Annotated in this window: 37 protein-coding genes and 3 pseudogenes (2 of these 40 only partly in view); 22 read left to right on the top strand and 18 right to left on the bottom strand. The window is 55.2% G+C overall.

Going from position 1 to position 57,671, the window contains the following annotated elements; genetic code table 11:
• The 3 genes from VW41_23230 to VW41_23220 form a co-directional block, all read right to left on the bottom strand.
• A protein-coding gene (locus tag VW41_23230) for a 2-dehydro-3-deoxygluconokinase (protein AJZ91721.1) crosses the window boundary here: on the bottom strand, positions 1-161 show its 5' portion. The gene continues 775 nt to the left of window position 1, outside the view; the window shows 161 of its 936 coding nt (coding positions 1-161); it begins with the start codon at positions 159-161; its stop codon lies beyond the left edge, outside the window.
• A 2-nt stretch (positions 162-163) separates the two neighbouring features.
• On the bottom strand, positions 164-913 hold the full coding sequence (locus VW41_23225; GenBank protein ID AJZ91720.1) for a xylose isomerase domain-containing protein: 750 nt from the start codon (positions 911-913) through the stop codon (positions 164-166).
• 113 nt (positions 914-1,026) lie between these two features.
• Positions 1,027-2,046: a LacI family transcriptional regulator gene (locus tag VW41_23220; GenBank protein AJZ91719.1), complete on the bottom strand. Its 1,020-nt coding sequence runs from the start codon at positions 2,044-2,046 to the stop codon at positions 1,027-1,029.
• Positions 2,047-2,396: 350 nt separating this feature from the next.
• Here VW41_23220 and VW41_23215 point away from each other — a divergent pair.
• Positions 2,397-2,567: pseudogene (locus VW41_23215) on the top strand (XRE family transcriptional regulator).
• Between the two features lies 1 nt (position 2,568).
• Here the strand turns inward: VW41_23215 and VW41_23210 are convergent.
• From VW41_23210 to VW41_23180, 7 genes are all read right to left on the bottom strand, one after another.
• The gene (locus VW41_23210; GenBank protein ID AJZ91718.1) at positions 2,569-3,462 is read right to left on the bottom strand and encodes a LysR family transcriptional regulator; all 894 of its coding nucleotides are present in this window, start codon (positions 3,460-3,462) and stop codon (positions 2,569-2,571) included.
• Positions 3,463-3,520: 58 nt separating this feature from the next.
• Positions 3,521-4,708, bottom strand: coding sequence for a transporter (locus VW41_23205; GenBank protein AJZ91717.1), 1,188 nt, complete (start codon positions 4,706-4,708; stop codon positions 3,521-3,523).
• Positions 4,709-4,910: 202 nt separating this feature from the next.
• Entirely contained in the window at positions 4,911-5,918 is a 1,008-nt protein-coding gene (gene dppF, locus VW41_23200) for a peptide ABC transporter ATP-binding protein (protein ID AJZ91716.1), read from the bottom strand.
• The gene (dppD, locus tag VW41_23195; protein ID AJZ91715.1) at positions 5,915-6,898 is read right to left on the bottom strand and encodes a peptide ABC transporter ATP-binding protein; all 984 of its coding nucleotides are present in this window, start codon (positions 6,896-6,898) and stop codon (positions 5,915-5,917) included. Before dppD ends, dppF begins: the two co-directional genes overlap by 4 nt.
• Positions 6,899-6,908: 10 nt before the next feature.
• Positions 6,909-7,811, bottom strand: a complete 903-nt coding sequence (locus tag VW41_23190) for a peptide transporter (GenBank protein AJZ91714.1) — start codon at positions 7,809-7,811, stop codon at positions 6,909-6,911.
• A 9-nt stretch (positions 7,812-7,820) separates the two neighbouring features.
• Complete coding sequence (locus VW41_23185) at positions 7,821-8,840, bottom strand: peptide transporter (GenBank protein AJZ91713.1); 1,020 nt, start codon at positions 8,838-8,840, stop codon at positions 7,821-7,823.
• A 174-nt stretch (positions 8,841-9,014) separates the two neighbouring features.
• Positions 9,015-10,622 carry a peptide ABC transporter substrate-binding protein gene (locus tag VW41_23180; protein AJZ91712.1) on the bottom strand — a complete coding sequence of 536 codons (1,608 nt, stop codon included), beginning with the start codon at positions 10,620-10,622 and terminating at the stop codon, positions 9,015-9,017.
• Between the two features lie 845 nt (positions 10,623-11,467).
• Here VW41_23180 and VW41_23175 point away from each other — a divergent pair.
• The 7 genes and pseudogenes from VW41_23175 to VW41_23145 all read left to right on the top strand — a co-directional run bounded on the left by VW41_23175 (position 11,468) and on the right by VW41_23145 (position 25,295).
• Positions 11,468-13,150: a ShlB/FhaC/HecB family hemolysin secretion/activation protein gene (locus tag VW41_23175; GenBank protein ID AJZ91711.1), complete on the top strand. Its 1,683-nt coding sequence runs from the start codon at positions 11,468-11,470 to the stop codon at positions 13,148-13,150.
• Between the two features lie 10 nt (positions 13,151-13,160).
• Positions 13,161-21,467: pseudogene (locus tag VW41_23170) on the top strand (hypothetical protein).
• 453 nt (positions 21,468-21,920) lie between these two features.
• Positions 21,921-22,250: a hypothetical protein gene (locus VW41_23165; GenBank protein ID AJZ91710.1), complete on the top strand. Its 330-nt coding sequence runs from the start codon at positions 21,921-21,923 to the stop codon at positions 22,248-22,250.
• Positions 22,251-22,335: 85 nt separating this feature from the next.
• The gene (locus VW41_23160) at positions 22,336-22,710 is read left to right on the top strand and encodes a hypothetical protein (protein ID AJZ91709.1); all 375 of its coding nucleotides are present in this window, start codon (positions 22,336-22,338) and stop codon (positions 22,708-22,710) included.
• An 822-nt stretch (positions 22,711-23,532) separates the two neighbouring features.
• Positions 23,533-23,958 (top strand): annotated as a pseudogene (locus tag VW41_23155) (adhesin).
• Positions 23,876-24,217, top strand: a complete 342-nt coding sequence (locus tag VW41_23150; GenBank protein AJZ92071.1) for a hypothetical protein — start codon at positions 23,876-23,878, stop codon at positions 24,215-24,217. The pseudogene VW41_23155 and the gene VW41_23150 overlap by 83 nt, the downstream one beginning before the upstream one ends.
• Positions 24,218-24,953: 736 nt before the next feature.
• Positions 24,954-25,295, top strand: coding sequence for an adenylate cyclase (locus VW41_23145; protein AJZ92070.1), 342 nt, complete (start codon positions 24,954-24,956; stop codon positions 25,293-25,295).
• 530 nt (positions 25,296-25,825) lie between these two features.
• Here the strand turns inward: VW41_23145 and VW41_23140 are convergent.
• The 3 genes from VW41_23140 to VW41_23130 form a co-directional block, all read right to left on the bottom strand.
• A complete protein-coding gene (locus VW41_23140; protein AJZ91708.1) occupies positions 25,826-27,508 on the bottom strand; it encodes a phosphoethanolamine transferase in 1,683 nt (560 codons plus the stop codon).
• Positions 27,509-27,696: 188 nt separating this feature from the next.
• Positions 27,697-29,373: a phosphoethanolamine transferase gene (locus VW41_23135; GenBank protein ID AJZ91707.1), complete on the bottom strand. Its 1,677-nt coding sequence runs from the start codon at positions 29,371-29,373 to the stop codon at positions 27,697-27,699.
• A 274-nt stretch (positions 29,374-29,647) separates the two neighbouring features.
• The gene (locus VW41_23130) at positions 29,648-30,856 is read right to left on the bottom strand and encodes a membrane protein (protein AJZ91706.1); all 1,209 of its coding nucleotides are present in this window, start codon (positions 30,854-30,856) and stop codon (positions 29,648-29,650) included.
• Positions 30,857-31,216: 360 nt separating this feature from the next.
• Between VW41_23130 and VW41_23125 the strand changes: the two genes are divergently transcribed.
• Both VW41_23125 and VW41_23120 read left to right on the top strand, forming a co-directional pair.
• Positions 31,217-31,780 carry a DNA-3-methyladenine glycosidase gene (locus tag VW41_23125; GenBank protein ID AJZ91705.1) on the top strand — a complete coding sequence of 188 codons (564 nt, stop codon included), beginning with the start codon at positions 31,217-31,219 and terminating at the stop codon, positions 31,778-31,780.
• Complete coding sequence (locus VW41_23120) at positions 31,777-32,238, top strand: acetyltransferase (GenBank protein ID AJZ91704.1); 462 nt, start codon at positions 31,777-31,779, stop codon at positions 32,236-32,238. The genes VW41_23125 and VW41_23120 overlap by 4 nt, the downstream gene beginning before the upstream one ends.
• On the opposite strand, the gene VW41_23115 is transcribed toward VW41_23120, so the two are convergent.
• On the bottom strand, positions 32,186-34,516 hold the full coding sequence (locus tag VW41_23115; protein AJZ91703.1) for a trimethylamine N-oxide reductase I catalytic subunit: 2,331 nt from the start codon (positions 34,514-34,516) through the stop codon (positions 32,186-32,188). The two genes, VW41_23120 and VW41_23115, sit on opposite strands and share 53 nt — an antisense overlap.
• 154 nt (positions 34,517-34,670) lie before the next feature.
• Here VW41_23115 and VW41_23110 point away from each other — a divergent pair, with 154 nt between their 5' ends.
• Positions 34,671-35,333, top strand: coding sequence for a membrane protein (locus tag VW41_23110; protein AJZ91702.1), 663 nt, complete (start codon positions 34,671-34,673; stop codon positions 35,331-35,333).
• Between the two features lie 87 nt (positions 35,334-35,420).
• Here VW41_23110 and VW41_23105 read toward each other — a convergent pair whose 3' ends face one another.
• The 3 genes from VW41_23105 to VW41_23095 are packed head-to-tail and all read right to left on the bottom strand — an operon-like array spanning position 35,421 to position 38,849.
• Positions 35,421-37,103: a membrane protein gene (locus tag VW41_23105; protein ID AJZ91701.1), complete on the bottom strand. Its 1,683-nt coding sequence runs from the start codon at positions 37,101-37,103 to the stop codon at positions 35,421-35,423.
• Positions 37,096-37,290: a membrane protein gene (locus tag VW41_23100; protein ID AJZ91700.1), complete on the bottom strand. Its 195-nt coding sequence runs from the start codon at positions 37,288-37,290 to the stop codon at positions 37,096-37,098. Before VW41_23100 ends, VW41_23105 begins: the two co-directional genes overlap by 8 nt.
• The gene (locus VW41_23095) at positions 37,287-38,849 is read right to left on the bottom strand and encodes a cellulose biosynthesis protein BcsE (GenBank protein ID AJZ91699.1); all 1,563 of its coding nucleotides are present in this window, start codon (positions 38,847-38,849) and stop codon (positions 37,287-37,289) included. Before VW41_23095 ends, VW41_23100 begins: the two co-directional genes overlap by 4 nt.
• Before the next feature lie 173 nt (positions 38,850-39,022).
• Between VW41_23095 and VW41_23090 the strand changes: the two genes are divergently transcribed.
• The 9 genes from VW41_23090 (at position 39,023) to VW41_23050 (ending at position 55,030) form a co-directional block, all read left to right on the top strand.
• A complete protein-coding gene (locus tag VW41_23090; protein ID AJZ92069.1) occupies positions 39,023-39,208 on the top strand; it encodes a hypothetical protein in 186 nt (61 codons plus the stop codon).
• A gap of 12 nt (positions 39,209-39,220) precedes the next feature.
• A complete protein-coding gene (locus tag VW41_23085) occupies positions 39,221-39,955 on the top strand; it encodes a cell division protein (GenBank protein AJZ91698.1) in 735 nt (244 codons plus the stop codon).
• Positions 39,956-39,986: 31 nt separating this feature from the next.
• Positions 39,987-42,548, top strand: a complete 2,562-nt coding sequence (gene bcsA, locus VW41_23080; protein ID AJZ91697.1) for a cellulose synthase — start codon at positions 39,987-39,989, stop codon at positions 42,546-42,548.
• A gap of 139 nt (positions 42,549-42,687) precedes the next feature.
• The gene (locus tag VW41_23075) at positions 42,688-45,081 is read left to right on the top strand and encodes a cellulose synthase (GenBank protein AJZ91696.1); all 2,394 of its coding nucleotides are present in this window, start codon (positions 42,688-42,690) and stop codon (positions 45,079-45,081) included.
• A 29-nt stretch (positions 45,082-45,110) separates the two neighbouring features.
• Complete coding sequence (locus VW41_23070) at positions 45,111-46,193, top strand: endo-1,4-D-glucanase (GenBank protein AJZ92068.1); 1,083 nt, start codon at positions 45,111-45,113, stop codon at positions 46,191-46,193.
• Positions 46,175-49,672, top strand: a complete 3,498-nt coding sequence (locus VW41_23065; protein ID AJZ91695.1) for a cellulose synthase — start codon at positions 46,175-46,177, stop codon at positions 49,670-49,672. Before VW41_23070 ends, VW41_23065 begins: the two co-directional genes overlap by 19 nt.
• Before the next feature lie 202 nt (positions 49,673-49,874).
• The gene (locus VW41_23060; protein AJZ92067.1) at positions 49,875-51,860 is read left to right on the top strand and encodes a biofilm formation regulator HmsP; all 1,986 of its coding nucleotides are present in this window, start codon (positions 49,875-49,877) and stop codon (positions 51,858-51,860) included.
• Between the two features lie 181 nt (positions 51,861-52,041).
• Positions 52,042-53,328 (top strand): C4-dicarboxylate transporter, encoded by a 1,287-nt coding sequence (locus VW41_23055; GenBank protein AJZ91694.1) that lies wholly within the window; start codon positions 52,042-52,044, stop codon positions 53,326-53,328.
• Between the two features lie 217 nt (positions 53,329-53,545).
• Complete coding sequence (locus VW41_23050) at positions 53,546-55,030, top strand: hypothetical protein (protein ID AJZ91693.1); 1,485 nt, start codon at positions 53,546-53,548, stop codon at positions 55,028-55,030.
• A 116-nt stretch (positions 55,031-55,146) separates the two neighbouring features.
• On the opposite strand, the gene VW41_23045 is transcribed toward VW41_23050, so the two are convergent.
• The gene (locus VW41_23045; protein AJZ92066.1) at positions 55,147-56,079 is read right to left on the bottom strand and encodes a ketodeoxygluconokinase; all 933 of its coding nucleotides are present in this window, start codon (positions 56,077-56,079) and stop codon (positions 55,147-55,149) included.
• A 243-nt stretch (positions 56,080-56,322) separates the two neighbouring features.
• On the opposite strand from VW41_23045, the gene VW41_23040 reads away from it, so the two are divergent.
• Positions 56,323-57,096: a c-di-GMP phosphodiesterase gene (locus VW41_23040; GenBank protein AJZ91692.1), complete on the top strand. Its 774-nt coding sequence runs from the start codon at positions 56,323-56,325 to the stop codon at positions 57,094-57,096.
• A 65-nt stretch (positions 57,097-57,161) separates the two neighbouring features.
• Positions 57,162-57,671, top strand: partial view of a hypothetical protein gene (locus VW41_23035; protein ID AJZ91691.1) — the 5' portion only. 1,557 nt of this gene lie beyond the right edge of the window; the window shows 510 of its 2,067 coding nt (coding positions 1-510); its start codon is at positions 57,162-57,164; the stop codon falls past the right edge of the window.

Raw genomic sequence — 57,671 nt, 5'->3', positions numbered from 1 at the left:
CAGCCTACGTTAAGGCCCAGACGGGCCAGCCCCGTTGCCACATTTAACTCAGCGCCAGCCGCGCGTTTCACAAAATGTTCGGCGGCGGCAAGATCGCCAGTTTCGGTGGCGACAAACATCGCCATCGCTTCGCCAATCGTGATGACATCCAGCTGATGCATGGTTATTCCTCGCGTAAAAGATTGACGTAATGCCGGGTAACCGCGACCAGGTCTCGCCCTTCCAGCGGAAACTCAATGCCGCGTGGGGCATCTACCGGCAACATATTTAGCAGCCCTTTCCAGTCTGAACTGGCCTCATCCAGCGCCACTGCACGGTAGTGGTTATGCCGGGCGACCGCTGTTTTGACGTGGATATAGCTCACGGAAGGGGCCAGCGCGCGGGCGGCCTGCTGCGGAGAATCGTCCACCCACAGCCAGTTGGCCATATCGAAAGTGAGCGTTACCGGCAGGTTGTGAACGCCGCAGGCGGCCTGAAAGCGCTGCATCGGCGCGAGTTTGCCGCTGTCGGTTTGGTCGTTTTCCACTACCAGCGCGACGGGGCTTTCGCTGAGCCACTGCCTTAACGTGTCGAATGCCTGGATATTGTTAAAATGCCCCAGAGAGAGCTTCAGCCAGCGGGCGTTTAGCTGGTGGGCTTCCTGCAGAAGCGACGGGATAAGCGGGTTTAGCTTGCCTTCGCCCGTGAACAGCGGCTCCGGCGCGGAATAGCAGGCTTCCAGTCCGTGCTGGGTAATTTCTCCGGCCACGGTCGACAGAAAATCCAGCTGTGTGGCGGTAAAGAGTTCGCGGCGGATTTCGACGCCGTCGGCCCCCGCTTCAGCAATGATGGGCAGCACGGCCTGCTGGCCACCGAGGGCAGCAAGGCGATCGTGGCCGTAGGCGGCGGTGACGACGATAATTTTTCGCGGCATGGCGGTCTCCAGGCGATAACAGCGAACGACGGATGTTATTTACGCTAGATGGAACCGGTTCCAAAGAAAAGGTCATGCTTGCCAATTTTTGAGCGCCATCACGAACAAAAGATTTAGCGGGAGGTGGAGCCGCGAACGATAAGCTCGCCGGAAAAGAGCTGTTCACGCAGGGTTTCATCGGTGCCTTCGATACGCCTCACGACCTGCTCCAGCGCGGCGTAGCCTATCTGCCAGGTGGGTTGCTTCAGGGTGGTGATGCCAACGCCGGCAAGCTCTGCCCACTCCAGCTCATCAAAGCCCAGCAGCCCAATATCGCTACCCCAGCTCAGGCCAAGGCGGCGCATTGCGCGGGCGACCTGCAGCGTCAGCGCGCCGTTGGCGGAGATCACCGCTTTGCGCATCCCGCGATGGCGGGTGTGGAACTGGCGCAGAGTGTTATCTATTAGCTCGGCTTCGTGCAGCGGTGTTTCGGCATTTTCGGCAATTATGCCGGGATAGCGCACTAATGTGCTGCGAAATGCAGATAACCTTTCATGGCGGGTATTCACCGTGCCAAGCGGTTCGCTCAGGAACAGGAGGGCTTCGAAGCCATGCTCAATCAGGTGTTCAGTCGCGTTTGTGGCGGCCTGAATATTGTCCAGCCCGACCATGTCGCAGGCAAAGCCCGGGATTTTGCGATCGATAAGCACCATCGGTAGTGCGGATTGCTGCAGGCGGTTGAGCCCCTCTTCACGCATCCCGACCGCGTTGACCACGATCCCTTCCACCTGGTAGCTGCGCAGCAGGTCGAGATAGTGCAGCTCCTGATCGACCTCGTTATTGGTGTTACACACCAGCGGCGTAAAGCCTTTCTCGCGGCAGGCAGCTTCAATACCGCTCAGCACGTCAACGGAATAGGGGTTGGTGATATCGGCAATGATCAGGCCGATGAGGCGGGTGCGGCCTCTTTTCAGGCCTCGCGCCATCTGGTTTGGGCGGTAGTCGAGTTCGGCAATGGCGCGCTCAATACGCCCACGGAGATCGTCAGACAGCGCATTCTGCTCGCCGTTAAGGTAGCGGGAAACGCTGGTCTTCCCGGTCTTCGCCGCTTTTGCGACATCGCTTATCGTAGGGCGCGCTGCCTTGCCGTTCATAGCCGTCTCCAGAGGGGTAACCCTGCGGAGAGTAACATATTTTTATGCGGGGGAAAGGCGAGGAAAGAGGATTATGGGTGGGCAGAAAGTGGTCTAACCGGGGAAAGAAAGAATTTTTGCGAAGGCTATTCCTGATTCACTCTCCGTGACTTTCACTCTTACTGGCCGAGCCCTATTTTCCAGGGGCATAACAGGTTGCGACCTTTTTGTTGCGTGAGGAGGAACGCTGCCATAGAGTTTTCATCAATGGAGCCCATCAGGATGATTAAAAGCTTCAGACACAAAGGATTAGAGGGATTATTTACCAAAAATCAGACCGTGGGTCTCCGGGGGGAGCATGTTACCCGGCTACGGGCAAAGCGGCATTGACGCCTGAAATGGCGGTTAAGCTTTCTATCGTTGTCGGGAGTTCACCTGAAGTTTGGATGAAGCTCCAGAACGCTTTTAGTCTTGCTCAGGCCAGGAAGTCTGTGGACACGTCACGCCTCCATCGTTTGGTCCTGGCCCGGGAAGGCGTATAGCTCAGGCAAACCGCGCCACGGCCCATTCGATAAACACCCGCAGCCTGGCGCTAAGGTGGCGGTTGGACGGGTAAACCAGGTACATCTGTTCCGGCGACGGCTGGTAGGCTTCCAGCACGCTGACCAGTTTCCCGCTGTCGAGATAAGGCTGCGCCGCGAAGCGAACGACCTGAGTTAAGGCGACCCCGGAAAGCGCGATGCCAAGATGGGCGTTACTTTCGTTGACGCTGATCTGGTAGCGGTGCTGCACCTCGACGTTTTTTCCCCGGTCAATAAAGCGCAGCGGGTAGATGCGGTCGTTGCGTGCGTGGCGGTAATGCGCCAGCGGGTATCCCTGCTCAAGTTCTTCAGGGCGAGCGGGGGTCCCGTAGCGCTTAAAGTAGTCCGGCGTCGCGCAGGTAACCCAGTCCATGGTAAACAGGCGGCGGGCAATCAAAGTGGAGTCAACCAGCGGGCCGCTGCGTATAACGCAGTCTGCGTTGTCGTTGATTACATCGACCAGCCGATCGCTGACGCCAAGATCAATGGAGATATCCGGGTAGCGTTCAAGAAATTCCGGCAGGGCGGGGATCAGCACCTGGCGCGCTAATGATCCCCCGGCATCCACACGCAGCACGCCCTGAGGTTCGCTTTGTGATTCCGTCATGCTGCCTTCCATCTGCTCCAGGTCGGCCAGCCATTTTACGGTGCGGCGGTAATAGCATTCACCTTCTTTGGTGACCGATACGCGGCGGGTGGTGCGCTGAAAAAGCTTGGTTTGCAGATGATTTTCAAGATTTTGAATCAGTTTGGTGACGGTAGCCTTCGGCATGCGCAGGGAGTCGGCGGCGCGGGTAAACCCGCCTGTTTCAACCACGCGATTGAACACCCTAATAGCCAGCAAATGGTGATCCATAGCAGTCTCCAGCGAAAAACCCTGCCTCGGGCAGGGTTTTGTTTATCCACGTAAACAATCAGCCACATTGTTTAGCGCTAATCATCCGGCCGCGCAAGGAGAGGCCAAAAACCAGCGTGGCAGAGAGCATCAGCGCCCCGCCAAACAGCATCGCGCTGCTTACACCGTGCCAGTCCACGACTTCACCGCCGAGGAGGGCGCCCGACGCCAGCGCAATTTGAATCACCGTCACCAGCAGCGACTGACCGGCTTCCGGCGCGTCCGGCACCGCTTCAAACATCCAGTTTGTGGCGCAGACCGGCACGGCCCCGAAGGCCAGACCCCACACCAGCACCATTACCGTCGCGCCCGCCAGGCCGCTGAGCAGCGGTGAAACGATCAGAATAATGGCCAGCATCGCCGTCACCAGAATAAAGGTTGCACGAAGGCTGTGTTCCGCCAGGCGCTCGCCGATAAAGGTGCCCAGCAGGCCAACTGCACCATAGGCCAGCAGTTGGAAAGTGATCGCCGATGGGCTGAGTACAAAGACCTGTTGCAGCAGCGGGCGCAGGTAGGTGTAAGCCGAGAAATGGCCTACAAACAGCAGCACAATGGCGATCAGGCCGATGCGGGCCATGGGCAGGCGCAGCGGAGACAGCAAATCCTGAACGGTAACCGGCCGGCCTGGCGGCACGGAAGTCAGCAGACGGAGCTGGGCGAGCAGCGTGATGGCGGCTAGTCCGGCGCTGGCAAAGAAAGCCGAACGCCAGCCGAACAGGTCGCCGATTAATGCCCCGGCTGGGACACCGCAAACGGCGCCGATGGACACGCCGCTGACGATCAGCGCGACGGCGCGTCCCTGACTCGCTTCCGGCACAAGGTGGCGGCCATAGTTCATTGAGAAAGACCAGAACCCACCGACGCAGATCCCCAGCAGCACGCGGCCTGTGAGCATCATGGGGAAGTTAACGGCCAGCGCGGACACCAGGTTTGAGACGACCAACAGCAGCGACAGGCCAAGCATCAGCAGGCGGCGGTCAAGGCTGCCGGAGGCCAGGCTCAAGAGCGGGGCTGCGACGGCGGCAACAATGCCTGGCATGGTAACCATCAGCCCGGCGGTACCGGTGGAGACGCTGAGGGAAGGTGCGATGTTGGTCAGCAAACCGATGGGTAAAAACTCGGTGGTGACCATGACGAAGCAGGCCACGGTCAGGGAAAAGACCGCAATCCACGGGGATGTTGCAGGTTTATCTTTATTATTCAGCATAGTAATGCGCTTCCGCAGAGGCGTACATGAGTGACAGGGATCACAATTTACGCAGTCAGCGACGGCGGATAAATGCAGAATTTATGATTTCACTGTTTCTGTGGAGGAATAATGTGAGGAAGATTTTGATTTTTATTAAAATATTAATTTAATCAGTGGGATGGCTTAATACCCTCCCCCAAAAGGGAGAGGGTAAAAACGATTAACGCAGTTCCCCGTTCACATCCTGATCGACCGCGAAACACGCGACCAGCTGGCCGTTGCCGTAGTCTTTCAACTGCGGCTGGAGCTGGGTGCATGGCCCGAAGCGACGGCTGCAGCGGGCGTTAAAGGCGCAGCCCGGCGGCGGGTTCAGCGGGCTTGGCAGCTCGCCGGTCAGCTTGATGCGTTCGCGACGTTCGTCCGGGTTCAGGCGCGGCGTGGCGGACAGCAGCGCCTGAGTGTACGGGTGCAGCGGATTAGAGAAGATCTGCTCTTTGCTGCCCTTCTCCACGCAGCGGCCCAGGTACATGACCATCACTTCATCGGCGATGTGCTCCACCACCGACAGGTCGTGGGAGATGAAGACGTAGGACAGCCCCAGATCCTGCTGCAGGTCCATCATCAGGTTCAGCACCTGCGCACGAACCGATACGTCCAGGGCAGAGACTGGCTCATCGGCAATCACCACGTCCGGGTCAAGCATCAGGCCGCGGGCGATAGCGATACGCTGGCGCTGGCCGCCGGAGAACATGTGCGGATAGCGATCGTAGTGCTCGGTTTTCAACCCTACTTTGGCCATCATCTCCAGCGCTTTTTCACGGCGCTCGGTTTTGCTCAGGCTGGTGTTGATTTGCAGCGGCTCTTCCAGAATCTGCCCCACTTTTTTACGCGGGTTTAGCGAGCCATAGGGGTTCTGGAAGACTATCTGGATTTTCTGCCGGCGCAGCTTTTCCGCCGAGGCGTCCGGGATCAGCAGATCCTGGCCCTGGTAGTAAAGCTCCCCGCCGGTCGGGACTTCGATCATGGTCAGCAGGCGGCCGAGGGTGGATTTCCCGCAGCCGGACTCGCCCACTACCGCCAGCGTTTTGCCGCGTTCGAGGGTAAAGCTCACGCCGTCCAGCGCTTTCACCAGGCGCTCAGGGGCGAAAAAGCCCTTCTTCACCGGGTAGTGTTTTTTCAGGTCGATGGCCTGCAACAGCGGTTGCGCGGTGGCCTGTTGGGTACTCATAGGGTTGGCCTCCCGGCATCATCGAGTGGGTAGTGGCATTTGGACTGACGCCCGTCTGCCAGCAGAGTTAACGCTGGCTCTTCGCTGCGGCATTTGTCGGTCGCATACGGGCAGCGCGGGTTCAGCAGGCAGCCATTCGGGCGGTCGTATTTGCCCGGCACTACGCCCGGCAGCGAGGCCAGACGCGCTTTATCCTGAGCAAATTCCGGCAGCGCACGGAGCAGAGCCTGGGTGTACGGGTGGCGCGGCGCGCGGAAGATATCGTGGGACGAACCCGCTTCCACTACCTGGCCTGCGTACATGACGATGATTTTATGGGCGGCTTCGGCTACCAGGGCGAGGTCATGGGTGATCAGGATCAGCGCCATGTTCTCTTTTTGCTGCAGCTCCAGCAGCAGTTCGATGATCTGCGCCTGAATGGTCACGTCGAGCGCGGTGGTTGGCTCATCGGCGATCAGCAGCTTAGGACGACAGGCTATGGCCATGGCGATCATCACGCGCTGGCTCATCCCGCCGGAAAGCTGGTGCGGGTAAACGTCGAGACGAGAAGCCGGGTCAGGAATACCCACCTGGGTCAGCAGGTCGATTGCGCGCTGGCGACGGGTTTTCTTGTTGCCGCCCTGATGCACCTTGATGGCTTCCATAATCTGGAAACCGACGGTGTAGCACGGGTTCAGGCTGGTCATCGGGTCCTGGAAGATCATCGCCACTTCGGCGCCCACCAGATTGCGGCGCTCTTTCTCAGAAATGCGCTTCAGATCCCGTCCGTTGAACTCCAGTTTTTCCGGCATCACGCGGCCAGGGAAGTCGATAAGCCCCATGATGGCCAGCGAGCTGACGGATTTACCGGAGCCGGACTCTCCGACGATGCCGACAACCTGCCCCTGATCCACGCTATAGCTAATGCGGTCAACGGCACGGAATGGTGCGTCTTCGTCGCCGAAATGCACCGATAATTTATCTACATTTAATAACGCCATCTCGAACCTCTTACTGCTTCAGTTTGGGATCGAGCGCGTCACGCAGACCGTCACCCATCAGGTTAAATGCCAGCACCGTTAGCAGGATTGCCAGACCCGGGAAGGTCACAACCCACCAGGCACTCTGCGCGAACTGCAACACGTCGGCGAGCATGGTGCCCCACTCCGGTGTTGGCGGCTGCGCACCCATGCCGAGGAAGCCAAGGGCGGCCATATCGAGAATGGCGTTCGAGAAGCCGAGCGACGCCTGAACAATCAGCGGCGCAAGGGTATTCGGGAAAATATTCACAAACATCTGGCGAACCGGGCCAGCGCCTGCCACACGGGAGGCGGTGACATAGTCGCGGTTAACTTCTACCAGCACCGCCGCGCGGGTCAGACGCACATAGTGCGGCAGCGCAACGAAGGTCAGCGCCAGCGCGGCATTACCGATAGACGGGCCGAAGATAGCCACCAGCACCAGCGCCAGCAGCAGGCTTGGCAGCGCCAGCATGATATCGACCACGCGCATGATGATGTTGTCGACCACGCCGCCGAAGTAACCTGCGACCAGGCCCAGTACTATCCCCATCACCAGCGACAGGACGACCACCAGGCAGCCGACCAGCAGGGACAGACGAGCGCCGTACATCAGGCGGGAAAGCACATCGCGACCTACGTCGTCGGTGCCGAGGATGTAGCTCCAGCTCCCGCCCTCTTGCCACACCGGTGGGTGCAGCAGCGCGTCGCGGAACTGCTCCGCCGGCGCGTGGGGCGCGAGGAAGTTAGCGAAGACGGCGATGATGATCATTATGGCGACGTACACCAGGCCGATCACCGCCCCTTTATTGCGTTTGAAGTAGTGCCAGAACTCCTGGAAAGGCGTCATCGGCTTGGGTGCTGCCACCACTTTATTTTCTGTCAGTTGCGTCATGATGGCCCCTTATTTCTTATGGCGTATACGCGGGTTCACCACGCCGTACAGCAGGTCTACCAGCAGGTTGACGAGGATAATCATCGTCGCCACCAGCAGCACGCCGCCCTGGACTACCGGGTAGTCACGACGCTGCAGGGCGTCGATGAGCCAGCGGCCAAGACCCGGCCAGGAGAAGATAGTTTCCGTCAGGATGGCACCTGCCAGCAGAGTACCGACCTGCAGGCCGATAACCGTGACGACCGGCAGCATCGCGTTACGCAGGGCATGAACCACGATAACGCGCATGCGGGTCAGGCCCTTGGCGCGAGCGGTACGAATGTAGTCTTCGCCCAGCACTTCCAGCATGGAAGAACGGGTCATACGCACGATAACCGCCAGTGGAATTGTGCCCAGCACGATGGCAGGCAGAATCATATGGGCAACGGCGTCAATAAAATCACCCGGCTGGCCCCAGATAGCGGTATCTATCAGCGCAAACCCGGTGAGCGGCAGGGAGTCATCAAGGAACACGGTGTCGCTGATGCGGCCGGATACCGGCGTCAGGTTCCAGTGCACCGACACCAGCATGATGAGCATCATGCCCCACCAGAAAATTGGCATGGAATAACCGGTCAGCGCGAGGCCAACGGCGGTGTGGTCGAAGATTGAACCACGCTTCACGGCGGCCAGTACGCCCACCGGAATACCGACGGCAACGGCGAAAATCATCGCGCAGATGCCGAGTTCCAGCGTCGCTTTAAAGCGCGGCACGAACTCGTCCCAGACCGGCAGGCGGCTCTTCAATGAAATGCCCAGATCGCCATGCATTACGCCCCAGATGTAGTGGAGGTATTGCTGCCACATTGGCTTGTCGAGACCCATCTCGGCCAACAGTTGGGCGTGGCGCTCAGGAGAAATACCGCGCTCTCCGGCCATGATCATCACCGGGTCGCCGGGGATCATATGCACGAAAGCGAAGGTGAGTAGGGTAATACCTATAAACGTGGGGATGACTAACCCCAGTCGTCGGAGGATGAACTGCAGCATATCCCGGATTCTCTGTAGTGACGGAAAGCCTGGTAACTGTCCCGTCTGTATTGCTCACAAATGTTTCCCCCTCTCCCTTTGAGGGAGAGGGTCGGGGTGAGGGTGGACAAAGCCAATACCCCTCACCCTAACCCTCTCCCCATGGGGGAGAGGGAATAAAGCACGTTACTTTTATTATTCGACGGACACGTTTTCGAAGTGGTGTTTGCCCAGTGGATCAACCACGTAGCCTTTAACTTCTTTACGCACTGGCTCGAACACGGTGGAGTGAGCGATGATCAGCGCTGGCGCCTGATCGTGCATCACAACCTGAGCCTGTTTGTACAGTTCAACACGCTTGTTGTGGTCGTCGGTGGCGCGAGCCGGCTGAATCAGATCTTCAAACGGCTTGTAGCACCAGCGAGAGTAGTTGGAACCGTCTTTCGCTGCGGCGCAGCTGAACAGGGTTGCGAAGAAGTTATCCGGATCCCCATTGTCCCCGGTCCAGCCCATCATCACCGCCTGGTGTTCGCCTGCTTTAGCACGCTTCAGGTACTCGCCCCACTCGTAGGTGACGATTTTGGCGGTCACGCCGACTTTCGCCCAGTCAGCCTGAATCATCTCAGCCATACGGCGAGCGTTCGGGTTGTATGGACGCTGTACTGGCATAGCCCACAGGTCAACGGTAAAGCCTTTATCCTGGCCCGCTTCTTTCAGCAGCGCTTTCGCTTTTTCAGGATCGTAGGTGTAGTCCTTCACGTCATCGTTGTAGCCCCACATGGTTGGTGGGATCAGGTTTTTAGCCGCGGTGCCCGCGCCCTGATAAACGGCTTTGATGATCGCTTCTTTGTTCACCGCGTAGGTCAGCGCCTGACGCACTTTCACGTCGTCAAACGGCTTCTTCTCGGTGTTGAAGGAGAGGTAGCCCACGTTCAGGCCGGCCTGTTCCATCAGATTGATGTTCTTGTCTTCTTTCATGCGGGCGATGTCGGCCGGGTTAGGGAACGGCATAACCTGACATTCGTTTTTCTGCAGTTTGGCGTAACGCACGGAAGCGTCTGGGGTGATGGAGAAGACCAGGCGATCGATCTGCGGTTTAGTGCCCCAGTAGCCCGGGAAGGCTTTATACAGAATACGGGAGTCTTTCTGGTACTGCAGCAGCTGGAATGGACCGGTGCCGATTGGGTTCAGGTCGGTTTTTTCCGGGGTGCCGGCTTTCATCATGTTGTCCGCATATTCTTTAGAAAGAATAGAGGCGAAGTCCATGGCCATGTCCGCGAGGAATGGCGCTTCCGGACGAGCCAGTACGAACTGCACGGTATTGTCGTCGACTTTCTTGATGTCGGTGATCAGGTCAGGCAAGCCCATGCCTTCGAAGTATTCGTAGCTGCCGCCAGAGACTTTGTGATACGGGTTATCTTTATTTTTCTGGCGGTCAAAGGAGAATACGACGTCGTCGGCGTTGAAATCACGAGTCGGTTTGAAGTCTTTATTATCCTGCCACTTCACGCCTTTACGCAGGTGGAAGGTGTAGGTTTTACCGTCCGGGCTAACGTCCCATTTCTCAGCGAGGCCTGGGATGATTTCGGTGGTGCCGGTTTTAAATTCCACCAGACGGTTATAAATCGGTACGGAGCTGGCATCGTAAGTCGTGCCGGAAGTGAACAGCTGTGGGTTAAAGCCCTCTGGGGAACCTTCTGAACAATAAACCAGGGTTTTGGCTTGTACGCTTGCTGCAACGGTCATGGCAACCAGGCTCAGACCAAATTTCAGCATCCCTGACTTCTTCAAGGAAATACTCATTATTCTGCTCCAATTATGTGTCGTGTTGTGTTTTGTAACCGTCTGACCATTGTTATTTGTGGGAGGTCGGTACGGTGTGCCCGGAGGCGGCGGTGAGGCTAGCAGTTCCTTTCGCGAGTCATGCATGGAGGTAGCACAGACGGTCCGTAAATAGCCCCTCTCGTCCTACAATCTGTCAACAGATTAAGGAAACGTCAATACAGGTCACGGGGATTTACAAGCAAGGTGGGATTCGGCGGGCAAAGATTAAAAAAACCTTCCGGGGACATTTCCAGCAGGGAAATTTATGCTACAGGCTTGTTACCAGAATATTACACTGCTTAATTTGCAACCTACAGAGGGAATCGATTGCCCGGAATAGGTAAAATTTTGTGTTAAATGATGAATTGTTGCACGATTTATTTTGTGATCTGCATCGCCCACAGCGGAAAATGCTGTCTGTCATCATAAGCGACGGCGCAAAAAACCACGCTTTTCCATAACCAAACACGATGAATTATATCCCGCATAAAAGCATAACCACGGCAGTAAGTGGGGGGGGTAATGCGGGGGCCGGAAGACCGTGCCAGAGGTGAATTTCTCCTTAATTTTAATAGGCATGCTGGAAATATAAATAAAAGAATACTCAGGCAGCTAATTAATTCAATATCCAAATAATCTTATGTAATTAGACAATTCTTAAAAAGATCAAATTGACATTAATTTAATATCTTAATAACCTGCAACATATAGTGGCTTGCTGTCCTTGTTAATGTTTCTAACACATCGCTGTAAATGGAGAGGCTTCACTTATTATCTGCTGTTTTATGGATTATGCGCCAATAATGGTGTGAAAATTAAAGGGAATTTATGTGCGTGTTCTGAAGTTTTCTGTCTATGGCAGCGTTGTTTTATTCTCAATGCTTCATTCTGCATATTCCGCACCGCTGGCTGACGAACAGCTTATTCGACAGCAGGAAAGCCAGCGTGCCCGTGAGGCGCAGCTCGCCCCCCCTGTGCCGGATGTCCGGCTTTCCCCGCAGGTCACACCATCAACAAGCGTTGATTTTCCTGATGAAAAACCGTGTTTTCCTATTCAACAGGTTGAATTACAGCAGCGTGAAAAATTACCCCATTGGCTGCCACTGCAGAAATTAGCCAATAGAGCCGTAGGGCATTGCCTCGGAGGAAAGGGTATTAATACGCTGATGGGCATATTACAAAGCCGGCTTATTGATAGCGGTTACGTCACAACCCGTGTCCTTGCCCCACAGCAAAATCTTAATTCGGGTAAGTTAATTCTTACTATTTTGCCGGGTACTATCCGGCAGGTGAAATTTACCCCGCAAAGCGGGCGATATGTTTCGTTATTAAATAGTTTCCCGGCGAAACCAGGTGCGTTGCTGGATTTACGTGATATTGAGCAAGGTCTGGAAAATTTCCAGCGTGTGCCTGGCGTTCAGGCCAATATGGAAATTATCCCCGGGGATCAGCCGGGTGAAAGCGATATATTGCTGGACTGGAAACAGTCGCGGATGTGGCGTCTTGGCCTGTCGCTGGATGACTCCGGCAGCCGCAGCACCGGCCGCTATCAGGGCGGTGTGACGCTATATGTTGATAACCCGCTAAGCCTCAGCGATACGCTTTATCTTAACGCCGGCAGAGCGCTGCAGCCGCACGGTGATAAGGGGACGCATAACTACACCGGGCAATACGCCGTGCCTTTCGGTTACTGGATGACGAGCCTGACGGCCAGCAGCAACGACTACTACCAGACTATCGCCGGGCTGAACGGGGATTACCGCTACCGGGGCAAAAGCAATAACCTCGCCTTTCAGCTAAGCCGCGTCCTGCATCGCAGCGGCAGCCAGAAGACCAGTTTTACCTACGACATTATTACCCGTGAGTCGAAAAACTTTCTCGATGATACCCAGATAGACGCCCAGCGTCGCAAAACCGCGGCCTGGAAGGTGGGGCTACAGCATCGCCACTATATCTATGCCGCCACGCTGGATGCCGGGATCAGCTACCAGCGCGGCACCCGCTGGTTTGGTTCCATCCCTGCTACCGAAGAGTATTTTGGCGAGGCGACGGCGCTGAGCAAAATTCTGCAGATGAACGCCCAGCTTGAGCTGCCTTTTGCGCTGGCAGGGCAAAACTTTCGCTACAACGTGCAGTACATGCGGCAGATGACCAACACGCCTTTAACACCGCAGGAGCAATTTTCTATCGGCAGCCGCTGGACGGTAAGAGGCTTCGACGGCGAACGCACCCTGAGTGCGGATAACGGCTGGACGGTTCGCAATGAATTTGGCTGGTTTACGCCGCTGCCAGGCCAGCAGCTCTACCTCGGCGTGGATTACGGGGCAGTGAGCGGCCACAGCAGCCCTTACCTTGTAGGCAACCACCTGGCCGGCGGCGCGGTCGGGTTGCGTGGGCTGTTGCTTGGCGCAAGCTACGATGTTTTCGCCGGTATTCCACTGTCAAAGCCGCAGGGTTTTACCACCGACCCGGTGACGTTCGGTTTCAATCTGAACTGGCAATACTGAGGACTCAAGGATGAATAAGAATCTCTATCGCATCGTGTTTAACACAGCGCGTGGCATGCTGATGGTCGTGCCGGATATTGCCGCTTCGGGTCGGGCGGCGTCTTCTCCATCCGAAGGTGTGGGCCATACTCAGAGCCGCTGCCTGAGCCGTCTGGGGCGTATTAGTTTCAGTCTTTTACTGGCGATGGGCTGCGTTAGCACGCCGGTTTGGGCGGGCATCGTGGCGGACGGCAGCGCACCCGGCCAGCAGCAGCCAACCATCATAAACAGCGCGAACGGTACGCCACAAATCAACATCCAGACGCCGAGCGCGGCCGGGGTTTCACAGAATAAATACACCCAGTTCGACATCGACCAGAAAGGGGCGATTTTAAACAACTCCCATCAGATGACCCAAACCCAGCTGGGCGGCATGGTGGCGGCTAACCCGTGGCTGGCAAAAGGCGAGGCGAAGGTCATTCTGAACGAGGTGAACTCCCGCGACCCAAGCCAGCTCAACGGGATGCTGGAAGTGGCGGGGCGACAGGCGCAGATAGTCATCGCTAACCCGGCCGGGATCACCTGTAACGGCTGCGGCTTTATCAATGCCAACCGCACCACCTTGACCACCGGGCAGGTGCAACTGTCGAACGGCCAGATAACCGGTTACGACGTGAACCGGGGCACCATCACCGTTCAGGGGCGAGGGATGGACAGCTCGCGGCAGGACACGACCGAGCTGATTGCCCGGGCGGTAAAAGTGAACGCCACTATTCAGGCGGGCCAGCTTGAGATCACCGCCGGGCGGAATAACGTCCGCGCCAGCGATAGCTCCGCGACGGCTAAATCCGATGACGGCAGCGCGCGCCCTCAGTTTGCGGTGGATGTGGCGCAGCTTGGCGGCATGTACGCCAATAAAATTCAGTTAAGGGGGACGGAGTCCGGCGTCGGCGTTCACAATGCCGGAACAATCGGTGCCTCGGCGGGCGATGTCGTGGTTAATGCCGACGGCTCAATCAGCAATAGCGGCCTGATCCAGGCCAGCAATAACGTGCAGCTTGCCTCACGCAATGACATTTCAAGCCAGGGCGTGCTTGCCGCAGGGATGAAAACGGACGGCACCGCCAGCGCGGCGGGAGACCTGGCGATGCAAAGCCAGGGCAAGCTCACCGTCAGTGGGCAGAACAGTGCGGTAAACAAGCTTACCGCGAAGGGCGCAAGCGTTGATTTTAGCGCCAGCCAGAATCGGGCAGGGTCGGTGGAGCTGGCCGCAGCCCAGGGCGATGTTCATACCCAAAAAGCCAATGTTGCGGCGCAGCAGATAACGGTCAGCACCACCGGGATGTTGAACAATGACGGCGGCAACCTGAGCGCCGATAAACTTAACCTTACCGCCAGCCAACTTTCTAACCGTCAGGGTGCCCTGCAGCAAACCGGAGATAGCGAGCTGACGCTGGCTCATGCCGGGGGCATTGATAACCGTGGCGGAAACATTGTCGCGAACAGTAAAAAGCTGACGCTGAGCGGGGCGAAGCTCGATAACCAGCGGGGACGAGTTCAGGCCGATGCGGTCGAGGTAAACACCGGGAAGCAGAGCCTGAATAACCAGCAGGGCGTTATCGCCGCCAGCCAGAGCGTGAAGTTGCAAAGCGGCGGGCTGAACAATGACGAGGGGCTGGTTCAGGCTGGGACTGATTTAGCGCTGGACCTGCAGGGTGGCGCGCTCAGCAACCGCAACAGCGGCAATAAAGGCATTTTCAGCAATGGCGCGCTGACGGTAAACGGTGGTGCGTTAGACAACCAGCAGGGCGTTATCGCCAGCGCCGGGGCGCTCCAGCTCAACGGCAGCCAGCTGAATAACGACGCGGGCTCGCTCCAGTCCGGCTCAACGCTGGACGTTAACGTGCAGGGCGGCAGCCTGACAAACCGCAGCGGCGGCAACCTGTCGGGCAAGGGGGCGCTGAGCCTCAAAGGCGGAGCGCTGGATAATAGCGGCGGGGTGATAGCCAGCACGCAGAGTCTCAGCCTGAACGGCAGCCAGCTAAACAATGACGCCGGTCTGCTCCAGGCGGGAGGGGATCTCTCTCTGGATTTAGCGGGCGGTACATTCACCAACCGCAACAGCGGGAAAAACGGCGGCGTTCTGAGCCAGGGCCAGCTTACTGTGAAGAGCGGCGCGCTGGACAACAGCGGCGGGTTTATTGCCTCCGGCAAAGACGCCAGCCTTACCACTCTGGCGCTGAATAACACCTCAGGCACGCTGGCAAGCGACGGCACGCTTTCGCTTATCAATGAGGGCATCAACAACCAGCAGGGTCTGATTCAGGCGGGCAAATCGCTTTCGCTGGATACTCGCGGCGGAGCGCTGGTGAACAGCCACGGCGAGCTGACCTCAGGCAAGAATCTGACCCTGTTGAGCGGCGCGTTGCTGAACGACGCCGGGCGGATCGTTGCCACGGAAGATGCGCGGCTGGACACTCGCGGTAACCCGCTAAACAACCAGGCCGGTACGATTGCTGCCGGAGGTGAAGCGAGCATTACCGCTCACGCGCTCAACAACACCGCCGGGCAGATCCAGGCGGCGGGTAACCTGCAGGTCACGATGCAAAATGCGCTGGAAAACGGCAGCGGGCTTATCCGTAGCGGGAAAACGGCGACGCTTAACGCCGCCAGCATAGTCAACCGTGACACGCATTCAGACCAGCAAGGCATCGAAGGCCAGTCGGTGACGCTGAATACCGGCTCGTTTAACAATACCGACGGTGCCGTTCGCAGCCGCGATGCCTTAACGCTTAACACGGGTGGCCTCCTGGACAATACCCGCGGCCTGCTTTCGTCCGGCAGCCAGTTAACGGTGAACGGCGGCCAGAGCCTGACGCTGACCAACAGCGCAGGCACGCTCATTGCCGGGAAAATGCTTAGCCTGGATGCCGGATCGGCTACCGGTGACGGCCAACTTCTCTCGCAGGACGCAATGGCGCTGAACCTGCAAAAAGCGCTGCTTAACGTCGGCCAGATTATTGCCAACGGCAACGTCAGCTTCTCTTTTGCCGAAGGACTGATTAACGAAGGTCTGGTGAAAGCCGGGGGCGTATTGACTATGCACGTTCCGGCATTGCTCAACCGCGTAAGCGGGGAGATAAGCGCCGGGGAAACTCACCTGCTGGTGGGCGGGGCGCTGACAAACTGGGGGCTGCTGGACGGCGGCTTAACCCATATCAGCGCCGACACGCTTAACAACTACGGCACCGGGCGTATTTATGGCGACCATATTGCCCTGCAGGCGGGGACGCTAAATAACGAAGCGAAAGACGGTACGGCCCCGGTTATCGCCGCCCGTCAGCGTCTGGATTTAGGTGTTGGCACGCTAAATAACGTCGGCCACGCGATGATTTACAGCGCGGGCGATGTAGCCATCGGCGGCAGCCTCAATGACCAGTGGCAGGCCCAGGGGCAGGCGCTGACGTTCAATAACCACAGCTCGACGCTGGAATCCGCCGGCAATATGGCTCTCAATATTGGCGAGATTAATAACCTCAATGACAACCTGAAAACGCAGGTAGTAGAAACGGAAAACTCTGCGCACCATGAAGCGGCGCTGAAAGGCTCTCCGACGCATTACGACTGGGATAATGTCGATACCAGCCAAAAAAATAAGTACGGCGTGCATACGGCTAAGATGCCTGATGGTTCGCAAAACGAGGAATTTTACGAGTACAACTATCAGCGTACAGTGAAAGAGACGCAGGTCGTGGAAACCGATCCCGGCAAAATCATCGCCGGCGGCAATCTGACCATCAACAGCAACCAGATGAACAACCGGGACAGCACGGTTATTGCCGGTGGGCTGCTGGGTGGCACGATAGTTCAACTGAATAACCTGGCGACCCTGGGCGAGCGGGTGATTGCCGACGTGGGTAGCCAGACGCGCTGGTATGCCAAGAAGAAGAAAAAGAAACTGGGCGGGACCAAGACCAGCCAGGGGAAAGACACCAGCAGCTACAAACCGGCCGTGGTTACCCAGAAAATCGACCTGAAGCAAATGGCCTGGCAGAGCAATGCCCTGGTCAATGGTAGCGGCCCGGCTATCTCAAGCCGTGATACCGGCGGCGTCACAACCCATATTATCGACCCTGGCAAGCTGGATGCGGCGCTGGCGCAGCGGCCTGTTACCGCTCCACCAGGGCAAATTGTCGAGATTGCCAGCGGCCCGGACAGCGTAATTCGCCTCACGCCGCCAGATCTCCGCCTGCCCGATAACAGCCTTTACCGGCTGCGCCCGACGAACGACGTCCCGTTCCTGATTGAGACCGATCCGCGTTTTACCAATCGGAAGCAGTGGCTCAGCAGCGACTATATGCAAAGCCAGTTCGCGCTGGATGGCGGGAATATCCTCAAGCGGCTGGGCGATGGCTTCTATGAGCAAAACCTGATCCGCCAGCAGATAGCTGAACTGACCGGGAACCGCTTCCTGAAAGGGTTTGATAACGATGAGAATCAGTATCGGGCGCTGATGGATGCGGGCGTGGCGTTTGGTAAACAGTACAACCTCACGCCGGGCGTGGCACTGACGTCTCAGCAAATGGCGCTGCTGACCAGCGATATGGTCTGGCTGGTGAAACAGGACGTGACGCTGCCTGACGGCTCGGTACAAAACGTACTGGTGCCGCAGGTCTATGCCCGCGTGCGGCCGGGCGACCTCGACGGTAGCGGGGCGTTGATGTCCGGCGGCAACATTGCGCTGAACGTGAAAAACGATCTCACTAACAGCGGACACATTAGCGGACGCGAAATTACGCAAATCACCGCCGAAAATATCACCAACAGCGGCTATCTTGGTGGAAATCGCGTCAGTCTTCAGGCGCGTACCGATATCAATAACATAGGCGGCACGCTGCAGGCCGGCGATGGCCTGATTGCCGTGGCTGGCCGCGACATCAATAGCATCACCACCACGCGTGGAGACGGCACCAACAGCTGGATCGACCGCCCTGCCGGTATCTTCGTGCAGAACGAAAGCGGCGAGCTGGGGCTGCAGGCGCTGAACAACATCAATCTGACCGGCAGCCTGGTCAGCAACAGCGGTGCAAACAGCAAAACACAGCTGATGGCCGGCAATGACCTGAACCTGAACACCGTGACCACCACCCAGACTGAATCCGGCGACTGGGGCGGCGGCAATGACCGGCACGTCGTTCAGACAACGGATGTCGGTAGCCAGATAAACGGCAACGGCAGCGTGGAGTTGAGCGCCGGGCACGACGTGAACGCCCGCGCGGCAAGCGTCACGGCGGCAGATAAGCTCGCGGTGGCGGCAGGCAACAATATCAATATCACCAGCGGTGAGTCGTCGTATCAGGTGACCGAAAACAGCCGGCAAAGCTCCGGCGGCTGGCTGTCGAAAAAGACCATCACCACCCATGACGACGTGAAGGCAACGGACGTGCTGGGCAGCACGCTTGATGGCGACAGTATCACCCTGCAGGCCGGGAATAATCTGACCGTGAAGGGCAGCGGCGTGGCGGCAACCCATGACGTTAATCTGTCTGCCGGCAACGACCTGACCTTAATCACGGCGGAAAACACCCGCCAGGAAAATCATCAGTATCAGGAGAAAACCTCCGGCCTGTCCGGCACCGGCGGGATTGGGGTGAGCTATGGCAAGAGTGAGCTGAAAACCACCGACGACGGCAAATCACTGAGCAGCACCGGCAGCACGGTGGGCAGCACCGCCGGGAACGTGAACCTGAGCGCCGGTAACGCGCTGACGGTGAAAGGCTCAGACGCGCTGGCGAAGCAGGATCTGCTGCTGACCGGGAAGGATGTGAGCATTCTTGCGGCGGAAAATCAGAGTACGCAAACCCACATTACCGAGCAAAAAACCAGCGGCCTGACGCTGGCGCTTTCCGGCACGGTGGGGAGTGCGGTGAACCAGGCTGTGAGCCAGGCGAACTCCGCCAGAAAAGAGAGCAACGGCCGCCTGGCCGCGCTGCAGGGCGTGCAGTCGGCGCTGAGCGGCGTGGAGGCTTACCAGGGGAATCAACTGAATAACGCCGAAGGCGGCTCGCCGGGCAGCGTGGTGGGCGTGAATCTATCCTGGGGCAGCCAGTCGTCGAAATCGACCCAGACGCAGACCTCAAACCAAAGCCAGGGCAGCCAGCTTACCGCCGGGAATAACCTGACCATCAAAGCCAGCGAGGGCGACATTCGCGTACAGGGCAGCGAGCTACAGGCAGGCAAAGACATGCTGCTGAACGCGAAGCGTGACGTGTGGCTGGAGTCCGCGCTAAACAGCCAGCAACTGGACGGCAAAAACGAAAGCCACGGCAGCGCCTACGGCGTGGGGATCAACTTCGGCAGCGGGGCGAACGGAATTTCGGTCAATGCCAGCGTCAACAAAGGCAAAGGTAGCGAGAACGGCACCGGCACCTCGCATACCGAAACGACGCTAAACGCCGGGAATAACCTCAATATCGTCAGCGGGCGCGACACGACGCTGACCGGCGCGCAGGCAAGCGGTAACAGCGTGAAGATGGACGTGGGCCGCAACCTTCAGCTTACCAGCGAGCAGGACACGGACAATTACGACTCGAAGCAGACCAACATGAGCGCCGGAGGCAGCGCGAGTATGGGCGGAGGGTCGTTGTCGCTCAACGCCTCGCGGGATAAAATGCACAGCACGTACGCGTCGGTGCAGGAGCAGACGGGCATCTTTGCCGGTAAAGGCGGGTTTGATATTACGGTGGGCGAGCATACGCAGCTGAACGGGGCGATCGTCGGCTCGACGGCGGATGCCGGTAAAAATAAACTGGATACGGGGACGCTGGGCTTTAAGGACATCGAGAACAGCGCGGAGTACCAGGTAGAGCACCAGAGCGTGGGCATCAGCTCGGGCGGTAGCGTGGGTAGCCAGTTCCTGGGCAACGTGGCGAGCGGGCTGCTGGTGGGGGCGAACGGCTCCGGCAGCGCCAGCTCCACGACGAAGTCGGCGGTGAGCGAAGGGACAATCGTTATCCGCGACAAGGACCAACAGCAGCAGGATGTGGCTAACCTGAGCCGCGACGCAGAGCACGCCAACCAGACGCTGAGCCCGATATTCGACAAAGAGAAAGAGCAGAACCGCCTGCGCGAGGCGCAGCTTATCGGCGAGATCGGGGTCCAGGCGGGGAATATTGCGGCGACGCAGGGCAAAATTGAAGCCACCCGGGCGGCGAAAGAGAAGATGAAGAGCGTCACCCCGGAGCAGCTTCAGGCCGCGAAAGAGGCATTGCTCAAAGCCAACCCGGATAAAACGCCGACTGACGCAGAGGTTGCCAGTCATGTTTATCAGTCGTTCTATGACAAGGCGTTTGCCGATTCTGACTTTGGCACGGGCGGGAAGGTGCAGCGGGCCATTCAGGCGGCAACGGCAGCAGTACAGGGCCTGGCAGGCGGCGACCTGGCGAAAGCCGTGGCGGGTGGCTCAGCCCCGTACATCGCGAATATCATCGGCAACAGCGGGCTGGACGCGAGTGGGAAGGTACTTGCCCACGCAGCGGTGAATGCGGCGCTGGCGGCGGCGCAGGGGAACAATGCGCTGGTAGGCGCGTCGGGAGCCGCCACGGCAGAGCTTGTCGGGATGGTGGCGACGAATGCCTACGGTAAACCGGTCAGCGAACTGAGCGAGACGGAGAAGCAGACGGTGAGCGCGCTGGCGACGCTGGCGGCCGGGCTGGCGGGTGGATTAACCGGTAACAGCACGGCCGATGCGGTCGCGGGGGCACAGATCGGGAAAACGACGGTTGAGAATAACTTATTATCAAATAAAGATGTCCTTGATTTAAGACAAGAATTAATTAAAGCAACAGAGACTGGTGCGGATAAAGATAAGATATTTGACCAGTTCCGCGAACTTAGTAAAAAGAAACGAGACGAAGCCGTAACGGATGCTAAAGCGGGTAAAATTACAGATTCTATAGAGTCTTGGGGGGAACTCCTTGCCGGTGTAGATCAAGCAGACTCGCTAAAATGGGCTGCATGGGTAGATTCATTAAGTGCTGATGACAGAAAAGAGCTGGTTAACTTAGTTAAAAATGAGAATGAGTTAACAGCTTCAGCAATTTTTAATGCAGCAACACCTGAAGTTAAAATTGCTTTAGGTGGTAAAGAAGGCCTTGATAAAATAGGGATGGCCGGTGTAGGTAAGAACACAGGTATTACTGTTATTTCAACAGCCGTTAAGGGAAATAAAGGTAATACGGCTCATGAACAAGGAAAAGGATCTAACTTATCGACTGGTTACAGCGCAAAAGATAACGCAATATTAGGTCCGAAAGGAAGTACATATAGTAATACTGGCAAGACAGATGCCTCAGGAAACACGGTTTATAGTAATAATGGTGGATATTATACATTTGAGAATGGTGTTAAAACTAAAGTTTCATCACCAAATCCGCCAACAAATGTTCAACTAAATAGTGAAAAAGGTAAGGAGTTTGAGAAAAAACACTATGAAAAATATCAACAAGAAAACATAACTTCTCAGAGAGAAATTACAATAAAAACTGAGAGTGGGACTAAGGTTAGGGTTGATATGATCGGTAAAGATAAGAACGGAGTAATAAACTGCGTTGAGTGTAAAGGTTCACAAACGGCACCTTTAACTGATAATCAAAAAATAGGATACCCAGATTTAGAAAAAAATGGTGGGATAATAGTCGGTGAAGGCAAACCTGGTTTTGAGGGAGGAACAAAATTACCTCCAACTAAAGTCGAAATTGTCAGGCCAGAGAAAGAAAAATAGAGGGAATAAATGTCAATATTAGATACTGATAAAGTAGATATGATTGGTATACCAAAAGATAATACAGATTTTGTTCGATTAGGTATAACTGATCATCTATGTTGGAATGACGATATACTTGAACATTTATATTTATTACAGGAGAAAATTAATAGTTATATTCGTTTTATTGAGAGTAAAGAGGTATATGAAGCTTTCCCTGAATCGAAAGGAATTAATAATTTTTTGATAGAAATATTCTTTCTGTATGAAATACCGCCGGAATGTATTGAATTTCTTGAAAAAGTAAAAGACGTACTGGTTGGTATCAATACTTCGTTAAGATATGAAGTAGGTTGAGAATAATTATCTCAGCGCGGAGCAGACCACATCGTGGCTTGAAAAATACAAGTCGGCATCAACAGATGAAGAGCGTAAAAAACTGGTGGCTGTAGCGAGTAAAGCTGATGCAACTCAACAACAAAAAGCGCTGAACACCCAGATAAGTAAAGACTATCTGGTAAAACAGCAGGATGATCTTATCAAGCTGATGCAATCACTGGGTTGTGATGCAGCCTGTCAGAGGCTGACGCAATACAGTATTAATCAGCTTACGCCAGTGATTGATAACTATGATGAATTGCAGAGATCGAATAACTTCCTGAGCGTGTCAAAAAATACAGAACTGGTGGGTGGGTTAATCGGTAACGGCACGGCAGATACCGTCGCGGGGGCATCAGCTCGGGCGGTAGCGTGGGCCGCCAGTTCCTGGGCAACGTGGCGAGCGGGCTGCTGGTGGGTAAGCTGTTGCGATAGCTGAAATCCCTATTAGTACCTACCCATGGTTTGATATCAACAGCGTAAAAAATCAACGTGTGCCAAAGAATCAGCCCAAGACCTGGGATTATAAAGGAAGTGTTTCAGCGGGAGTTACGGGGATGCTGGCCCCGGGACGGAGTGTATGGCAGAACGCAGGGATCGCAGTAGGTGGAACCCTGTTTAGTGATGGACCTGATATTGGAGCGATGGGTAGTGGCGCTTTTGGCGCATGGGTTGGTGGAATGTTTGGGTAATATGCTCCAGGGATTATAAGTTCAGTGACAGGAAAAGAATTACCAGGATTTGTTTATGATTATTGGGGAGGCGTCGCCTCAGAGTTTTCATCTGGATTTGTTAAGGATATTAATAAATCAACAGGTTCATCTGAGGAGAAAAAATAATGAAAAAATTATATGGTTATATAGTACTGTTTTTTTATAGCTGCTTGTCTTCTGTATTAATGTTACTGTTATTAGGTGGGGTAATTGCGGTTTTTTATTACTTCAAAGGCAATGATTTTCACTTCCCACTAAATCAAGTAAAAAGAGCAATAGTTTTTGGTTGCATTGCAGGAACTGCTATAACAGCAGCTACAATCGTCTTTAATCTGATTGATTATTTTAAAGTCCGAAAAACTCCCCCCTCAGATCCCAACTGACCTTCATAAAAACCTCGGCTATTGAGCCGGGGTTTGGCTATATATCGACGGCGGATGCCGGTAAAAATAAACTGGATACGGGGAAGGGCATCGAGAACAGCGCGGAGTGCCAGGTAGAGCACCAGAGCGTGGGCATCAGTTCGGGCGGTCGCGTGGCGGGTGGATAAAATTGTTACGGGCGGCACAATAGCTGAAATAGCTAACGGCACCTATCAGTGGTTTGATATTAACAGTGAAAAGAAATCAAAGTTTGCCAAAAATCAGCCCAATACCATGGATTATAAAGGAAATATTTCAGCGGGAGTTACGGGGATGCTAGCCCCGGGACGGAGTGTATGGCAGAACGCAGGGATCGCGGTAGGTGGAGCCCTATTTACTGATGAGCCGGATAAAGGTGCTTTAATTGGTACAGGGGTTGGCTGGGCATTTGGTAGTATGACTGATGTGATTGCACCGCCTGTATTGAAGCCAGTTTTAGGTCCAGGCTCGGGTTTTGTTAGTGATGTTATTGGTTTTTTTGGTGGTGAGTTTATTGGTAATAAAGTTAAAGATAAAACAAACAATAAGGGCTCTAATGATGCTGGGAAATAAAAAAAATCCAAACATAAATTTGAAACATCTGCTTTTAAGTATTGTTTATCTTATTATTTATTGTTTCATTTTTTTCTTTATAGCTAGTGTTATTATTGACTTAATTTTTGATGGTAAGGTGAATTTAACAAGAGAAGTAATGATAGATATCATCGTTGTAAGCGCTATTGCAGGTACTGCAGGGGGGATGGGCTCATGGATTTTCGCCAAAATAGATGAATGTAAAGCCAAAAAAGTCCCTCCCTCAGATCCCAGCTGAGCCTCATAAACATCCCGGCTATTGAGCCGGGGTTTGGCTATATATCGGCGGCGGATGCCGGTAAAAATAAACTGGATACGGGACGCTGGGTTTTAAGGGAATCGAGAACAGCGCAGAGTACCAGGTAGAGCACCAGAGCGTGGGCATCAGGTCGGGCGTGGTCGCGGAGGCACAGACCGGGAAAACGACGGTTGAGAATAACTGGCTGAATGAGAAAGAGGCTCGTCAGCTTGATAAAAAAATGCAGGACTGCAAAAAATCGGGTGGTGACTGTAAAAAAGTGGTCGAGAAATATATCGACATTAGCAATAAAAACGGTAAAGAACTGATTGAGGCCTGTACCAGTGGCGGTGTGACTTGTGTGAGTTGGGAAGAGCTGATTCAGGCAGACACGAACGTTGCCCTGGATGCGAATAAACATCAGGTGAGGTTAAGCGAGAAGCTGAAAGATCCGGATGCAGTGGCAATAGTGAAATATCTTAACGGTTCGGACCTGAAATTCCTGAAAGATAATATCACAACCAATGATAGGGTTATGGATGTGATTATGACACCAACTTCCTGGCCGGTAGCGGTAATGGGGCGAAAGGCAATTATTACTATCAGTGCAGGTATTAAGGAACAATTAATCGCTGCGGGAGTATCAGGTGCTGCTAATGCTGCTATCCAATATGGAACAAGCAAAACTGGTGAGGTTAAATTATCTGATGTTATAGGCGCAAGCGTCATTAGCATCATTACCGCTGGTAAAGATTACAATCCAACAGTAACCTGGAATGCAGCCGGTGGATATTATCAGGCTAAAATCGAAGGTGATGACCCATTTAATGGATGTATTTTGAGCACAGTAAGTGCCGGGACAGGTTATATTGTTGGCAAAATAATCAAAGTTCCTTTTGAGAAAGTGCTTAATCCAATGTCAAAGCAGTACGAATGGATACCTACAGGTGTATGGACAATTTCCAAATCTGTACCTCAAAGCTCAGTGCCATCAGTAGCAGCCAATGTTGCAGACTCTGTAGCTTCTGGTCTTTCTAATTATGCTACGAGTAATAAAAATGTGGAGGCAAAAAAATGAGGAAAGTACCAACATGGCGATTGGTATTGTTATTTTTTTATTCCTGCGCAGCCATTCCGGCTACTATGTTCATATTGAGCTTAGTATTTCAGTGGATCCTAGCGCCCGGACTTGATGTTGATTTTTTTGGCCATGAACAAGTGCATGTTGCCCTCAAAATGGCAGCTTTAGGTTTCTTTTTGGGGATATGTCTATGGCTTTCCTATTACTTGCCCTATAGAAAGCGAATGTTAAATAAATAAGTTGTTGTTGAGAATAATAATATGGATGCTATGGCCGGTTCAGATCTTGGGTTTTGGCTGGGTAACACACCGTGTGCACCAGCTGAAGACAAAGCGAAATTCTTAGGTGAAGTGGCAAGGGGGAATATCGTCGTATCTGCTGGTATAGCCAGTATGTAAGTATCCCGGTAAACCGAACCATTCACTTTTAGAGATCTTCCGACATACTGATTATGCCCTGCCGTTTATCCCCTTTAACCCCGCAAAGGTGGTTAAAAGGGAAAGGATGTTATGCGGTCGTGCGCAAAATCAGTTTGCGGCTTTGTTTGAAACATGACACCAGTTGTTATTCTCGTTTATGCCGCCGTTGGGTGAGGTATAGCCCAGGCAGCCGAGAATGGTGTCATACAGCTCAACGTGGCGATGCGGCACTTTCATTTTGGCCTGCTCCTGCAGGTGCTTAAAGGCTTCGGCAGACGTTGGATTTTCCAGGTACTTATCCGAGGCCCAAACCAGCAGCGGGACGCGGAATTGTTCCGGCGGTGCCATTTTACGCGGCGTGCCGTGCAGGTGCATGGAGTCGCTGATAGATTCGCCGTGGTCGGCGGCGTAGAAGACTATCGCCTTCTTATCGCGCAGCTGGTCGAGCACGCTGTCGATCATCGTATCGACATAAAGTACCGAATTATCAAAAGCATTAATTAGCATCTCCTTCGAACAGCCTTTGCCAATATCAATGCATTCTGGCGTCCATTTCGCAAAGCTGCGCGGGTAGCGCTGGGCATAGGAGAAGTGGGAGCCTTTGGTGTGCAAAATAATCAGATGCTTGCCGTCTGGATTTTGCTCGAGGGATTGCTTCATCTCATCAACCAGCAGCATGTCGTCCACGGTTTTACCGCGGTTGCGGGGTTCAGCGGCGATTTGTTCGCGGAAGGCAAGGGTATCCGGCATGGCGTTTTTGTAGAACCAAATTTCGCTCTGCATGGCGTAAAGGTCGGCACTGAATCCCAGCTGTTTTAAGACCGCGAAGATATTTTGCTCTTTCAGCGTACGCTGGGGGTTATCTTCTGCCCCGCCTTCGCGGACGAACATACAGCGCAGAGAGAGTTTGGTGGCGGTGTCGCAGGACTCCCCGCGGAAGGCGACCAGATTTTTCTCTTTGGCGAGTTTGGGCGTGGTGTCACGGCCATAGCCCAAGATCCCCATATGATCCCAGCGCGTGGTTTCGCCAATGATAAACACCACATAAGTATCGTCCAGGCCCGGAGGCGTAACGTAGGTGAACTTTTTCATGGGGTTCATCAGCGAGCCGTTGCCGGTGGATTCGTCGGCATTCGCCCAGGCAAAAAGCCCCAGGGAAGAGACCCAGTTGACCGGCACATAAGAGCTGGCCACTACGCCGCCATAGCTTGCCATATCCGTCGTTGAACCTTGCTCATCGTCGGACTGCATTTCACCCAACATGCGCAGCGGCGCCCAAACCAGCAGTCCCGCACAGAGCAGGATAGCGATGTTTTTGATGCGCTGGCCGGGAGTTTTCAACTGTTGAAGCAGCGTGTCTTGTGACCTGTTGACCCAGATGAGGAACAGCGGGATAGCGCTGACCAGCCCCATCCAGAGCGCAAAGTGGAAGCCCACAACTTCTTTAGAAAGGTCGATATCGGTGGTCATCACCGAGGCAATGATGCCGTAGCCGATCACCACGTTGAAGAAGGTCATGTAGTAGCTGGCGGCCACGGAGCACAGCACCACGAAGGAGGCCAGCACTCGCCAGAGATTACGGCCAAAAAGCGACAGCAGGCGTAGCAGGAAAAATGTCACCAGCAGGCAGGCAAAAAACTCGGCAGCTGCGGCCATGCCTTTCCAGGCGATGAAGACCTGGGCACGGCTATCAAAACGTTGGTAGAAAACAGAGATATTCAAAAACCAGCCAATGTACACCCCAAGCAAAAGACACAATTTTTGCTGGGATAGTGTTTTTATGTAATTCATGCAGGGCTTCCAGGCGATAAAAAATATTAGCGCTATTCAGACCGTGGAGTAGCCAGCTAGTTCTGAATGGCTTGTGAAACGAAGAGAATTCCTGGCGAAACGTCAACATTCTAAGAAAATGGCGGTTTTTAACAAAAAAAGACCCCGTTTTTAGACGGGGTCTTTTGCGGTCTGCTTAGTAATGAATATCAGGGCTTTGATGCCGCATGGAGTTCATCGTAGATATAGTGTCGGTAACTATCAAACAGCGTCGTGTCGGGGCAATCATTCAGTCTGCCCTGGCACAAATGGCGCATATCGATATTGGCCTGGTAGAACGGCGACACTTTTAGCTGGGCCTGTTCGAGTAACATGCCGCCAAGGAAGGCGATGTCGGTGATGGCGCCCAGGTCCGCAACCGGTGGGGCATTATAATTGTCCCGCAGGCTGAATTGCGAAAGATGGACAGGGTCTGCCTGGTCCGTCGTGTAGCCGTTAGCCCAGTCGATGGCCGGCTGGTGATCGCCGAAGTACATAAACATCGTAGGCCGCTGGCGTTGGTCTACAAACTGGAAGAAGTCGGCCAGAGCGGTTTCTGAGTTTTTAATCTTCTCAACATAATGGCTAAACTTCCCGGCGGCATCCTTGTTCTGCATCGCGGAAGTGAGCTGGTAATCATCGGAATGCCCTGCGTCATAGGGGCCGTGTTCATACATCGTTAAGGCATATACAAACACGGGTTTATCGGTGTGGCTGGCAAGGAGCTTTTTAACATAGCCCAGGATATCCGCGGTGGGAATATGCCAAAGGTTGTCTGCCAGGTCACCCGGGTAACCCAGCTCCTGTGGCTGAATGATTTTATCTACGCCCATCATGGTGTAGGCGTGACCGGCGTTATAGGCCGATTTATTGAATGGCGTCAGGACCACGGTGTAATAGCCGTTATCTTGCATCTGCTTAAACAGGCTGTCGTTGACGTGATCGACAGCTGAATAAAAGACTGAGTTTTTCAGCGCCCCAAAATCATCGCTGCGCATTCCGGTTAAGGCCGCGAATTCAGACAGCCAGGTGCCTCCACCAAAGGTTTGCACGCGCATCAGCGTGTGGGCCTTCACTTTGCTGTCCTGCTCAAACATAGAAAAATGCGGCAGTAATTTAGGGTCAGGCACCTTATACAGACGAGGATCTACCGTCGATTCCTGCAGCAGCAGAACGATATCAGGCCGCACGCTCGCAGATGCTGCCCGCTTGTTATTCATCGCCGCCGCCCGGGAGATAAATTCCTGAGATGTAGACTGAGGGAACGTTGGCGCGTCATAGCTAGCCTGGATGCCTGACAGCGCCAGGTTTGACAGCACGCCGGTGCCGCCGGGGAGTTTTGTGGCCCAGTCGTGCTGATTTTTCAGTACGCTGTGGCTAAGCGCTGACGCCGAGCCCAGCATCACGCCGAGGGCAATCAGCGGGGCGAGCATCCCTTTGCGGCGCGGCACCGCACGCCAGCCGATGATAATCGTCAGGATAAGCAGCGCTACCATCGCCGCAACCGCGATCCCGGCGGAGGGATAATGCAGCAGCGTGCCCGCATTGGCCGGGTCGGCCATCAGGAAAATATCGCTAAACAGCAGCTGGTCTTTGTAATAGTGAACCTTAAGCTGGTTGCAAAATTGCAGCAGAATCACCAGCAGGCTACTGGTTCCAATGGCGAAAATGATTCTGGCGGAGAGTAAATAAAGTAATCCGCAGGTAAAAATGAAGGTACTTGCAGCGATAACCAGGGGATAGATATCACGCGGTGAGTTACCCGCAATGATGATCACGGCTGCAATAAGTAGCAATGTGACATAAAGATATGTCCAGAGCGATTTTCGGCTGGTTTTTTTTACCATGGTGCTCGTTTTCTCTGTAGGGCTGTTCTGGATAGCAAATGCTGTCTTAGGAGAGCGATCCCTCTGTTGGCCTGACGAGTGAAAAAAGGATAAGGCAGTTAGAAGGGGGATTTATCCTGGCCGGGATAATACAGCTTGTGGCGAAAAAGTCTCCCTAAAGACGGTTATTTCATTGCTACCGTTGTGTTTTTGTTTGGAGAGAAAACAAAAGGCGGTGATGGGCTACGTCAAAGCCGCCCATCAGGCGGCCTTAACGTATGTCTGGCGAAGTCTATCAGGCGTGGGCGTGCTTGTGATTGAGGACGGTGCGTACCGGCTGACGAATTGTGGTGGAGATCGCCAGCGACAGAATCAGCAGGGCAAAGATAACGCAGAAGGTCACGTAGAAGCCGCCGAACAGTGAGGCGATGATGGAGCCGCAGATGCTGCCGATCCCAAAGCCCAGGTAAATCACGCCGTAGTTCTTGGTCAGATTATTCAGGCCAAAGAATTCGCTGACCAGCGAAGGATAAACGGTGATGGTGCCGCCAAAGTTAAAGGCAACGCAGGCGATGGCCGCAAAGAAGGTCGCTTCGTTCAGCGGGGCAAACAGCAGGGCCGCCATACCGACCAGTGAAATCACCTGACCAATGGTGATCACCCGAATACGGGCAATTTTATCGGACAGGATGCCGAGAACAAGGCGGCCGCTCAGGTTAGCAATGGAGATAACGGTTACCGCATTGGCGGCAGACATGGCATCCAGGTGAACCATGCCCTGAGCGATATCTTTTGCAACGCCGATAACGTACAGGCCGCTCATGCAGGCCGTGAGGAACATCAATGCCAGCATCCAGTATTGTGGCTGGCGCATAGATTCTGCGAGGGTGAAATCGGTCTTCGCTGCGCCGCCTGCGGATTGGGTTACCTGCAGCGGGGCATCTTTCATCATGGTGGCGCCAAACAGCACCATAACCATCGCCAGGCCACCCCAGATCATAAAGGTGTTTTCCAGACCGTAGGCCGCCAGCAGGTGGGTATCGATATATTTAAAACCGAGGCTACCGAGGCCATAGGCGCCGATAGAGAAGGCAGAAATCAGCCCCTTACGCTCCGGGAACCACTTCACGCAGTTAGACAGCGTTAGCAGGTAGCCTGCGCCGTCCGCCAGGCCAACCAGCACGCCCGCCGTGAGCCACAGCATCATCAGGTTGTTGGCATGTGCGGTGAAGAATAGCCCGGCACCGAGCAGCACGCCCGCCGCCATGGTGACTTTGCGCACGCCGAATCGGTCCTGCAGTTTGCCCGCTACGGAAGAAGAGATAGCGAGGCCAAGGCTCAACAGGCCGAAGGAGAATGCAACCTGGCTGATGGGGGCGTCCAGCTTCTGGGACAGCGAGCTGTTGAACAGGCTCCAGGTATAAACAGAACCCAGCGCGAACTGAGTAATGATGGTTCCGATGAGGGTTAACCAGCGAGTACGGTTGTAGGTGGCAGTGTTCATGGCAGATGTCCTGCGAATATAAGGAAAGTTATCTGCCGTCTACGATAGCGAAGCGCCGTTTATTCCAGGAAAAAACGGCATGAAATGCATGGGGAACGGAATGAAATGCCTCTCAGACGGTATGAACAGCCTTCACGCTGCACTTTATATTTTGTTGGTTAGTGCTCGCTATCATTGTGATGTGCGTATTTGCTGTATATCAAATGTTAAATCATAAATGAGACATGGTTAACACTTTGCAAATTTATCGGTATTAAGTCCCCTTTCTTTGATCTCATTCAGGGTTGCGAAATACCCCGGATTCACTATTGTCAGAAAGTAAAATTTGCCCATGCTCGGCAGGTTATCAGGGAGAGCAAAATGGAACGTTGTGGCTGGGTCACTCAGGATCCGCTGTATCTGGAGTATCACGACAAAGAATGGGGCGTGCCGGTCACCGACGGGCAGAAGCTCTTTGAGATGATTTGCCTGGAAGGCCAGCAGGCCGGGCTTTCGTGGATTACCGTGTTGAAAAAACGGGAAAATTACCGCCAGCGTTTCAGGAATTTTGACCCTTATGCCGTGGCGCTGATTCAGCCGGAAGAGGTCGATGCGCTGATGCTGGATGCCGGAATTATTCGCCATCGTGGGAAAATTGAGGCGATTATCACCAACGCCAAAGCTTTCCTCGCCATGGAAGCCAACGGTGAGAAATTCCCGGAGTTTGTTTGGGCCTTCGTGGAGAATAAACCAAAGGTGTCGCATGCCGCTTCACTCAGCGAAGTTCCAGCCTTTACGCCGACGTCAGATGCGCTGTCTAAGGCGCTAAAGAAGCGCGGGTTTAAGTTTGTGGGGTCGACTATCTGCTATTCGTTTATGCAGGCCTGCGGCCTGGTCAATGACCATGTGACCAGCTGTTTCTGCCACCCTGATTTTCGCCAATGATCCAGCCGTTTAGCCGTGGGGAAATGGATACGCTCATAGCGCTCTGGCTTGAAAGTACCATCGTCGGCCATCCGTTTATCCCGGAAAGCTACTGGCACGAGAGCCTTAACCTGGTGCGTAACGTCTATATTCCTCAGTCAAATACGTGGGTGTACCTGCACCAGCAACAGATGGTGGGCTTTATCAGCGTGATGGACCAGCAGTTTATTGGCGCGCTGTTCGTGGCGCCTTCTTTTGCCGGGCAGGGGTTCGGCGGTGAATTGCTGGAGAAGGCGAAAGCGGAATACCAGGCCTTAAGTCTTGAGGTATACCAGAAAAACCGTCGGGCGGTGCATTTCTATCACCGCCACGGCTTTCACATTGAAGAGAGCGCGTGGCAGGAAGAAACGCAGCACCCGACGTGGATTATGAGCTGGCAGGCGGATCAAACGCCGTCACGGCAGGAGCCGGGCCGGTAAATTTCTCCGCCCAGACGAGGGAGTTATTTGCCGCGCAGCCGTTGGCGAGCCGTGAAGACGGGATATCCATCGTGAGTACGTTAACCGCGCCGTTTTTACACAGTTTGTCTTCATCCAGATCGGGCCATGCGCCCTGGTGGATACAGACCACGCCTGGCCGAATGCCGTCGGTCACCTGGGCCCCGACCAATACCTGCCCGCGAGCGTTCCATACCCGTACTAAATCGCCGTGAGCGATCCCGCGTGCTTTGGCATCCTCGGGATGCAGCGTAATAGGCTCGCGCCCGGCAATGGCGTACTGGTCGCGCAGTCCGGCATAGTTTAGCTGGCTGTGCAGGCGGTGGGCAGGATGCGATGAGAGCAGCTGCAGCTGGCCGGAGGCGGCATTGCCCTGCCATTCATCCGGTGCCAGCCAGCTTGGGTGAGGTGGGCAGTCATCATACCCAAAGCTGGCGATGCGCTCAGAATAGATCTCAATTTTACCGCTCGGCGTTTTGAGGGGATTTCCCTCTGGATTGTCACGGAAGTCCGAGAAGCGAATAAATTCGGCATTTTTCGCATTTTCTGGCATTTCTATCAGCTGGTTAGATTCCCAGAATTCACTGAATTCCGGCAGTGTGATTTGCTGGGTAGCCCCGCGCTGGCGGGCGATATCATAGAAAGATTCCAGCCATTCAAGTTCACTTTTACCTTCGCTGAACCGCGCTTCGCCTCCGGATTCCCATTTTTCGCTCAGGGCTGCAAAAATATCAAAATCGTTCCTCGATTCTCCCTGCGGGGCGACGACCTGTTTCATAGGGACCAGGTGTTGATTGCTGTAATCACCGGTCATCGTCATGTCGTTTCGCTCGAATGAAGTGGTCACCGGCAGAACGATATCGGCGTGTTTTGCCGCCGCCGTCCAGAAACATTCGGAGATAACGATCAGTTCAGGTTTTTGCCAGGCCGCGGCAAGGCGGTTGGTGTCCTGGTGATGGGTGAAGTTGCTGCCGCCGGCCCACCACAGCATGCGGAGGTCGGGGAAGCTGTGCTCTTTGCCGTTATGCTGATAAGCCCCGCCGGGGTTTTCCAGCGCTTCGACAATGCGCGCCACGGGGATTTTTTCCACCGCATCGGTTCCGCCCTTCAGCGATCCCTGCAGGGAACCAGGAACCGCTGCGCTGCGGGTCGGATTGCCGCCGTTGGCGAAGTGGTAGGAGAGGCCAAAGCCGCCGCCCGGGGTGCCAATCTGGCCCAGCATGGCGGCCAGCGTGACCAGCATCCAGTGCTTTTGCTCGCCGTATTGCTGGCGCTGCATGCCCCAGCCCGCCATTAGCATGGTGCGCTTGTGGCTGAAAAGATCCGCCAGTTTTTCGATGGTTCCCGCAGGAATACCGCAAATTTCAGCTGCCCAGGCCGCGCTTTTGGGCGTCCCGTCGGTTTTGCCGAGCAGATAGGCTTCAAACTTCTCGTAGCCATAGGTGCAGCGAGCGAGGAAATCGCTATCCTGCCGGCCATGAATGACCAGCGTGTGGGCAATGCCGAGCATCAGCGCGACGTCGGTCCCCATATGCGGCGCGATCCATTCGGCACGTTCACCGAAGAAATCCACCGTTTCAGAGCGCATCGGGTCGATGGCGACGATCGTTTTGCCGCTGTTTTTTAACTGTTCGAAGTACTTCACGCCCTGTTCGTCGCTGGCATTCCAGGCAATTTTCAGCGTGTTGAGTGGGTTCGCGCTCCACAGCACGACCACTTCGCTGTTCTCAAGCAGCAGCGGCCAGCTGGTCTGTTGCTGGTAAACCTCGTTAGAACCAACCACGTAAGGCATGATCACCTGCGCGGCACCGGTGGAGTAGTCGCCGGAATGCCCGGTATAGCCGCCCGCAAGGCTCATGTAGCGCTGAAGCAGGGTAGAGGCTTTGTGCAGCACGCCGTTGGAGCGCCAGCCGTAGGAGCCCGCGAAAATGGCCGCCGGGCCGTAGCCCTCGCGAATGCGCTTGTGCTGTTGATGGATAAGCGTCAGGGCGTCATCCCAACTGATGCGAACATAGTCATCTTCACCGCGAACGCCCAGCGGCTTATCCGGGGAGGCCAGGAACCCTTTCCGAGCCATAGGAAACGCAACGCGAGCTTTGCTGTGAACCTGGTCGGGCACCGCACTTTGCAGCGAGTTTTGATGACCGGTTTCAAGCGCGCCGCGAGAGCTATAAACCCGCTCTCCGTCGGTTTCAACCAGCATAGGGCCCCAGTGCGCGGCAGTGAGGATCTGTTTTCGTGAAGGTGATGTATTGGCCAATTTGGGCTCCGCGATGGCAGGCGGTGGGCTCTGTGCCCACGCATTTATGACAACGATTCAGAATACTTACCGGAATTTTCTACACGAATTGCCGTCATAATCAATCGCCGGACTCATCTCCGGCAAAGGATGAATAAGGATAGAAGGAAATAAGATGAAAAAACGCGTCATGATTATGGCCGCCGTCGTGTGTGGCAGCTTAGCGGTTTCTGGCTGCACCACTAATCCGTATACCGGCGAAAGCCAGGCAGGAAAATCAGGCATAGGCGCCGGGATTGGCTCGCTGGTTGGGGCGGGCGTGGGGGCACTTTCGTCATCAAAAAAAGATCGCGGTAAGGGCGCACTGATTGGTGCCGCTGCCGGTGCAGCGCTCGGGGGTGGGGTCGGTTACTACATGGATGTGCAGGAAGCTAAGCTGCGCGACAAAATGCGCGGAACCGGCGTGAGCGTGACCCGTAGTGGCGACAACATCGTGTTGAATATGCCGAATAATGTCACCTTTGACAGCAGCAGCGCCACCCTGAAACCTGCGGGGGCAAACACGCTGACCGGCGTGGCGATGGTGTTGAAAGAGTACCCCAAAACAGCGGTTAACGTGGTCGGCTATACCGACAGTACCGGCAGCAAAGATCTGAATATGCGCCTGTCGCAGCAGCGTGCGGACGGCGTAGGAAGCGCGCTGATTACCCAGGGCGTTGACGCCAGCCGTATTCGCACCTCCGGTGCAGGCCCGGCGAATCCGATTGCCAGCAACAGCACCGCGGAAGGCAAAGCGCAAAACCGCCGCGTAGAAATCACCCTGAGTCCTTTGGGTTAACCCCGCTCACAGCGGTTCAGATTTTCCGAAAACCGCAAAAAAAAACCGGCGCACAAGGCGCCGGTTTTCGGAGTCTACACACAAACGTTATTGCGGATACGGTACCCAGTCACCGCCGCTCAGGCGGACATAAGGCTTATCCTGGTACTTCAGCACCACCGCCGTTGAGTTTTCGGAAACCGGAGCGGTTTGCGGCAGACCGCTGGTCAGCGCGCTCCAGTCGACCTGGTCGGCGACAAAGTTTTTACCGTCCACCGAGCGGGAAACCAGCTCTGAAATCGCCAGGTAGCTGCTTGGCTGGTTGATTTCAATGGCGTCGCCGCTGTGCGGGGCTTTCATACCGATGAACTTCACGCCGGCAGGAACGTGGGTGATGTCAGGACTTGGGATGTCACGCAGCCCGGAAACCTGCATTTTATCGCCCTTCAGCGCCGCGCCGTGCTCCGGCACAATCACCACCATGACTTTGCGGTTCGACTTCTCCAGCTCTGTCAGGAAGGAATCCAGCTCATCAAACAGCTTCTGCGCCCGCGCTTTATAGTCGGCTGTTTTGCTGTTGCCAGGGTAATGGTTGCCGTCGTGTAGCGGCACCAGGTTGTAGAAGGTAGCCGTCCGCGGATTCGCGCCGTCATTTTGCTCGCCCTGCAGCCAGCGCTGCAGCACAGCGGTATCGTCATAGATTGGCGAATTATCAAATGCCAGCAGATCGCTCGGCAGCCCGCTTTGATCCATCAATGGTGTCTGAATACCGCCGTATTCACGCACTTCTTTCAGGAAGTCACCGAACACGCCGTTGTGATCCATCATCAGCTGCTGCTTGAAGCCGAGACGGGCAAGATCGTCAAACAGGTAGCACTGGTTGCCCGCAGGCTCATACAACCCTTTGTGAGACGACTGCCCGCAGCTCGCGCGGAGCAGGCGGATAGCGGCCGGGCCGCTGTAGGAGGTCGCCGAGTTGAAGTTTTTGAACAGAATATCAAAGTGTTTCCACAGCGGGTGCGAACTGAGGCCTACCGCCTCGATGTCGGACCATGAGAGAGAGCAAATATTGATAATCAGCAGTTCAAAAGGCTGCGCGTCGGCGGGAAGCGCGTCCGGGAATTTGGTCTGACGCTTGGCTTCGCTGGCGTAGAAGCTGTTCAGCCAGGCGGTAATATTGTCGCTTGTCGGCGGGGCCGTTTGCGCCGGAATATCGCCAGGTACCGGCGCCAGCGTAGTGCCGGAAGCCGTTGCCCCACCGGTACTGCCAGTACTGACGGACGCCGTCGTTTGCGATGTGGATGGCAGTAAAGAGATAGCCGGGCCCGCCACCGTTAACACGTTGAGCCAGACCAGGATAGCCACGACAAACACCGTGACGCGAAGCCACTGGGAGACAAAAAGCCAGGCGACCAGCAGGACAAAGGCCGCGCCAATCATTTGCCAGTTAATAAAGCGGGTTACCAGGTCGAGGAGGTAGTCTGCACTGAAGCCGACAACCTGCGAGCCCTGACTCATCATGCTGTCGATGCCGGGTAGCCAGGTATCGTGCCAGAACAGGCCTATCCCCACGGGGAGAGCAATCCAGTTACGCAGCTTGTGCAGTTTTAGCGGCGGCAGCGGGAACAGCAAAAAGGCAACAAAGACCAGGTTCGCCAGCGGGTGAAAATTCAGATACCCGGTCCACAGCAGCCCGAACTTCAACAGGAAGTAGTAGTTCCAGCCACCCAGGCCACGCCAGTATTGCAGAAAATAAGCTGGCGACTTTGCCGTTTGAGAGTGATTAGTCATGTTGATGGTCTGCCTTGGCGGAAGTTCGGCGCAGCGTTCCGGCCGATTTAACATAGCGTGGTTTTAAAAACATCAGCCGTACCGAGGCGGTAAGGCGGGGAAGCCAGCGGTGAGCGGTGTAGCCCAACGGAATAAAAACGATCGCGCAAAGCACGATGAGCTGAATGATGTCAGTGATGTTCATCATTTTGTCTGCTCCCTCGGAGTGTCATCCAGCAGCGTGACAGGCGTTGGTTGCCGGCGCCAGCTATGCCCTTCACGGCTCACATGGCGAACGCTATTCAGGTCGAGTGTGGCGGCCAGTGGTTTCACCCATTTTTCCGGGCGCAAGGCCTGCATCTGGAGTATTTCGGCGGCAATCTGGCTGTCTTCGAACCACACCATGCGGTTGGTGAATATGTCGTTCACCGGCAGTGGGAAAATGTGGTTCAGCGCGGTATCGAGATCGTTAATGCGGCAGAAAGAGAGGAACAGCATTAGCCGGTTTTCTCCGATGGTCACGATATCGCCCATACGGTTCGGTCGGCACAGCGTAAGCGCTTGCTCAACGCGCAGCCCTGGCACAGGGCGCAGTGCGACCATGACGCCTTTGCCGTCTGCGGGCAGCAGAGCGTTGTTCATCAGCGCGCTGATGCCGCTGCAGAAGACGTCCCATTTCTGGTAGCCGCGCAGCTTCAGCGGCTGCATCTGGTCTATCAGCACGCTAATATCTTCCGGAACGTGGCGGGTAAATTTCGCACCCTGCACGCTTTCTATCATTGTCAGGCAGCGTGAGAGCGGGGCATTCCACGGAATAATTAGCGTTGCGCCGCAGCCCAGCAAAAGTCGTTCATCGGTGGCTCGCAGGCTGGCCTGGTTTTCTCGCACAATCAGTTTCAGGGCGCTGCCGCGCTGGCGGCGAAGCGAATGAATCTGGCGGGCGATACTGTTGATTTGGCTATTTTGAGTGAGTGAGAAAATGATCGTTGCGGCCTGTGCGGTTCGCGCGGCATCAAACAGTTGCTCATTATTTTCGAAGAGCTGCCAGTTTTCCGAAAGGGCAGGGGCACCTTCCAGAACGGCAATGTGGCTGAGGACGCGTTTTTCGTCGCTGCGCGGCTGCGGTGAGCTCTCGGCATCTTCTACAATTTGCCATTTCCCGTTTTGCCAGTGGACGTTGAGCTGCTGATCGGCCGTGACGCCTTTCTCGTTACACCAGAAGGCGATGTCAAAACGATGAATATCGCTTTGTGCCCGCAGGCTGGCCAGCCCGGAAAGGCTGCGGTGCTCGCTAACTAATAATGAGAATTGTTTGTCATTATTATTTCCGACATTGACAAAAAGCAGGCTGCACTTATTGCGTTCGGTCCATTTGCCCATTACGGCGAGCCAGTGACGTAAATCTGCCGGGGGGATATTTTCCCAGACGTTATCTGAGCTTAAGAGTATAAAAAAGTAGTGCTCTGGATTAATGCTACACATCAGATCGCGGCGCAGCGCATTGAGCCCATTGATGGACGAAGGCATCGTAAAAAGACGTATTTTTTCCGGTCCCTCAGCCGAATCAAGCTTTATCGCCTGCCTGGGCTTTGCCGACATTGAAATGACGGCAACCTTCGCTTTCGACTGTTGGGAGGCAACCGTTTGATTAACAAGATTTATTGCGTCATCCTGACTTTCTACGTTTAGCCACCAGACGCCACCTGCGGGCATATGGCTCAATTCGTTCCACAACGAACGGATGCCAAGCGAAAATATGGGTTCCATGGCGTCCCCTGAAGATAAATTAGTATGTATGTCAGTTTACTAGCGTAAGCTCAGAAAGAAACCTACCATTGAAAATAAACAGCATCAGTTTTAGCATTGTAAAACATTTTTCGTTTTCCGGACATTTGCCGTTATCACTGGTGACGAAACCTGACCGAGGGATGACAACCAAAATGCAAGATGAAGAGACTGGCAATGCTCAGGAAAACAAGCTCGTTTATGCCTTCCAAAATGATTTTCTGGCGTTAAGTAAAGCATTTTCACTGCCGGAAATAGATTACACCGATATATCGCAGCGAGAACAACTGGCGGCGGCAATTAAACGTTGGCCGCTGCTGGCTGAATTAACGCAACAATAGGGAGTAGGCCTGATGGCTGTCATTGGGTTGCAGGGGCTGCGTGGTGGCGTAGGGACGACATCTATCACCGCGGCGCTTGGTTGGTCGTTGCAGCAACTTGGGGAATCGGTACTGGTGATAGATATCTCGCCAGATAATCTGCTGCGCCTGTTTTACAATATTGATTTCGCAGAGCCTAAGGGCTGGGCGCGAGCCATGCTGGATAACGAAGACTGGCGCAAAAGTGCGTGGCGCTATACCAGCCATCTTGACGTATTGCCGTTTGGCCAGCTTAGTCCGGCCGAGCGTGAAACATTCGATACGGTGGAAAAAGCCCTTGGGCAATTCAGTCATTTTCTTGCCGACTTAAAAGCGAGCCAGCAGTACCAGTGGATTTTGCTGGATCTGCCCCACGGCTTTAGCGCCCTGACCCGCCAGATTCTGGCGCAAACCGACAGTGTGGTGACGGTGGTTAAACCAGACACCAACTGCCATATCCGTTTGCACCAGCAGGCCCTACCTAAAGGGGCTCATATCCTGGTGAACTACCTGCTGGTGGCCAGCCAGCTGCAGGATGATATCTACCAGGTCTGGCTTCAGAGCCAGCGCACAATGATCCCGATTGTCCTCCACCGCGATGAGGCGATGGCCGAAAGTGCTGCGGTTAAACAGCCACTGGGCGAGTACCGTCCGGATTCGCTGATTGCTGAGGAAATCATGACCCTCGCCAACTGGAGCCTGTTGAACCTTTCAGGGAAAAAGGCATGAGTAGTCTGGCCTCCCTGCTGCCAGTCAGCGGTTGGGAGAGCGTTTTCATACTTTCCGCCGCAACGGTGCCCCTCTGTTTAGCGCGATGCTGGGCTGCATCGTCTTGATTCTGGCCTGGATTTTTTTGCCGCTTGAAGGTCCGCGCTGGCAGCGTATACGTGACGGTCACTCTCGGTTTTATCCGCATATTAATCCGGACAGACCGCGCCCGCTGGATGTCGTCCGTTACGGTATTCAAAGCCTGTGGCTGCTGCTTCGCGCAAGCGGGCAAGCCGGACGGCCGCGTATACGCTCCTTCGGCCGGATTCAGGCCTGGCGCGAGAGCTGGCATGGCTGGCTTGAAAAGCTGCCGGAAAACTTCAGTCATCGGACCCAGCATCTCGACCAGAAGAAAGAACTGAGTCATATCAGCCATACCGCCCGGCGGATCCTTCTGGGCGTGATCGTTGCCTTTTCGGCCATTCTGGCTTTGCTTTGCATCACTCAGCCGTTTAACCCATTATCGCAGTTCATCTTCCTGATGCTGCTGTGGGGCGTGGCGCTGTTGGTTCGTCGGTTGCCTGGGCGTTTTGCCGCGCTGATGCTGATTGTGCTGTCGCTGACCGTGTCTTGTCGCTACATCTGGTGGCGCTATACCTCAACCCTGAACTGGAACGATCCGCTCAGTCTTGCCTTCGGTCTGGGGCTGCTGTTTGCCGAGACGTACGCCTGGCTGGTGCTGGTGATGGGGTATTTCCAGGTGGTTTGGCCGCTTAACCGCCAGCCTGTGCCGATGCCAAAAGACATGAATACCTGGCCGGTGGTAGATATTTTTGTACCAACCTACAACGAAGAACTGCACGTCGTGAAGGGGACAATTTATGCCTCATTGGGCATTGACTGGCCGAAGGACAAGCTGAATATCTGGATTCTGGATGACGGCGGGCGCGACGAGTTTAAGCAGTTTGCCGATATGGTCGGGGTGAATTATATCGCCCGCCCGACGCACGAACATGCAAAAGCAGGGAACATCAACAATGCGCTGAAGTATGCGAAGGGTGATTTCGTTGCAATCTTCGACTGCGACCATGTGCCTACACGCTCCTTCCTGCAGCTGACTATGGGCTGGTTCTTCAAAGAGAAGTCGCTGGCGATGATGCAGACCCCGCACCATTTCTTCTCGCCTGACCCGTTCGAGCGCAACCTTGGACGTTTCCGTAAAACGCCTAACGAAGGTACGCTGTTTTACGGGCTGGTGCAGGACGGGAATGATATGTGGGATGCCACATTCTTCTGCGGCTCTTGTGCGGTGATTCGCCGAGGCCCGCTGGATGAAATTGGCGGTATTGCCGTTGAAACCGTGACCGAAGATGCCCACACCTCGCTGCGCCTTCATCGGCGGGGTTATACGTCAGCCTACCTGCGTATTCCGCAGGCTGCTGGGCTTGCCACGGAAAGCCTTTCGGCGCACATCGGGCAGCGTATTCGCTGGGCGCGAGGGATGACGCAGATCTTCCGTCTCGATAACCCGTTCTTCGGTAAAGGGCTGAAGTTTGCCCAGCGCCTCTGCTATGCCAACGCTATGTTCCACTTCCTGTCGGGGATACCGCGGCTTATCTTCCTGACGGCCCCGCTGGCGTTCCTGCTGTTCCACGCCTATATCATTTACGCCCCGGCCATCATGATTGCGCTGTTTGTTTTGCCGCATATGATCCACGCCAGCCTGACCAACTCCAAAATTCAGGGCAAGTATCGCCATTCGTTCTGGAGCGAAATTTACGAAACGGTGTTGGCCTGGTACATCGCCCAGCCGACGCTGGTGGCATTGTTTAATCCGCACAAAGGGAAATTCAACGTGACCGCGAAAGGCGGCCTGGTTGAAAACGAATATGTAGATTGGGTGATAACGCGCCCGTACCTGGTGCTGGTCCTGATTAACCTGTTGGGTGTTGCTTTTGGGGCATGGCGTTTCTTCTACGGTCCGGAAAACGAGGCGCTAACGGTTCTGGTGAGCCTGCTGTGGGTGTTCTACAACCTTATTATCCTCGGTGGCGCAGTGGCCGTTTCCGTTGAGAGTAAGCAGGTCCGGCGAGCGCATCGCGTTGAAATCGCAATGCCGGCTGCGTTGGCCCGTGAAGATGGTCACCTGTTCCCTTGTACCGTGCACGACTATTCAGATGGCGGGGTAGGGATCAAGATCCATGGTCCAACTCAGGTGCTGGAAGGCCAGAAAGTGAACCTGCTGCTGAAGCGCGGGGCGCAAGAGTTCTACTTCCCGGCGCAGGTCGTGAGGGTCTTTGGCGATGAAGTCGGCCTGCAGTTGGCGCAAATGACCACGAAGCAACACATTGATTTTATTCAATGTACTTTTGCCCGCGCCGACACCTGGGCGCTGTGGCAAGACAGTTTCCCTGAGGATAAGCCGCTGGAAAGTCTGGTGGATATTCTCAAGCTTGGGTTCCGGGGCTACCGGCACCTTGCGGAGTTCGCTCCACCGTCATTGAAGTTTGTTTTCCACGCGATCACCGTGCTGGTGGACTGGATTGTGTCGTTTATTCCGCACAGCCCGACGACCGAACCAGCAAAACGGCGGACCTTGTCTGCATTGGCTTAACGAGATTGCTTATGCAAAGGGAAGAAGCGTGGTTTTTCCCTCTTTGTAGTCGGCAACTGAAATCACGAATTGATGTTCTCTGGTGTTTCTTCTTTCGCCTGAGGTTTATCAACAGCCTGATTAATTTGATGAAAACGCGATGAAAAGAAAAATATCCTGGTTTTATGCAGCGGCGGTTGGCATCAGCGCCCTGCCTGTTACGGTGGCAAATGCGGCTGACACAACGCCGGCTCCGACGGTTCCTGCCGTGGCTACGGCAAATCAGGCGGTGATTACGCCTGCGCCGGGTGCAGCGGAGGCGCTGGTGCCTGCCACGCCTGCGGATAATGCGCCTACGGTTGGGCAAGTTTTACCGGGCGTGCAGGGTGCAAATGCTCCCATCGTCGCCGAAAATGTACCTTCTCGCGATGTTAAGCTGAATTTTGCGCAAATTGCGCCCCCGCCGGGGAGCATGGTGTTGACCGGCGTGAACCCGAATGGCGGGGTGGAATTTGGGATGCGCCGGGATGAAATCGTCTCGAAAGCGCTGCTGAACCTTGAATATACCCCTTCGCCTTCTCTGCTGCCGGTACAATCCCAGCTCAAAGTCTATCTCAACGACGAGCTGATGGGCGTTCTGCCGGTGACCAAAGAGCAGCTGGGTAAAAAAACCTTCGCGCAGGTACCGGTTGATCCTCTGTATATCACCGACTTTAACCGCGTGCGCCTGGAGTTTGTCGGCCACTACCGTGATATCTGTGAAAACCCGGCCAGCACCACGCTGTGGATGGATGTCGGGCGGAGCAGCTCGCTGGCGCTGACCTATCAACGCCTGCCGGTGCAAAACGATCTGTCGCATTTCCCGGTGCCTTTCTTCGACTCGCGTGACGATCGCCCGCTGACGCTGCCTATCGTTTTTGCCGCCAGCCCGGACATTGAACAGCAGCGTGCCGCAGGGATTGTGGCCTCCTGGTTTGGTTCCCGTACAGCATGGCGTGGGCAGAACTTCCCGGTACTTTTCAACCAACTGCCGACCAGCAACGGGATCGTGTTTGCCACCAACGATAAGCGCCCGGACTTCCTGCGCAATCACCCGGCCGTGCAGGCACCTACCGTTGAGATGATGAGCCACCCGGATAATCCGTACGTCAAATTGCTGGTTGTGATGGGACGTGATGATAAAGACCTGGTGCAGGCCGCAAAAGGGATTGCCCAGGGCAACATCCTGTTCCGCGGCAGCAGCGTTACCGTGGATGACGTGAAGCCCTTGCTGCCCCGCGAACCTTACGATGCGCCAAATTGGGTGAGAACCGACCGGCCGGTAACGCTTGGTGAGATGAAAACTTACCAGGAGCAGCTGCAGTCCAGCGGCCAGGAGCCGAGCGCCATTAGCGTGACGATGAACCTGCCGCCGGATCTTTATCTGCTGCGCAGTAACGGCATCGATCTGAACCTGAAGTATCGCTATACCGCACCGGCGATGAAAGACAGCTCGCGCATGGACATCAGCCTGAACAACCAGTTCCTGCAGTCGTTTAACCTGACGCCAAGCGAAGAGAATAATAAGCTGCTGCTGCGCCTGCCGGTGCTGCAGGGCCTGCTGGACGGCAAAACTGATGTGTCGATCCCCGCGCTGCGCCTGGGGGCTGCCAACCAGCTGCGCTTTGACTTCTCGTATATGAACCCGATGCCGGGGGGTTCTCTTGAGAACTGTGTTACGTTCCAGCCGGTTCAAAACCACGTTGTGGTGGAAGATGAGTCAACCATCGACTTCTCAAACTATCACCACTTTATTGCCATGCCGGACTTGCGCACCTTTGCGAATGCGGGCTTCCCGTTCAGCCGCATGGCCGATCTTTCACAAACCATTGTGGTGGTGAGTAAGGAGCCTGACCCGGCTCAGGTGACCGCGCTGCTGGATGCCCTCGGCACCATTGGCTCGCAAACCGGTTTCCCGGCGCTGAGCGTTAATTTAACGGATGATGGCAGCACCATTCAGGGCAAAGATGCGGACATCATGATCATCGGCAGCATCCCGCCGGCTCTGAAGGATGACAAACGTATCGATCTCCTGGTTGACGCGACTCAAAGCTGGGTGAAAACCCCGGTTCGTCAGACCCCGCTGCTGAACAGTGTTTCCGATCCAAAAGATCGCGCGGCGGATACACAAACGGCGATCACCTCCCAAGGCGCGATGGCCGCCATCGTGGGCTTCCAGTCACCGTATAACGACCAGCGTAGCGTGCTTGCTTTACTGGCCGACAGCCCTCGAGGCTATGAGCTGCTGAATAGCGCGCTCAACGACAGCGGTAAGCGAGCGGCGATTTCTGGCTCGGTAGCGGTGATTCGTGAATCCGGTGTCGATAGCCTTCGTGTCGGCGATATTTACTATGTTGGCCATCTGCCGTGGTTCGAACGCATCTGGTACGCGCTGTCGAACCATCCGGTTCTGCTGGCTATCTTCGCCGCGATAAGCGTTGTGCTGCTGGCCTGGGTGCTGTGGCGTATCCTGCGCATCCTTAGCCGTCGTCGTATCGATCCGGAAGACGAGTAATTGTGATGAAGATCGGCGCCGTACTGCTGATGGTCGGGCTGATGCTGACAACCGTTTCCGGGCAGGCCGCCTGTAGCTGGCCTGCCTGGGAGCAATTTAAAGCAAGCTATGTCAGCGACCAGGGCCGGGTTATCGATCCCAGCGATGAGCGAAAAATAACCACCTCGGAAGGGCAGAGCTATGGGCTTTTCTTTGCCCTGGCGGCCAACGATCGGGCGATGTTCGACCAGCTGTTACGCTGGACTGAAAACAACCTTGCTCAGGGGGCGCTCAAAGATCACCTCCCCGCCTGGCTGTGGGGCAAAAACGACAAAGATGAGTGGACTGTTTTAGACAGTAACTCCGCTTCCGATGCCGATATGTGGATAGTCTGGAGCCTGCTCGAAGCGGGGCGCCTGTGGCATGAGCCTGCCTATAAGCGCCTCGGCGAACAGCTATTGAAGCGCGTGGCGAAAGAGGAAGTGATTAAAATCCCCGGGCTGGGATTTTCGCTGTTGCCAGGGCGAGTGGGCTTTAATCATTCTCCTGACTGGCGTCTGAATCCAAGCTATCTCCCGCCGCAGGTATTGCAGCGGATGGTGCGTTACCGCGGCCCCTGGTCGGCCATGCAGGTGGCAAACCAAAGATTACTGCTTGAAACCGCAGCCAAAGGGTTTTCGCCAAACTGGGCCGACTGGCATGAAGGTAAGGGCTGGCAGTTTCAGACCGACGATGCTCGCTACGGCAGCTATGACTCGATACGCGTCTACATGTGGGTTGGCATGATGGCTGACGACGCGCCACATAAAGCCGCGCTGCTGAAGGCTTTCCAGCCGATGGCGGACATCACTATCAAACAAGGTTTGCCGCCGGAAAAAGTCGATGTGCAAACCGGCAACGTTCAGGGCACTGGGCCGGTGGGATTTTCTGCCGCAATGCTGCCTTTTTTACAGGATAGCGAAGCACGGGACGTGCAGCGCCAGCGGGTGAAAGACAATTTCCCCCAGGCTGACGCCTATTACAGCTATGTTTTAACGCTCTTTGGTCAGGGATGGGACCAAAAACGTTTTCGCTTCAATTCTCTTGGTGAATTAATCCCGAGCTGGGGTCAGGTATGCGCAAGTTCTCATTAAGTTTAGTCACACTCTCTTTGGGCATGGCGCTGATGCCAATGGCTCAGGCCGCATTGACGCCTCAGCAGCAGTTGCTAGAGCAAGTGAGGATGGGTGAGGCCAGCAAACGCGAAGATATCGTGCGGCAGTCGCTTTCCAGGCTGGAGCTGATGGCACCGGACGATCCGGACGTGATTGCGGCCCGAATGCGCTACCTTCTGCGCCAGGGTGATAACGCCGGAGCGAAAGCACAGCTTGAGCGGCTGGCAAAACTGGCCCCCGGCTCCGCCGAGTATAAACAGTCGCAGGTCACGTTGATGTTGACCGGCGCGGACGGCCGCCAGCAGCTGCAGCAGGCCCGGTTATTAGCGGCCAGTGGGCACACCGATCAGGCCATTGCCGCCTATGAAAAGCTGTTTGACGGCAACCCGCCAGAAGGGGATTTAGCGATTGAATACTGGATGCTGATGGCGAAGCGCCCGGCAACCACGAACCAGGCGATCGATAAACTCAAAGCACTGGATGCCGCTGCGCCGGGGAATGCCGAACTGCGTGGCAATCTGGCGCGACTGATGTTTGCCAACGGACGCAGCGCCGAGGCTTATCAGGTGCTTGAGCAAATGGCGAAATCCAGCGGCAGCCGGGAAGATGCCGCGGCTTTATGGTATAGCCAAATCAGCAATTTACCGACAGGGCCGCAAAGCGTCGCGGCCCTGCAGCGTTTTCTGAATGTCTTCACCGAGGGCGATACGGTTGCCTCTGCGCGTGACAAGCTTGCGCAGCAGCAAAAACAGTTGGCTGACCCGGCTTTTCTCGCCCGGGCCAAAGGTCTGGAAGATGTGGGCGGTGGGCGCGGAAATCAGGCGATCCCGCAGCTGAAAGAGGCGTTAAGCACGAAGCAAAACGACAGCGAAGTGGTGGGGGCGCTGGGGCAGGCTTATTCCCAGCAGGGAAAACGCGCCCTGGCGGTACAGCAGTTCGAGAAAGCAATTCAGATGGATCCGCAGAGCGATAACCGGGGCAAGTGGGACAGTTTGTTAAAAACCAACCGTTACTGGCTGCTGATTGAACAAGGAGATGCTCAGCTCAAAGCCAATAACCCGGATGCCGCACTGCAGAAATACCAGCTGGCTCAAAGGATTGATAACACCGACAGCTATGCGGTGCTGGGCTTTGGCGATGTGGCCGTCGCTAAAAAAGATGATGCCAGCGCGGAGCGTTATTACCAGCAGGCGCTGCGTATGGATCGCGGAAACAGTAACGCTATTCGTGGGCTGGCGAACGTGTATCGACGCCAGTCACCGGAGCGCGCAGCGGCGTATATTCAGAGTCTTTCGGCCAGCCAGCGCAAGAGTATTGATGATATCGAACGTAGCCTGGCCGGTGAGCGCCTGGAGCAGCAGGCTACCGCGCTGGAAAGTCAGGGGCAGTGGGCGAAAGCGGCAGAGATCCAGCGCCGGCGCCTTCAGCTTGACCCGGATAGCGTGTGGATAACTTACCGTCTGTCTAACGATCTTTATGCCGCCGGAAAACACAGCGAGGCGGACAGCCTGATGCGCGGTCTGGCCCAGCGTAAGCCGGGAGATCCGGAGCAGGTCTTCGCTTACGGTCTTTATCTCTCAGGCAATGACCACGATGCGGCGGCGTTAAGCCACCTCAATACGCTGCCAAAAGCGCAGTGGACCGATAATATTCATGAGCTTGCAGACCGGTTGCAGTTTAACGAAGTGATGCAAACGGCTAACCGACTGCGGGACAGCGGTAAAGAAAAAGACGCCATTGCGCTACTTCAGCAGCAGACACCGTCAGACCGTGTGGACTTAACGCTGTCCGACTGGGCCGCCGAGCGGGGCGATCGCGCCACGGCGAAATCGCAATACCAAAAAGTCCTGCAGCGTTCACCCGGCAACGAAGATGCATTGTTAGGGTTAACCGAGGTGCTGATTGCCGAGGGGGACAAACCTCAGGCTCGTGGTTTGCTTGCTAAACTGCAAGAAGCCCCGACCGGTGACACACCGTCCATCAACACTCAGCGCCGCATCGCGAACGCCTGGGCCGCTCTTGGGGATAACGAAAAAGCGGCACAAACCTATGCCCCGATTCTGGTTGCGGCCAAAACCCAGCCGCCATCGATGGAAAGCGCGCTGGTGATGCGTGATGCCGCACGCTTCCAGGCCGCCAGCGGGCAGCCGCAGCAGGCGCTGGAAACTTACAAAGACGCTATGGTCTCCTCGGGCATCACCCGGCAGCGTCCGCAAGATAACGACACCTTCACTCGCCTGACCCGCAACGATGAGAAAGACGACTGGCTGAAGCGTGGCGTGCGCAGTGATGCCGCCGACCTTTATCGCCAGCAGGATGTGAACGTAACGCTCGACCACGAATACTGGGGCTCAAGCGGCACACCGGGTTACTCCGATCTGAAAGCGCACACCACGATGCTGCAAGTGGATGCTCCGCTCAGTGACGGGCGGATGTGGTTCCGTACCGATATGGTGAATATGGATGCCGGCTCGTTCAAAGATAACGGGGCGGGCTACAACGAGCGCTGGGGCACCTGTGCGAAGCACAACTGCTTTGGCAACAGAAGACAGAGCGGCAACGGCGCAAGCGTGGCCGTTGGCTGGAAAAATAATACCTGGCAAACGGACATCGGCACAACGCCGATGGGCTTTGACGTCGTGGATGTTGTCGGTGGCGTTAGCTACAGCAACGATTTGGGGCCGATTGGCTACACGGTCAATGCGCATCGTCGGCCTATCTCCAGCTCGCTGCTTTCCTTTGGCGGGCAGCGGGATCCGAATACCAAAACCGTGTGGGGGGGCGTTCGCGCGACCGGCGGTGGCGTTAGCCTGAGCTACGACAAGGGCGAGGCCAACGGCGTCTGGTCCAGCCTGAGCGCGGACACGCTGACCGGTAAAAACGTGGCCGATAACTGGCGCGTGCGCTGGATGACGGGCTACTACTACAAGCTGATAAACGAGAATAATCAGCGGCTAACCGTCGGCCTGACCAACATGGTCTGGCACTACGAAAAAGACCTCAGCGACTACTTCCTCGGCCAGGGGGGCTATTACAGCCCGCAAAAATACGTGTCGTTTGCCGTGCCGGTCATCTGGCGTAAACGCACCGAGAACTGGTCCTGGGAATTGGGCGCCTCTGGCTCCTGGTCCTATTCCCACAGCAATGCGGGCCAGCGCTACCCGCTGCGTAACCTCGTGCCTAATAATACTAACGACTACCCGGAAGATCCCTATGCTTACCCGGATCGCAACGATCCTAGTTCGGCCAGCAGCAGCAACGGCTTCGGTTATACGGCCCGAGCGCTGGTAGAGCGCCGGATCAGCTCGCACTGGTCAATCGGCGCCGGGATTGATATTCAGCAGGCCAAGGACTACACCCCAAGCCACGCGCTGATTTATGTTCGCTACTCCATGGCGGGCTGGCAGGGCGATATGGACATGCCGCCTCAGCCGCTGGTGCCTTATGCAGACTTCTGATTAGGTGTGATGCAGGACGGCGGGTTAGCCCGCCGTTTGCGACTTTTCGCTCAGAATTCGGCGCAAAATTGCCCATAAAAGCAGAATTACCCGATTCTCCCCGGGCGAGGATTAAAAAGGGTGGCAATGCAGTATACTCTGCGGGCGTAAGAATATCCTGATGCCGGGCGTGGCACAGGTTAAGCAAAAGCGGAGAGTCAGCTTGCGAGTCAGTCGTTCCCTAACGATAAAACAGATGGCTATGGTGTCAGCCGTGGCCCTGGTGTTTATTTTTATTTTTATCGTCATTCAGCTGTTCCATTTTGTGCAGCAAAATCGCTACGACACCGCCACGCAAATGGAGAAAATCGCCCACTCCGTGCGTCTTCCTCTGTCTGAGGCCATTTTGCGTGCCGATATTCCGCAGGCTGAGGCCATTCTTCATCAGATCCAGCCTTCGGGCATCATCAGCCGCGCGGATGTCGTGCTGCCAAACCAGTTCCAGGCGCTTCGCATTAGCTTTATGCCGGAGCACCAAATCCCGATGCTTATCACCCGCGTGTTTGAGCTGCCGGTGCAGATATCCCTGCCGCTTTACTCTCTTGAGCGTCCGGCTAACCCGCAGCCGCTGGCTTATCTGGTGCTGCAGGCTGATTCCTGGCGCATGTATCGCATAATTGTCAGCACGATTTCCACCCTGCTGACCACCTATTTGCTGCTGGCGCTGATTCTGACCGTGGCGATCAGCTGGTGTATTAACCGGCTGGTGGTCCATCCGATCCGTAAGATTAGCCGCGAGCTGGATAGCCTTACCCCTCAGCAAACGGGTGAGCATCAGCTCACTCTACCGCCGCTGCACCATGACGATGAGATTGGCATGCTGGTGCGTAGCTATAACCGTAATCAGCAGGTTGCCCAGCATCTTCAGCAGCAAATGAATTCGTTGAGTACCCATAACCCGATCACCGAGCTGCCAAATAAGGCGCTGCTGATGGCGCTGATTGAACAGATGGTGGCGAACGAGAAGCACGGCGCGTTAATGCTAATCGGCAGCGAAACGCTGCAGGATGCGGCCGGCGTGTTGAATGAAGAGCAGCGAGAGATGCTGCTGCTGACGCTGGTAGAAAAAATTAAAGCGGTAGTACCCGCTAATGTGGTGTTGGCCCAGCTGAGTCTGAATGACTTTGGGCTGCTTCTCTACGGAGTGAGCGACCCCTGGGATGCGATGACGCTGGCGCAGAGAGTTATGGAAACGCTCAACGCCCGTTTGCCGGTCCAGGCGCTGCAGCTGAAGCCGACGGCCAGCATGGGTATTGCGATGTTCAAGGTGGGCCTCAGCGCAGAGCAGCTTTATCGCCGGGCGGCTTCGGCAACGCTTTCGGCTCGCCGCTGCGGGAAAAACCAAATTCAGTTCTTCGATCCCGATCAAATGGAAAAAGCCCAGCGCCGACTCACCGAAGAGCACGATATTTTGAACGCGCTTGAGAAGCATAACTTTGCCGTCTGGCTGCAGCCGCAGGTGGATATGCGTGATGGTAGCGTAGTCAGCGCCGAAGTCCTGCTGCGACAGCGTCAGCCCGACGGGAGCTGGAGTCTGCCGGAAGGTCTGATTGAGCGCATCGAGGCCTGCGGGTTGATGATCACCGTCGGCAACTGGATTCTTGAAGAGTCCTGCCGCACCCTGTCTGCCTGGCAAAGCCGGGGCGTTACGTTGCCGCTGTGCGTAAACCTCTCCGCGCTCCAGCTGCTGCATGAAGCCATGGTGCCTTCGCTGTTAGAGTTACTCAGGCGTTACCGAATCCAGCCCGGCACGCTGATTCTTGAAGTGACCGAAAGCCGACGTATTGATGATCCCCAGGCGGCGGTGAATATTCTGCGGCCGCTCCGCCAGGCCGGGGTGCGTATCGCACTGGATGATTTTGGTATGGGTTACGCCAGTTTGCGCCACCTGCACCACATGAAGGCGCTGCCGATAGATGTGCTGAAGATAGACAAAAGCTTTGTCGAAGGGCTGCCGGAAGACAACGCGATGGTTGGGGTTATTATTGCGATGGCCAAAGCGCTCGACCTGAAAGTGGTGGCGGAGGGCGTGGAGCAAGAAGCCCAGCGCGAGTGGCTAGTGCAGCAGGGCGTTATCTACGCCCAGGGCTTCCTGTATGCCAAAGCACGCACCCTTGAGCAGTTTGAACGTGAATTTCTTACTGCATAAATGAAAAACAATAGTTACAAATGTTACGAGCTGGATCGGTTCAGTTCAAGTTTTTAACAATCCTGTTAACAAAATCGATCCAGGCCACTTCTGCGTTTTTTTTAGGGTGCTATGTTGAGTGCCGCAGTCATACCGGTTCCTGAGCCGGGGCTGCGGTTACTCTCCGTTCAAGGATACTCTAATGAAAACCTCACTCTTCAAAAGTCTGTATTTTCAGGTGCTGACCGCAATTGCCATCGGCATTTTGCTGGGTCACTTTTACCCGGAATTGGGTGCCCAAATGAAACCGTTTGGCGACGCGTTCGTTAAACTGATTAAAATGATTATTGCGCCCGTCATCTTCTGTACCGTGGTGACCGGGATCGCTGGCATGGAAAGCATGAAAGCCGTGGGCCGTACCGGCGCGGTAGCGTTACTGTATTTTGAAATTGTCAGCACCATTGCGCTGATTATCGGTCTTGTCGTGGTTAACGTGCTGCAGCCTGGTGCCGGAATGAACGTGGACCCGGCGACGCTGGATGCGAAAGCGGTTGCAGTTTACGCTGAACAAGCTCAGCAGCAGGGCGTTATTGCCTTCTTGCTGGACGTGATCCCGGGCAGCGTGATTGGTGCGTTTGCCAGCGGTAACATCCTGCAGGTGCTGCTGTTTGCCGTACTGTTCGGTTTTGCCCTGCATCGTCTGGGCCACAAAGGCCAGATGATCTTTAACGTCATCGAAAGCTTCTCGCAGGTTATCTTCGGCATCATCAACATGATCATGCGCCTGGCGCCTATCGGGGCGTTTGGGGCAATGGCGTTCACCATCGGTAAATATGGCGTAGGCTCGCTGGTGCAACTGGGCCAACTGATCGTCTGCTTCTACATTACCTGCCTGCTGTTTGTGATTCTGGTACTGGGTTCCATCGCCCGCGCCACGGGCTTCAACATCTTCAAGTTCATCCGCTACATCAAAGAAGAGCTGCTGATTGTGTTGGGGACATCTTCTTCCGAGTCCGTTCTGCCACGTATGCTCGATAAGATGGAGAAGCTGGGCTGCCGTAAATCCGTTGTGGGTCTGGTTATTCCAACCGGTTACTCCTTCAACCTGGACGGCACCTCGATTTACCTGACAATGGCGGCGGTGTTTATTGCTCAGGCGACCAACAGCCACATGGATATTTTCCATCAGATCACGCTGCTGGTTGTGTTGCTGCTCTCTTCTAAAGGGGCGGCTGGGGTTACCGGCAGCGGCTTCATCGTACTGGCGGCAACCATTTCTGCGGTAGGTCATCTGCCGGTTGCGGGCCTGGCGCTGATTCTGGGTATCGACCGCTTCATGTCCGAAGCGCGTGCCTTGACTAACCTGGTGGGTAACGGCGTGGCTACCGTGGTTGTTGCAAAATGGGTAAAACAGCTGGATGAAAAGCAACTTCATCAGCAGCTGGATAATCCACAATCTGACAAAAAAGTGACCGAAGTCTCCCACTAATCCGACCAATTGCCCGCAGCGACTTGCCCTCGCTGCGGGCGACTCTGCATAATTACCCCACTAAACATTCAACATTCTCTATTTTTCACTTTCTTACGTGACGTTTTCGCAGAAATGCGGTCAAACGGATTGGTGAAACGTCACCTATGTCGGTCTGCGGACGTCGAATGCCGCGCCGATGTGCTACTTTTAACCAGGATTGTTTTTAGGGGTTCACATGCAGGGCACCAAGATTCGACTTTTAGCTGGCGGGTTGCTATTAGCCGCAACGGCCGGCAACGTGCAGGCAGAAGCGCTCCAGCCGGACCCGGCCTGGCAACAGGGGACGCTCTCTAACGGCTTCCAGTGGCAGGTTTTGGCCACCCCCCAGCGCCCAAGCGACCGCGTTGAAATTCGCCTGATGGTGAATAACGGCTCGCTCACCGAAACCGCCCAACAAAGCGGTTATAGCCACTTTTTACCGCGCATGCTGCTGACGCAGACCGGCGGTCTGCCGACGAGTCAGGCGCGTTCGTTATGGCACCAAAGCAGCGATCCGGAGCGTCCACTTCCTCCGGCTATCGTCTCCTATGACTTCACGCTGTTTAACCTTAGCCTGCCTAATAACCGCAATGATTTGCTGAAAGAAGCGCTGGCGTTTATGTCGACCAACATCGGGTCGCTGGCCGTGACGTCGGCAACCGTGACTGCGGCACTGCATGTGCCGGATATGGTCGCGACCTGGCCGATGAACACCAAAGACAGCTGGTGGCGCTACCGTCTGAAAGGCTCCACGCTGCTTGGCCACGATCCGGCTGAAAACCTCAAGCGCCCGGTTGATGCCGCGCAGCTGAAAGCGTTTTACGACAAGTGGTACACCCCGGATGCCATGACCCTTATCGTGGTCGGCAACGTGGACAGCCGCAGCGTGGCGGAGCAAATCAACAAAACCTTCGGCGAACTGAAAGGCAAGCGCGACACCCCTGCGCCGGTGCCAACCCTTTCTCCGCTTAACCCTGAGCCGGTTAGCCTGATGACCGACAGCGTGCGTCAGGACAGGTTGTCTCTGATGTGGGATAACACCTGGCAGCCGATTCGTGAATCTGCGGCGCTGCTGCGCTACTGGCGTGCCGATCTGGCCCGTGAGGCGCTGTTCTGGAATGTGCAGCAAAGCCTGAGCAAAAATGGCGTTAAAGACCTTAATCTGAGCTTTGATTGCCGCGTGCTTTATTTGCGTGCCCAGTGCGGGATCAACATTGAATCCCCGAACGATAAGCTGAACGCCAGTCTTACCAGCGTCGGGCGTGAACTGCTGCGAGTGCGCGATAAAGGCCTGTCCCAGGAAGAATTCGACGCGCTGATCGCGCAGAAAAAGAATGAGCTGACGAAGCTGTTTGCCACCTATGCGCGCACCAACACCGACGTGTTGATCAGCCAGCGTATGCGTTCGCTGCAGAACCAGGTAGTTGATATTGCGCCGGAGCAGTACCAGAAGCTGCGTCAGGATTTCCTCGACAGCCTGACCGTGTCGATGCTCAACCAGGATCTGCGGCAGCAGCTGTCTCAGGAGATGTCGATGGTGCTGTTGCAGCCTAAAGGCGAGCCTGAGTACAACATGAAAGAGCTGAAAGAGACGTGGGATAAGGTGATGGTGCCAGCCGCAGCGCCGCCGGTGACCGACGATCCTAAGCAGGATGTTTCGGATATTCCTCCGGCGTCATAGTGCCTGAAAAGCCCCTCACCCCGACCCTCTCCCCATAGGGGAGAGGGGGAATTCGTGAGGACGTTTTCTTTTCGTCCCCTCTCCCTTTCAGGGAGAGGGTTAGGGTGAGGGTCAACTTATTTGGGCATCGCTTCCCGCGGAATAATCGCCCCGCGATATTGAATCACCGTGCCCGCCGTCAAATGACCGCGCTTCGCGGCCTCTTCAGCCGTACCCCCGGTTAAACGCACCGCCAGATAGCCGGCGCTAAAGGAGTCTCCTGCCGCGGTGGTGTCCACGATTTTTTCTTTTGCCAGGCGAAGCGCCGGAACGTCGAGCGCATTTTCACCTTTTACCGATACCAGACAGGACGCTGCGCCTCGTTTGATCACCACTTCTTCTACGCCTGCGGCGTGCGTCCGGTGAATCACTTCCTCTACCGGGGCGGCACCCCAGAGCGCGTCCTCATCGTCCAGCGTCAGGAACGCAATATCCGTGCAGGCCAGCATTGCCCGGTATACGCGCTGTGTCTCTTCGGGGCTGGCCCATAAGCGCGGCCGGTAGTTGTTGTCGAAAACGACCTTGCAGCCGTTCGCCCTGGCCTGTTTCAGCATCGCGAAAAGCTTCTTCCGGCTGGTGTCGTTGAGGATAGCCAGGCTAATGCCGCTCAGGTAGAGATAATCAAACTGGGCCAGCTCCGCGCATATTTCATCTGAACGCTCGCTCTCCAGCCAGAACCGCGCCGCCGCTTCGTTACGCCAGTAGTAGAACGTCCGCTCGCCGTGGCTATCGGTCTCGATGTAATACAGGCCCGGAAGGCGGTGCTCCAGACGCTGAATCAATGCCGTGTTCAGACGTTCCTGGTGCCAGGCGTCCAGCATTTGCTGGCTAAAACTGTCTTCACCGAGGGCAGTGACATAGTGCACTTCCAGCTCGCTTTCGCTGACCTGGCGGGCGAGGTAAACGGAGGTATTTAAGGTATCGCCACCAAAGCTGCGCTGCACCTGAGTGCCGTTCTGAGAGAGTTCGATCATGCATTCGCCGATCACGGCAATTTTCTGAGTGAGCATAAGAAACCTGATGATGAAATGAACAAAAAAACTGTTTTTTGGCATTCTCCGCCGGGGTGAAAAGTGAGTCAAACATTTTAAAACGGCGTTTCGAAAATTTTTGATGTGCGCCAGGTTATTGTGATTGTGACAAAAATCGCTGTAGCCCATTTTGCTGCGAAAGCGAGCATAAAGTTCTCTATTCCGACGCCGATAACCTTTCGACGAGCCATGTAGAGTCATCAGGGCAAACAGGATGTACAGATGAAGTTGAAGCAGATTACTCACCGGCTGCATACGCTTGAAGCGAGCGTTGAAAGTTTACAGGAGCGACGATTTTGGCTGCAGTGCCAGCGCCGCTATACCTTTCAGCCGATTTATAAGACAGACGGGAAATTAATGGCAGTTGAGCTGCTCACGGTGGTCACGCATCCTGCTGAGGCTGAGGTGCGTATTCCCCCCGATCGCTATTTCTCTTCTATCCCCAGCCGCCAGCGTATTGCGGTGGTGGAAGAGCAACTGCGTCTGCTGGAAGCCTGGGAACAGACCTTTATCGGGCACAACATCCTGGCCTCGGTCAACGTTGATGGCCCAACTCTGATTGCCATGAAGCAGCATCAGCCGATCCTCGATTTGATCGCGAAGCTGCCGTGGGTGCGCTTTGAGCTGGTGGAGCATATCAACTTGCCACAGTCGGCAACGCTGGCCGGTATGCATGAGTTTGGCCCGCTTTGGCTGGATGACTTTGGTACAGGTCTTGCCAATTTCTCCGCGCTGAGCGAAGTCCGCTATGACTACATCAAAGTGGCGCGTGAGCTTTTCATCATGCTGAGAAAAAGTGATGAAGGGCGTAATTTGTTTACCATGCTGCTGCAATTAATGAACCGCTATTGCAAGGGCGTGATTGTCGAAGGTATTGAAACGGTTGAAGAATGGAGAGATGTTCAGCCTTCACCTGCTTATGCGGCGCAAGGTTATTTCCTGTCTCGCCCCGTGCCTTTCGAAAATCTGGAAAACGTTCTGATTCGCCTCCCCTGATGCCGTTTCGGTCATGCTGAACTATCTTTTAGTCAGGCAGACCGGCATCAGGAGAGGTAAGAAGGATGACAAGAACGGGTAAAATTAGTAGCGCAGTCGCCGGGATTTTCTTGTTGTTGGTTGTCGTAGCGATCGTGGTGATTGCGACGTTTGACTGGAACCGGCTGAAACCAACCATCAACCAAAAAGTCTCGACAGAACTGAACCGCCCCTTTGCCATTCGCGGCGATTTGGGGATTGTTTGGGAACGTAATAAAGACGAATCTGGCTGGCGCAGCTGGGTGCCGTGGCCGCATGTTCATGCCGAAGATATTCTTCTTGGCAACCCGCCTGACATTCCCGAAGTGACCATGGTTCATCTCCCCCGCGTGGAGGCAACGCTGGCCCCGCTTTCACTGCTAACCAAAACGGTTTATATCCCCTGGATAAAGCTGGTTGAGCCCGATGTGCGTATTATCCGGCTGTCGGCAAAAAACAATAACTGGACCTTTAATCTTGCCAGCTCAGGCGACAACGATCCGAATCAAAAGTCCTCCGGCTGGTCCTTCCGGCTGGATAATATTTTGTTCGATAAA

Source organism: Klebsiella michiganensis (genome assembly GCA_000963575.1).
GTDB classification, from domain to species: Bacteria; Pseudomonadota; Gammaproteobacteria; order Enterobacterales; family Enterobacteriaceae; genus Cedecea; species Cedecea michiganensis_A.
The sequence above is the reverse complement of the archived record's forward strand: the minus strand, read 5'-3'. Positions and strand labels throughout refer to the sequence as shown.

Bases quoted from the DNA above. Each gene is read 5' to 3' on its own strand.
- VW41_23225 (AJZ91720.1), bottom strand. From the start codon at position 913: ATGCCGCGAAAAATTATCGTCGTCACCGCCGCCTACGGCCACGATCGC.
- VW41_23220 (AJZ91719.1), bottom strand. From the start codon at position 2,046: ATGAACGGCAAGGCAGCGCGCCCTACGATAAGCGATGTCGCAAAAGCG.
- VW41_23210 (AJZ91718.1), bottom strand. From the start codon at position 3,462: ATGGATCACCATTTGCTGGCTATTAGGGTGTTCAATCGCGTGGTTGAA.
- VW41_23205 (AJZ91717.1), bottom strand. From the start codon at position 4,708: ATGCTGAATAATAAAGATAAACCTGCAACATCCCCGTGGATTGCGGTC.
- dppF (AJZ91716.1), bottom strand. From the start codon at position 5,918: ATGAGTACCCAACAGGCCACCGCGCAACCGCTGTTGCAGGCCATCGAC.
- dppD (AJZ91715.1), bottom strand. From the start codon at position 6,898: ATGGCGTTATTAAATGTAGATAAATTATCGGTGCATTTCGGCGACGAA.
- VW41_23190 (AJZ91714.1), bottom strand. From the start codon at position 7,811: ATGACGCAACTGACAGAAAATAAAGTGGTGGCAGCACCCAAGCCGATG.
- VW41_23185 (AJZ91713.1), bottom strand. From the start codon at position 8,840: ATGCTGCAGTTCATCCTCCGACGACTGGGGTTAGTCATCCCCACGTTT.
- VW41_23180 (AJZ91712.1), bottom strand. From the start codon at position 10,622: ATGAGTATTTCCTTGAAGAAGTCAGGGATGCTGAAATTTGGTCTGAGC.
- VW41_23165 (AJZ91710.1), top strand. From the start codon at position 21,921: ATGTCAATATTAGATACTGATAAAGTAGATATGATTGGTATACCAAAA.
- VW41_23140 (AJZ91708.1), bottom strand. From the start codon at position 27,508: ATGAATTACATAAAAACACTATCCCAGCAAAAATTGTGTCTTTTGCTT.
- VW41_23135 (AJZ91707.1), bottom strand. From the start codon at position 29,373: ATGGTAAAAAAAACCAGCCGAAAATCGCTCTGGACATATCTTTATGTC.
- VW41_23130 (AJZ91706.1), bottom strand. From the start codon at position 30,856: ATGAACACTGCCACCTACAACCGTACTCGCTGGTTAACCCTCATCGGA.
- VW41_23125 (AJZ91705.1), top strand. From the start codon at position 31,217: ATGGAACGTTGTGGCTGGGTCACTCAGGATCCGCTGTATCTGGAGTAT.
- VW41_23120 (AJZ91704.1), top strand. From the start codon at position 31,777: ATGATCCAGCCGTTTAGCCGTGGGGAAATGGATACGCTCATAGCGCTC.
- VW41_23110 (AJZ91702.1), top strand. From the start codon at position 34,671: ATGAAAAAACGCGTCATGATTATGGCCGCCGTCGTGTGTGGCAGCTTA.
- VW41_23105 (AJZ91701.1), bottom strand. From the start codon at position 37,103: ATGACTAATCACTCTCAAACGGCAAAGTCGCCAGCTTATTTTCTGCAA.
- VW41_23100 (AJZ91700.1), bottom strand. From the start codon at position 37,290: ATGATGAACATCACTGACATCATTCAGCTCATCGTGCTTTGCGCGATC.
- VW41_23095 (AJZ91699.1), bottom strand. From the start codon at position 38,849: ATGGAACCCATATTTTCGCTTGGCATCCGTTCGTTGTGGAACGAATTG.
- VW41_23090 (AJZ92069.1), top strand. From the start codon at position 39,023: ATGCAAGATGAAGAGACTGGCAATGCTCAGGAAAACAAGCTCGTTTAT.
- VW41_23085 (AJZ91698.1), top strand. From the start codon at position 39,221: ATGGCTGTCATTGGGTTGCAGGGGCTGCGTGGTGGCGTAGGGACGACA.
- VW41_23075 (AJZ91696.1), top strand. From the start codon at position 42,688: ATGAAAAGAAAAATATCCTGGTTTTATGCAGCGGCGGTTGGCATCAGC.
- VW41_23070 (AJZ92068.1), top strand. From the start codon at position 45,111: ATGGTCGGGCTGATGCTGACAACCGTTTCCGGGCAGGCCGCCTGTAGC.
- VW41_23065 (AJZ91695.1), top strand. From the start codon at position 46,175: ATGCGCAAGTTCTCATTAAGTTTAGTCACACTCTCTTTGGGCATGGCG.
- VW41_23055 (AJZ91694.1), top strand. From the start codon at position 52,042: ATGAAAACCTCACTCTTCAAAAGTCTGTATTTTCAGGTGCTGACCGCA.
- VW41_23050 (AJZ91693.1), top strand. From the start codon at position 53,546: ATGCAGGGCACCAAGATTCGACTTTTAGCTGGCGGGTTGCTATTAGCC.
- VW41_23045 (AJZ92066.1), bottom strand. From the start codon at position 56,079: ATGCTCACTCAGAAAATTGCCGTGATCGGCGAATGCATGATCGAACTC.
- VW41_23040 (AJZ91692.1), top strand. From the start codon at position 56,323: ATGAAGTTGAAGCAGATTACTCACCGGCTGCATACGCTTGAAGCGAGC.